Origin of the sequence: Stenotrophomonas sp. 1337, from assembly GCF_031455455.1 — a bacterium.
GTDB lineage: Bacteria > Pseudomonadota > Gammaproteobacteria > Xanthomonadales > Xanthomonadaceae > Stenotrophomonas > Stenotrophomonas indicatrix.
This window is the reverse complement of record NZ_JAVDSR010000005.1, coordinates 224,049-272,885: the sequence shown is the minus strand read 5'-3', so window position 1 is coordinate 272,885 and position 48,837 is coordinate 224,049. Positions and strand designations below refer to the sequence as shown.

General features: G+C 65.9%; 43 protein-coding genes (1 of these 43 cut by a window edge). 18 read left to right on the top strand and 25 right to left on the bottom strand.

The window, feature by feature from the left end; genetic code table 11:
- Positions 1 to 195: 195 nt before the first annotated feature.
- Positions 196 to 1,563, bottom strand: coding sequence for an adenylosuccinate lyase (gene purB / locus J2X70_RS10165; RefSeq protein WP_279208949.1), 1,368 nt, complete (start codon positions 1,561 to 1,563; stop codon positions 196 to 198).
- Positions 1,564 to 1,852: 289 nt separating this feature from the next.
- Here purB and J2X70_RS10160 point away from each other — a divergent pair, with 289 nt between their 5' ends.
- On the top strand, positions 1,853 to 3,292 hold the full coding sequence (locus J2X70_RS10160; RefSeq protein WP_059064618.1) for a class II fumarate hydratase: 1,440 nt from the start codon (positions 1,853 to 1,855) through the stop codon (positions 3,290 to 3,292).
- Positions 3,293 to 3,373: 81 nt separating this feature from the next.
- Here J2X70_RS10160 and J2X70_RS10155 read toward each other — a convergent pair whose 3' ends face one another.
- From J2X70_RS10155 to J2X70_RS10130, 6 genes are all read right to left on the bottom strand, one after another.
- Positions 3,374 to 3,799 (bottom strand): hypothetical protein, encoded by a 426-nt coding sequence (locus J2X70_RS10155; RefSeq protein WP_032951937.1) that lies wholly within the window; start codon positions 3,797 to 3,799, stop codon positions 3,374 to 3,376.
- A 107-nt stretch (positions 3,800 to 3,906) separates the two neighbouring features.
- A complete protein-coding gene (locus tag J2X70_RS10150; RefSeq protein ID WP_218787738.1) occupies positions 3,907 to 4,509 on the bottom strand; it encodes a DUF2884 family protein in 603 nt (200 codons plus the stop codon).
- 30 nt (positions 4,510 to 4,539) lie between these two features.
- Positions 4,540 to 5,424 (bottom strand): DUF2807 domain-containing protein, encoded by an 885-nt coding sequence (locus tag J2X70_RS10145; RefSeq protein ID WP_025876813.1) that lies wholly within the window; start codon positions 5,422 to 5,424, stop codon positions 4,540 to 4,542.
- A gap of 23 nt (positions 5,425 to 5,447) precedes the next feature.
- Positions 5,448 to 6,473: a hypothetical protein gene (locus J2X70_RS10140; protein WP_025876815.1), complete on the bottom strand. Its 1,026-nt coding sequence runs from the start codon at positions 6,471 to 6,473 to the stop codon at positions 5,448 to 5,450.
- On the bottom strand, positions 6,470 to 7,360 hold the full coding sequence (locus tag J2X70_RS10135; RefSeq protein ID WP_032976317.1) for an ABC transporter ATP-binding protein: 891 nt from the start codon (positions 7,358 to 7,360) through the stop codon (positions 6,470 to 6,472). Before J2X70_RS10135 ends, J2X70_RS10140 begins: the two co-directional genes overlap by 4 nt.
- Positions 7,360 to 7,719 (bottom strand): GntR family transcriptional regulator, encoded by a 360-nt coding sequence (locus tag J2X70_RS10130; RefSeq protein WP_012511573.1) that lies wholly within the window; start codon positions 7,717 to 7,719, stop codon positions 7,360 to 7,362. The genes J2X70_RS10135 and J2X70_RS10130 overlap by 1 nt, the downstream gene beginning before the upstream one ends.
- 623 nt (positions 7,720 to 8,342) lie before the next feature.
- Here J2X70_RS10130 and J2X70_RS10125 point away from each other — a divergent pair.
- The 5 genes from J2X70_RS10125 to J2X70_RS10105 all read left to right on the top strand — a co-directional run bounded on the left by J2X70_RS10125 (position 8,343) and on the right by J2X70_RS10105 (position 12,303).
- The gene (locus tag J2X70_RS10125) at positions 8,343 to 8,930 is read left to right on the top strand and encodes a glutathione peroxidase (RefSeq protein WP_025876823.1); all 588 of its coding nucleotides are present in this window, start codon (positions 8,343 to 8,345) and stop codon (positions 8,928 to 8,930) included.
- 96 nt (positions 8,931 to 9,026) lie between these two features.
- A complete protein-coding gene (locus J2X70_RS10120) occupies positions 9,027 to 10,004 on the top strand; it encodes an FKBP-type peptidyl-prolyl cis-trans isomerase (RefSeq protein WP_025876825.1) in 978 nt (325 codons plus the stop codon).
- 23 nt (positions 10,005 to 10,027) lie between these two features.
- Complete coding sequence (locus J2X70_RS10115; protein WP_025876827.1) at positions 10,028 to 11,377, top strand: UDP-glucose/GDP-mannose dehydrogenase family protein; 1,350 nt, start codon at positions 10,028 to 10,030, stop codon at positions 11,375 to 11,377.
- Positions 11,370 to 11,609, top strand: a complete 240-nt coding sequence (locus J2X70_RS10110; protein ID WP_025876828.1) for a SlyX family protein — start codon at positions 11,370 to 11,372, stop codon at positions 11,607 to 11,609. Before J2X70_RS10115 ends, J2X70_RS10110 begins: the two co-directional genes overlap by 8 nt.
- Positions 11,610 to 11,619: 10 nt before the next feature.
- Entirely contained in the window at positions 11,620 to 12,303 is a 684-nt protein-coding gene (locus J2X70_RS10105) for a DUF2058 family protein (protein WP_032976315.1), read from the top strand.
- Between the two features lie 75 nt (positions 12,304 to 12,378).
- Here the strand turns inward: J2X70_RS10105 and metH are convergent, their stop codons facing one another.
- Genes metH through J2X70_RS10090 form a run of 3 tightly spaced genes read right to left on the bottom strand, consistent with a single transcriptional unit; the run spans position 12,379 to position 17,149 of the window.
- The gene (gene metH, locus J2X70_RS10100) at positions 12,379 to 15,063 is read right to left on the bottom strand and encodes a methionine synthase (RefSeq protein ID WP_025876832.1); all 2,685 of its coding nucleotides are present in this window, start codon (positions 15,061 to 15,063) and stop codon (positions 12,379 to 12,381) included.
- A gap of 54 nt (positions 15,064 to 15,117) precedes the next feature.
- Entirely contained in the window at positions 15,118 to 16,212 is a 1,095-nt protein-coding gene (locus J2X70_RS10095) for a homocysteine S-methyltransferase family protein (protein ID WP_059064614.1), read from the bottom strand.
- A 7-nt stretch (positions 16,213 to 16,219) separates the two neighbouring features.
- Complete coding sequence (locus J2X70_RS10090; protein WP_032976312.1) at positions 16,220 to 17,149, bottom strand: metalloregulator ArsR/SmtB family transcription factor; 930 nt, start codon at positions 17,147 to 17,149, stop codon at positions 16,220 to 16,222.
- A gap of 135 nt (positions 17,150 to 17,284) precedes the next feature.
- On the opposite strand from J2X70_RS10090, the gene J2X70_RS10085 reads away from it, so the two are divergent.
- Positions 17,285 to 18,433 carry an acyl-CoA dehydrogenase family protein gene (locus J2X70_RS10085; protein WP_025876838.1) on the top strand — a complete coding sequence of 383 codons (1,149 nt, stop codon included), beginning with the start codon at positions 17,285 to 17,287 and terminating at the stop codon, positions 18,431 to 18,433.
- 144 nt (positions 18,434 to 18,577) lie between these two features.
- Positions 18,578 to 18,865 (top strand): hypothetical protein, encoded by a 288-nt coding sequence (locus tag J2X70_RS10080; RefSeq protein WP_309910192.1) that lies wholly within the window; start codon positions 18,578 to 18,580, stop codon positions 18,863 to 18,865.
- A gap of 153 nt (positions 18,866 to 19,018) precedes the next feature.
- On the opposite strand, the gene J2X70_RS10075 is transcribed toward J2X70_RS10080, so the two are convergent.
- Genes J2X70_RS10075 through J2X70_RS10065 form a run of 3 tightly spaced genes read right to left on the bottom strand, consistent with a single transcriptional unit; the run spans position 19,019 to position 24,128 of the window.
- Positions 19,019 to 22,192, bottom strand: coding sequence for a multidrug efflux RND transporter permease subunit (locus J2X70_RS10075; protein ID WP_025876842.1), 3,174 nt, complete (start codon positions 22,190 to 22,192; stop codon positions 19,019 to 19,021).
- Between the two features lie 14 nt (positions 22,193 to 22,206).
- Entirely contained in the window at positions 22,207 to 23,472 is a 1,266-nt protein-coding gene (locus tag J2X70_RS10070; protein ID WP_309910190.1) for an efflux RND transporter periplasmic adaptor subunit, read from the bottom strand.
- Positions 23,472 to 24,128, bottom strand: coding sequence for a TetR/AcrR family transcriptional regulator (locus J2X70_RS10065; RefSeq protein ID WP_099784744.1), 657 nt, complete (start codon positions 24,126 to 24,128; stop codon positions 23,472 to 23,474). Before J2X70_RS10065 ends, J2X70_RS10070 begins: the two co-directional genes overlap by 1 nt.
- A gap of 250 nt (positions 24,129 to 24,378) precedes the next feature.
- Here J2X70_RS10065 and J2X70_RS10060 point away from each other — a divergent pair, with 250 nt between their 5' ends.
- The 3 genes from J2X70_RS10060 (at position 24,379) to J2X70_RS10050 (ending at position 31,319) form a co-directional block, all read left to right on the top strand.
- Positions 24,379 to 29,355 (top strand): NAD-glutamate dehydrogenase domain-containing protein, encoded by a 4,977-nt coding sequence (locus J2X70_RS10060; RefSeq protein ID WP_080148452.1) that lies wholly within the window; start codon positions 24,379 to 24,381, stop codon positions 29,353 to 29,355.
- 199 nt (positions 29,356 to 29,554) lie between these two features.
- On the top strand, positions 29,555 to 30,328 hold the full coding sequence (locus J2X70_RS10055) for an NAD kinase (RefSeq protein ID WP_025876850.1): 774 nt from the start codon (positions 29,555 to 29,557) through the stop codon (positions 30,326 to 30,328).
- A gap of 46 nt (positions 30,329 to 30,374) precedes the next feature.
- Positions 30,375 to 31,319, top strand: coding sequence for a 5'-nucleotidase (locus tag J2X70_RS10050; protein WP_033831508.1), 945 nt, complete (start codon positions 30,375 to 30,377; stop codon positions 31,317 to 31,319).
- Positions 31,320 to 31,394: 75 nt separating this feature from the next.
- Here the strand turns inward: J2X70_RS10050 and J2X70_RS10045 are convergent, their stop codons facing one another.
- From J2X70_RS10045 to asnS, 12 genes are all read right to left on the bottom strand, one after another.
- Positions 31,395 to 31,946 (bottom strand): DUF2939 domain-containing protein, encoded by a 552-nt coding sequence (locus J2X70_RS10045; RefSeq protein WP_301866235.1) that lies wholly within the window; start codon positions 31,944 to 31,946, stop codon positions 31,395 to 31,397.
- Between the two features lie 42 nt (positions 31,947 to 31,988).
- Complete coding sequence (locus tag J2X70_RS10040; RefSeq protein WP_025876856.1) at positions 31,989 to 32,969, bottom strand: aldo/keto reductase; 981 nt, start codon at positions 32,967 to 32,969, stop codon at positions 31,989 to 31,991.
- The gene (locus tag J2X70_RS10035) at positions 32,969 to 33,655 is read right to left on the bottom strand and encodes a DUF2461 domain-containing protein (RefSeq protein ID WP_309910186.1); all 687 of its coding nucleotides are present in this window, start codon (positions 33,653 to 33,655) and stop codon (positions 32,969 to 32,971) included. Before J2X70_RS10035 ends, J2X70_RS10040 begins: the two co-directional genes overlap by 1 nt.
- Positions 33,652 to 35,091 carry an exodeoxyribonuclease I gene (gene sbcB, locus J2X70_RS10030; RefSeq protein ID WP_033831506.1) on the bottom strand — a complete coding sequence of 480 codons (1,440 nt, stop codon included), beginning with the start codon at positions 35,089 to 35,091 and terminating at the stop codon, positions 33,652 to 33,654. The genes J2X70_RS10035 and sbcB overlap by 4 nt, the downstream gene beginning before the upstream one ends.
- On the bottom strand, positions 35,091 to 36,458 hold the full coding sequence (locus J2X70_RS10025; RefSeq protein WP_105164349.1) for an NAD(P)/FAD-dependent oxidoreductase: 1,368 nt from the start codon (positions 36,456 to 36,458) through the stop codon (positions 35,091 to 35,093). Before J2X70_RS10025 ends, sbcB begins: the two co-directional genes overlap by 1 nt.
- A gap of 30 nt (positions 36,459 to 36,488) precedes the next feature.
- Positions 36,489 to 37,763 carry a kynureninase gene (gene kynU / locus J2X70_RS10020; protein WP_309910182.1) on the bottom strand — a complete coding sequence of 425 codons (1,275 nt, stop codon included), beginning with the start codon at positions 37,761 to 37,763 and terminating at the stop codon, positions 36,489 to 36,491.
- Positions 37,764 to 37,930: 167 nt separating this feature from the next.
- The gene (locus J2X70_RS10015) at positions 37,931 to 38,452 is read right to left on the bottom strand and encodes a 3-hydroxyanthranilate 3,4-dioxygenase (RefSeq protein ID WP_309910180.1); all 522 of its coding nucleotides are present in this window, start codon (positions 38,450 to 38,452) and stop codon (positions 37,931 to 37,933) included.
- A gap of 21 nt (positions 38,453 to 38,473) precedes the next feature.
- Positions 38,474 to 39,136, bottom strand: coding sequence for a carbonate dehydratase (gene can, locus J2X70_RS10010; RefSeq protein ID WP_309910178.1), 663 nt, complete (start codon positions 39,134 to 39,136; stop codon positions 38,474 to 38,476).
- 73 nt (positions 39,137 to 39,209) lie between these two features.
- On the bottom strand, positions 39,210 to 39,848 hold the full coding sequence (locus J2X70_RS10005) for an FMN-binding negative transcriptional regulator (protein ID WP_309910176.1): 639 nt from the start codon (positions 39,846 to 39,848) through the stop codon (positions 39,210 to 39,212).
- Between the two features lie 9 nt (positions 39,849 to 39,857).
- On the bottom strand, positions 39,858 to 40,172 hold the full coding sequence (locus tag J2X70_RS10000; RefSeq protein WP_025876872.1) for a hypothetical protein: 315 nt from the start codon (positions 40,170 to 40,172) through the stop codon (positions 39,858 to 39,860).
- A 7-nt stretch (positions 40,173 to 40,179) separates the two neighbouring features.
- Positions 40,180 to 40,479: a hypothetical protein gene (locus tag J2X70_RS09995; RefSeq protein WP_006376524.1), complete on the bottom strand. Its 300-nt coding sequence runs from the start codon at positions 40,477 to 40,479 to the stop codon at positions 40,180 to 40,182.
- A 33-nt stretch (positions 40,480 to 40,512) separates the two neighbouring features.
- Positions 40,513 to 41,907, bottom strand: a complete 1,395-nt coding sequence (asnS, locus tag J2X70_RS09990) for an asparagine--tRNA ligase (RefSeq protein ID WP_012511556.1) — start codon at positions 41,905 to 41,907, stop codon at positions 40,513 to 40,515.
- Between the two features lie 130 nt (positions 41,908 to 42,037).
- Between asnS and J2X70_RS09985 the strand changes: the two genes are divergently transcribed.
- The 7 genes from J2X70_RS09985 to zipA all read left to right on the top strand — a co-directional run.
- Positions 42,038 to 42,376: an iron-sulfur cluster assembly accessory protein gene (locus J2X70_RS09985; RefSeq protein WP_025876879.1), complete on the top strand. Its 339-nt coding sequence runs from the start codon at positions 42,038 to 42,040 to the stop codon at positions 42,374 to 42,376.
- Between the two features lie 93 nt (positions 42,377 to 42,469).
- Entirely contained in the window at positions 42,470 to 43,012 is a 543-nt protein-coding gene (locus J2X70_RS09980) for a CbrC family protein (protein WP_309910173.1), read from the top strand.
- 201 nt (positions 43,013 to 43,213) lie between these two features.
- Positions 43,214 to 43,651, top strand: a complete 438-nt coding sequence (rpsF, locus tag J2X70_RS09975; protein WP_025876882.1) for a 30S ribosomal protein S6 — start codon at positions 43,214 to 43,216, stop codon at positions 43,649 to 43,651.
- An 11-nt stretch (positions 43,652 to 43,662) separates the two neighbouring features.
- The gene (rpsR, locus tag J2X70_RS09970; protein ID WP_002804494.1) at positions 43,663 to 43,893 is read left to right on the top strand and encodes a 30S ribosomal protein S18; all 231 of its coding nucleotides are present in this window, start codon (positions 43,663 to 43,665) and stop codon (positions 43,891 to 43,893) included.
- Between the two features lie 105 nt (positions 43,894 to 43,998).
- Positions 43,999 to 44,451, top strand: a complete 453-nt coding sequence (gene rplI / locus J2X70_RS09965) for a 50S ribosomal protein L9 (protein ID WP_025876905.1) — start codon at positions 43,999 to 44,001, stop codon at positions 44,449 to 44,451.
- A gap of 403 nt (positions 44,452 to 44,854) precedes the next feature.
- Entirely contained in the window at positions 44,855 to 48,358 is a 3,504-nt protein-coding gene (smc, locus tag J2X70_RS09960) for a chromosome segregation protein SMC (RefSeq protein WP_309910170.1), read from the top strand.
- 46 nt (positions 48,359 to 48,404) lie between these two features.
- Positions 48,405 to 48,837, top strand: the 5' portion of a protein-coding gene (zipA, locus tag J2X70_RS09955; protein WP_025876911.1) for a cell division protein ZipA. Its footprint extends 305 nt past the window's final position; 433 of the gene's 738 nt are visible here — the first part of the coding sequence; the start codon lies at positions 48,405 to 48,407; its stop codon lies beyond the right edge, outside the window.

Genomic DNA, 48,837 nt, shown 5'->3' with positions numbered 1-48,837 from the left:
CGGGTTGGGTTCGCGGGACCGTTGGCGCCATGGATGGCGCCATCGAGCCCCCAGGGACGGGTTTACGGCGTGTCCCGCGAACCCAACCCGCCCCGCCAAACACGGCAAAAACCCAGAGCCGCTTTTGACGTTGCTGTTGCCGTTGCTGTTGCCTGCCGCAGGCAGCGCCCGCGGCCGCCGCCGCAAGGAAAACCCTTAAATCTTCTTCGCCAGCGACTCGGCCAGGCCGGTGTAGCTGCCCGGGGTCATCTCCAGCAGACGCTGCTTGGCATCGGCCGGCAGCTCCAGCCCCTGCACGAAGGTGCGCATGGACTCGGCCGTGATGCCCTGGCCACGGGTGAGCGCCTTCAGCTGCTCGTACGGGTTCGGCAGCCCGTGGCGGCGCATCACCGTCTGCACGGCCTCGGCCAGCACTTCCCACGCCGCATCCAGATCGGCGTCCAGGCGCTGCGGGTTCACTTCCAGCTTGCCCAGGCCCTTGGCCAGCGAATCCAGCGCCACCTGGCTGTGGCCGAACGCGGTGCCCAGCGCGCGCAGCACGGTGGAATCGGTCAGGTCACGCTGCCAGCGGCTGATCGGCAGCTTCGCGCTGAAATGCTCGAACAGCGCGTTGGCGATGCCGAAGTTGCCTTCGGCGTTCTCGAAATCGATCGGGTTGACCTTGTGCGGCATCGTCGACGAACCGACTTCGCCTTCCTTCAGGCGCTGCTTGAAATAGCCCAGCGAGACGTAGCCCCAGATGTCGCGGGCCAGGTCGATCAGGATGATGTTGGCGCGGCGGGCGGCATCACCGATCTCGGCGATGTTGTCGTGCGGCTCGATCTGGGTGGTGTACGGGTTGAACACCAGGCCCAGCCCGGTCACGAAGCGCTCGGCGAAGGCCGGCCAGTCCACATCCGGGTAGCTGGCGATGTGCGCGTTGTAGTTGCCGACGGCGCCGTTGATCTTGCCGGTCAGTTCAACCGCGGCGATCTGCCGGCGCTGGCGTTCCAGGCGGGCGACCACGTTGGCCAGCTCCTTGCCCAGCGTAGTCGGCGAGGCGGTCTGGCCGTGGGTGCGCGACAGCATCGGCTGGCCGGCCTGGGCATGGGCCAGCGTGCGCAGTGCAGTGGCGATGCCGTCCAGGGTCGGCAGCAGCACCTCGCGACGGGCCTGTTCCAGCATCAGGCCGTAGCTGAGGTTGTTGATGTCTTCGCTGGTGCAGGCGAAATGCACGAACTCCAGCGCCGGCGCCAGCTCGGCATCGTCCTTCAGCTGTTCCTTGATGAAGTACTCCACCGCCTTGACGTCATGGTTGGTGGTGCGCTCGATCTCCTTCACGCGCGCGGCCTGGGCCGGGCTGAAGCCGTTGGACAGTGCACGCAGGCGGACGATGGCAGCGTCGGAGAACGCGGCCAGCTCGACGATGCCCGGCTCGGCGGCCAGGGCCAGCAGCCACTCCACTTCGACCGTGACACGGGCCTTGATCAGGCCGTACTCGGAGAAGATCGGGCGCAGGGCGTCGACCTTGCCGGCATAGCGGCCATCGAGCGGGGACAGGGCGAGCAGGGCGGATTCGGACATGTCGGCAGGGCTGGGACGAGCGGCGGGGCCGATATTCTACGACGCGTGGCCTTCGCATGCTCGGTAGCGCCGGGCCATGCCCGGCGGATGGTGGCCGCGCTGCGCGCTCGCCGGGCGCGGCCCGGCGCGGCCCGTTCAATCGGCCCTGCGGATGAAACGATCTGGCCCGTCCTCGCCATCCCACGCTGCGGACAAGGGAGTATCGTTGTCGCAGCCGCCAGCCCGGGAAGCGACACCCTGCCAGCCGCCGCTTTCCTTTCCCCAACTGAAGTAGTGCGGAGTTGATGCAATGAGCAAAGCTGCAAGCAAGCGTGCCCCCAAGGGATTCCGGATCGAGCACGACAGCATGGGCGAGCTGCAGGTGCCTGCCGACGCCCTGTGGGGCGCGCAGACCCAGCGCGCTGTACAGAATTTCCCGGTGTCGGGCCAGCGCATGCCGCGCGGTTTCATCCGTGCGCTGGGCCTGGTCAAGGGCGCTGCCGCCGGCGTCAATGCCGAGCTGGGCCATCTGCCGAAGACCGTGGCCAAGGCCATCCAGTCTGCCGCGGCTGAAGTGGCGGACGGCACGTGGGACGCGCAGTTCCCGATCGACGTCTACCAGACCGGCTCGGGTACGTCCTCGAACATGAATGCCAACGAGGTCATCGCCACCCTGGCCAATCGCGCCGGCAAAGCCGGCAAGACCACCGTGCACCCGAACGATCACGTCAACCAGGGGCAGAGCTCCAACGACGTGATTCCAACGGCGCTGCGCGTGTCGGCCGTGCTGGCCACCCATGAGCAGCTGCTGCCGGCGCTGGTGCACCTGCGCAGGACGCTGGACAAGAAGGGCCGCAGCCTGCGCAAGGTGGTCAAGACCGGCCGCACCCATCTGATGGATGCGATGCCGCTGACCTTCGAACAGGAATTCGGTGCATGGTCGGCGCAGCTGGCCTCGGCCCAGGAGCGCATCGAGGACAGCCTCAAGCGCGTGCGCCGCCTGCCGCTGGGCGGTACCGCCATCGGCACCGGCATCAATGCCGACCCGCGCTTTGGTGCACAGGTTGCCAAGGCGCTGAAGCAGCAGACCGGCTTCAAGTTCGACAGCGCCGAGAACAAGTTCGAAGGCCTGGCCGCGCAGGACGATGCGGTGGAGCTGTCGGGCCAGCTCAATGCGCTGGCGGTAGCCCTGATCAAGATCGCCAACGACCTGCGCTGGATGAACGCCGGCCCGCTGGCGGGCCTGGGCGAGATCGAACTGCCGGCACTGCAGCCGGGGTCCTCGATCATGCCGGGCAAGGTCAATCCGGTGATCCCGGAGGCGACGGTGATGGCCTGCGCGCAGGTGATCGGCCACCACACGGCGATCACCGTGGCCGGCCAGACCGGCAACTTCCAGCTCAACGTCACGCTGCCGCTGATCGCGGTGAACCTGCTCGATGGCATCGGCCTGCTGGCCAATGTGTCGACCCTGCTGGCCGACAGCGCCATTGCCGGCCTGAAGGTGCGCGAGGACCGTGTGGCCGAGGCGCTGGCGCGCAATCCGATCCTGGTGACCGCGCTGAACCCGATCATCGGTTACGAGAAGGCCGCAGCGATTGCCAAGCGTGCCTACAAGGAGCAGCGCCCGGTGCTGGACGTGGCGCTGGAAGACAGTGGCCTGGCCGAAGCCGAGCTGCGCCGCCTGCTGGATCCGGCCGCATTGACGGCCGGTGGCATCCAGGCCGGTGGCGGTGGTGCCGGCGGCTGATCGAGCGGTGTGCGGGCCGAGGTCCGCACCCACTACAGGCGAGAAAGAAGAACGCCGCCCGGGAGGGCGGCGTTGTTGGTTTCAGCGACGGTCGGCGACGATGTTGCCGAAGGTCTCGGTGTAATCCTTGAACTCGGGAATGGTCTGCACCAGGTCCGGCGGAATCACCTGCATGCCCTCCGGCGGCACGATCTTCACCGGCTGCATGTTGGGGTCGGCCGGTGCGGCCACCAGCGTGTTCTGGCGCAGCACCTGCAGCTTGCCGAACATCGTCTGCAGCATCTGCTTCTGTTCGGCGTTGAGCGGGATCAGGATCTCGTCGATCTTCATCTGCCCGTCGGGCAGGATGATGATGTTCGGTGCCGGCTGGCGGCGAACGGTCACGATGCTCTCGCTGACCGAGATCTTGGGTTTGCCACGCTCGGCGCGGTGGTTGCGGTAGTCCTGGTCACAGCCGACCAGGCCCAGGCAGAGCAGGGCGGCCAGCAGCAGAAACAGCTTTTTCATGGCGGTTCGATGAAGTGCATCCGGGGCTGCCATTGTAAGCCCGCCGGGGCGCAGCGGCCGGCAACGCAGGTGCGCGGCCGGCCGGGTGCGCTGATCTGTCACAGGGGTCAGCGGTTGACGACGGTGTCCTTGCCGCAGTCGTCCACATCGCTCTGGTCCATCGTGGCGTAGGGCTTGAACGCCGGCAGCGAGGCAGCCAGGGCCTGCTGGCTGGCCAGCATGGCCGGCATGCGGTCGCAGATGCGCTTGGCCTGCGCTTCGATCTTGGCGGCCTCGGCGTTGATCCGTTTCTCGATGCCTTCGCTGTCACCGCTGAAGATGCCCTTCAGTGCTTCACCGGCGGCGTTGGCGCCGAGCTTGGCACCTGCCAGGCCGACGTCCATGCCGTCCATCGCCACCGCCACCACGTGGCCACGGTAATCAAGCAGCTGGCGACGCTGGCCATCGTCCAGCGCCACCGGCTTGCCACCGATCAGCAGCTGTCCCTGCGGGGTGATCTCCGCGCGTGGCTGGTTGTCGGCCGAGATCTTGATGTTGCCTTCGGCAATTTCCTTGCGGGCGTCATCCATCGCTTCCTTGACGGTCTGGCCGACGCCGCCCGCGGTCTCGGCCACCGCCTTGCCGGCGGTCTTGTCGGGGCTGGACGTGTCGCCGCAGGCGATCAGCGGCAGGCACAGCAGGGCAGCAGGCAGCAGGCGCAGCAGACTCATGGCATTCCCCTCGGATCGGATGGTTGGGCGTTACTTGCCGCGCGGCAGGGTGATGGTGCCGGACACGTTGCGATGCTGGACATCGCCGCTGCCGCTGTGCTCGACGGTGAGGTTGCCGCGCACGCCGTCGACATCGATGTCGCCCGAGCCGTGGCTGCGCACGCGGACGTTGCCGCCGACCTGCTCGATATCGACGTTGCCGGAGCCGACCACGCCGACCTCGACGTTGCCTTGCACCTGCTTGAAGCCGATGTCGCCCGAACCGACGGTATCCAGCCGTGCGTTGCCACGCACGTCGGTCACCTTCAGGTCACCGGAGCCGACCGTGCCGACGCTGGCATCACCGCCGATGTTGCGGGCGTTGACGTCGCCCGAACCCAGCGAGAGCAGGTTGAACGATGCGGCGCCATCAACGTCCAGGTCGCCCGAACCCACGGCGGCATGCACGCTGCCACGGGTGCCGCGGGCGATGCCATCACCGGAGCCCACGTCCATGCTCAGCGACTGCGCGTTCTCGATGCTGCCATCGCCCGAGCCGATCTTGAACTGCAGCGGCAGGTTGTCCGGCACGCTGCCACGGATGTCCAGCCAGGCGTAGCTGTTACCCATCGACAGCGCGTCGCGGCTGTCGCGGCGCAGGCTCACCACCAGCTTGTCGCCCACGCGGCGCTGGTCCAGCACCAGCTGGTCCAGCCAGTCCTTGTTGGACGCGCACGCGCGGCCTTCGAGCTGGCCGCCACCGGTGCTGGCGACCACCTTCAGGTCATGCTGGTTGATCTCGAACACCACCGCTTTGGCACCGGCCGCGTCGATCTTCAACGCGCGCGGCGCGGAGAACTTGCAGTTCGGTGCATCGGCGGCCAGCGCCGACAGCGGCAACAGCAACAGTGCAGTACAGGCAATCAAGGAACGCATGGGTGGTGCCTCCAGGTTGACGATCAGATTTCGCCAGCGCGCTTGCGCAGGCGGATGGCGATGAAGATGAAGGCCACGCCGAAGGCCGCGCCGATCCACAGGTCGGGCATCGCCAGCGACTTGAGCTGGGCAGAGGGCGCCATCAGCGCCACGATCGAGTCCAGATCCTGCCTGGATTCACCGCCACCGGCGCGGTACAGCAGATCCATTCCCGGCATCGCACCCAGCAGCAGGCGGCCGACGATGTGCTGCCAGAACCAGCCGGTGGTCAGGTCGAACAGGTGCATCAGCTTGGTGGTGCTGACGATGATGCCGGCGAACAGCGGCAGCATCACTGCCCAAAGGAACGGCTTGCTCCGTGCCCAGGCCGAGCACAGCAGCAGCCAGCCCGCAGTGGGCAGCGCCCACAGGGCGTACACCGGGATGGACACGAACATGCCCATGACCAGGCTCATCGGATTGGCAGGTCCCACGATCAACTGCATCGCATCGCCGCCGTGGGAGACCACCACCAGGCACAGTATCAGCATGAAAACGAGCAGGGTCAGGCTGGAAGCGATGATGGCGATGAGCGGTGCGACGATCAGTGCACTGAGCACCTTGGACAGTACGGTCTGGGTGTCCGACAGCGGCAGCGACTTCCAGAACAGGATGCTGCGGTCGCGGCGATCGTCATACAGGGCGCCCAGGCAATAGAAGAACACCACAAAGGCAAGCACGATCAGTGGCCAGGACGAGGTCAATACCATCGCCAGGTCCAGGCCGTTGCCCAGGTCGGCCATGTCCTTGGCGCTGATGTCGCGGGTCAGCACGGCCAGATCCAGGCCGTTGATGTTCACGCTCTCGCCGTCGATGTGCAGGCCGCCGTCGCGGGCGGCACGATGCAGGGCGAACAGGCCCAGGCCGATACCGATGCCGCTCATCAGCAGCGAGACGATGCCGGCGATCACCGGGGCGTACAGGAAGCCACCGCGGTTTTCCCAGTATTCGCGCTTGAGCAGCCAGCGCAGGGTGCCTGCGGGACTGACAGGATGGTTGACGGCATTCATGCGTAGGTCCCCTTCATGACAGCGACGAACAGATCGGCAAGGCCGGCGTTGCGGGTTTCACCCAGGCTGGCCAGCTGGCTGCGTGGCACCCCGTCGAACAGCAGGACGGTCTTGCCGAAGGCCTGGCTGCGCTCGTCGATGGGCTTCAGTGCGCGGGCGGTTTCAAGCTGGTCGGCACCGACCAGCAGTTCGGTATAGCGGTCGCCGACTTCGTCCATTTCCGCATTGAGGACGATGCGACCATCGCGGATGAACATCACGTCGGTGAGGATGTGCTCGATCTCTTCCACCTGGTGGGTGGTGACGATGATCGTCTTCTGCTCGTCGAAGTAGTCTTCCAGCAGGCGCTGGTAGAACTCCTTGCGGTACAGGATGTCCAGGCCGAGCGTGGGTTCGTCCAGCACCAGCACCTTGGCGTCGATGGCCATCACCAGTGCCAGGTGCAGCTGCACGATCATGCCCTTGGACAGTTCACGCACGCGCTGCTTCGGCTGCAGCTTGGTGTTGGCCAGGAAGCGTTCGCAACGGGCGCGATCGAAGCGGGGGTGCACGCCGGCGACGAAGTCGATCGCCTCACGCACCTTCAGCCAGCGCGGTAGCACGGCGACATCGGCGATGAAGCAGATGTCGTTCATCAGATCGTCGCGGTGCACGCGCGGGTCACGGCCGAGCACGCTCAGCTCGCCTTCCACCGAGGTCAGGCCGAGCACCGCCTTCAGCGCGGTGGTCTTGCCGGCACCATTGGGACCGATCAGGCCGATGATGCGGCCTGCCGGAATGGAGAAGCTGGCGTTGTCGAGTGCGAGCGTATTCTTGTAAGCCTTGCGAAGGCCACGGGCGGTAATGACAGCGTCGCTTGGCACAGCGGTAGTGGGACTGGCATTCATCAGAATTTCCCCTGGGGCAACAATTCGTCGAGACTCAGGCCCAGTCGCTGGATGCGTTCCAGTACGGCCGGCCATTCTTCATTGAGGAAGCGTTCGCGCTCGCTGCTGCGCAGCTGCGTGGCCGCCTGTTCGGTCATGAACATGCCCAGCCCGCGGCGCTTCTCGACCAGGCCTTCATCGGCCAGCTCCTGGTAGGCGCGCGAAACGGTGATGGGGTTGAGCTGGTAATCGGCGGCCACCTGGCGCACCGAAGGAAGGGCATCGCCCGGCTTGAGGATTCCGTCAAGCATCATGGCGATCACGCGTTCCTTCAGCTGGCGGTAGATGGGAGCGCCGTCGCTCCACTGGATGTCGCTCATATTCAGCTCCGTGGGGTCAGCGGCTGTGCGAACGAGAAATACGGCATGGACAGGGAGCTGTGCAGCCGACGCGGGGGGGAGGGGGAGGGAGCGGCATTCCCTGCCGTGGGTGCTGCTGCGTCCTGCGTACTGTCTTCGGAGAGGGTGGGGGAGGACGCGGCCGGCGGTGCCGGCATCGCCAGCCAGACCAGTACGAACAGGGTTGATACCGCGGTGACCGCGGGGGCGGCAAGGCTGCGACGCATCCGGCTGTTCATGATTCCCCCTGTCTCAGGTGACTGGTGTTGTATGCAACTATAACACCGGCACGCCTGTGTGCAAGTCCTGCCCCCACCCAACTGATGGCAGGGGTGGTCACGGCACCGCAATATTCGTTCAACCGCTTGATATGCATCGAAAAAGAGAAACTGCGGAGGGGCGTTTTCAGTCGGCCTCCCATTCAGCCATGTCCATGCTATGTCATCAGCAGCGGGCTGGGACGCGCGGCAGACTGCTTCCGCCACGCCGTGCAAAGCGCGACAACGCATGCGCTCCAGAGACGTGCAGACCCCGGTGCTATAGTTCGGCCGATTCCCGGCCGGTCACGGCCGGACCCCTGGAATGGCTACCGCGGACCGTCTCCCATGCCTTTGTCGACTGCCTCCTCGCGCCGCCTTCGCGGCCTGTCCCTGTTGACCCTGCTGGCCGCAGGCCTGGCCACGTCGGCCGCCGCTTCGGCCGCCGATCTGCTGGATCTGTCGTACCGGCCGCTGGCGGGCAAGCAGCAGGTCAACCTGCAGCAGCGTTACCACGGGCAGGTGCTGCTGGTGGTCAATACGGCAAGCAAGTGCGGCTATACCCCGCAGTACGAGGGTCTGGAAGCGCTGCAGAAGCAGTACGCCGGCAAGGGATTTGCCGTGCTCGGCTTCCCGTCCAACGATTTCAAGGGGCAGGAGCCGGGTGATGAAAAACAGATCCAGGATTTCTGCACGCTTACCTATGGTGTGAAGTTCCCGATGTTCGAAAAGGTGCACGTGACCGGCGCGCAGGCTACGCCGCTGTATCAGCGCTTGACCGCCGCCACCGGCGTGGCGCCGGCCTGGAATTTCCACAAGTATCTGGTCGGACGCGATGGCACGGTCATTGCCCAGTTCGCCAGCAAGGTCACCCCGGATGATCCGCAGCTGAAAGCGGCCATCGACAAGGCGCTGGCGGCACCGGCCGCACATTGAATGCCGGCACGGATGCCTCGACATCGACGGCATGCGTGCGACAATACGTGTTTTCGCGCCGACGTCGGCGTCCAGTCACTTCCAGGAATGCAGCGAATGAAAATGGGAATGCGCGGCGCCGCGGCGTCGGTTCTGATTCTGGCGATGGGCACCTCCGGTGTCGCCCTGTCGCAACAACCGGCCGCTCCTTCGGCCGCCAAGGAGACCGCACCCTTGAATTCCCCCAAGCAGAAGCTCGGCTACGCCATTGGTCTGGATGTGGCCAAGTCGTTCGCGCCGATCGCCGATGAAATCGATGCAGCCGCGCTGCGCACTGCCGTGGAGCGTTCCTTCGAAGGCCTGCAGCCGCAGATCACCCAGGAACAGGCCAAGGCGACCGATGCCGCCCTGCGCCAGGTGGTGATGGCCCGCAGCGGCCAGCAGGTGCCGGGCGTCGCGCCGGGCTCGCAGCCGGCGAAGGTCGATCGGGTCAAGGTCGCGCAGATGATCGGTGCTTATTCGGTGGGTCCGTCGCTGGCACAGCTGAAGGACGATATCGATACCGCTTCGCTGTTTGACGCGATCAACACTGGCCTGAGCAAGGGCCAGCCGAAGATGAGCGAAGCCGATGCCACTGCCACCATCCAGTCGTTCATGGGTGCCAAGCAGGCCGAGATGCAGGCAAAGGCCGCACAGGCAGCGCAGACCAACCGTCAGGAAGGCAACGCGTTCCTGGCCAAGAACAAGACCCAGCCGGGCGTGGTGACCACCCCGTCGGGCCTGCAGTACCAGGTGATCCGTCCGGGCAGTGGCGAGCGTCCGTTGCCCTCCAGCAAGGTGCGCGTGAACTACGAAGGCAAGCTGCTCAACGGCACGGTGTTCGACAGTTCCGCGGGCCGTGGCCCGGCCGAATTCGGTCTGGACCAGGTCATCAAGGGCTGGACCGAGGGCGTGGCCCTGATGCCGGTCGGCTCGAAGTACCGCTTCTGGATCCCGGGCGAACTGGCATACGGCGAGAACGGCACCCCGGGTGGTCCGATCGGTCCGAACTCCACCCTGACCTTCGACGTCGAGCTGCTGGGCGTTCTGCCGTAAGCCAACACGGAGTCAGCACGGATATGCGCGTTGCGATTTTTGGTACCGGCTACGTAGGTCTGGTGACCGGCACCTGCCTGGCCGACGTTGGCCACCAGGTGGTCTGCGTCGATATCGACCAGGCCAAGGTGGATGGCCTCAACCGGGGCATCATCCCGATCTACGAGCCCGGCCTGGAGCCGATGGTGAAGGCCAACCACGCCGCGTCGCGGTTGGTGTTCACCACCGACGCGGCGACCGCCATCGGCCACGGCCAGGTGGTGTTCATCGCCGTGGGCACGCCGCCGGACGAGGATGGCAGCGCCGATCTGCAGTACGTGCTGGCCGTGGCCCGCACCATCGGTCGGTACATTTCGGTGCCGACCGTGGTGGTCAACAAGTCGACGGTGCCGGTAGGCACCGCCGACAAAGTGCGTGCGGCCATTGCCGAGGAGCTGGCGGCGCGTGGGGCGGATATCGCCTTCGATGTGGTGTCCAACCCCGAATTCCTGAAGGAAGGCGACGCCGTTGCCGACTGCATGCGGCCTGACCGCATCATCATCGGTGCGACCAGCGCCGAGTCGGTCGCCGTGATGCGTCGCCTGTACGCACCGTTCAATCGCAACCACGATCGCGTGGTGGAGATGGACGTGCGTTCGGCCGAGCTGACCAAGTACGCCGCCAATGCAATGCTGGCAACCAAGATTTCGTTCATGAATGAAATCGCCAACATCGCCGAGCGCGTGGGCGCCGACGTCGAGCAGGTCCGCCAGGGCATCGGTTCGGATCCGCGTATTGGCTGGCACTTCATCTATCCGGGTGCCGGTTATGGCGGTTCGTGTTTCCCCAAGGACGTGCAGGCACTGGCGCGCACCGCGCAGCAGGCCGGCCTGGAGCCGAAGCTGCTGAACGCGGTGGAGGCGGTCAATGAATCGCAGAAGGGGCACCTGTTTGCCCTGATCCAGCGCCACTACGACAAGGGCGAAGACGAAGGCGTGCGCGGCAGGACATTCGCCGTGTGGGGCCTGGCGTTCAAGCCGAACACCGATGACATGCGCGAGGCCTCCAGCCGCCGCCTGCTGGCCCAGTTGTGGGAAGGCGGTGCGACAGTGCGCGCCTACGATCCGGAGGCGATGCATGAATCGCAGCGGATCTTCGGCGAGCGCGACGATCTGGTGTTCTGTGACAGCGCCGACGATGCGCTGCAGGGCGCCGATGCACTGGTCGTGGTGACCGAGTGGAAGCAGTTCCGCAGCCCCGATTTCCAGATGCTGCGCGAGCGGCTGAAGGATGCGGTGGTGTTCGACGGCCGCAATCTGTACGAGCCGGCTGAAGTCGAGGCCGCCGGCCTTGCGTATTACGGCATTGGCCGGGGGCGTTCGCTGCATGTCTGAAGTACCGACCGAACGTGAGCAGGCGCTGGAAGCGCGCCTGGTCGAGCTGGAGATGCGCGTGTCCTTCCAGGAACACGCGCTGGCCGAACTGAGCGATGCACTTGCAGACGCGCGCATGGAAGGCAGCCGCAATGCCGGCATCCTGCGCGTGCTGCTGGAAGACCTGGGCAAGGTCCGCAATGCATTGAATTCTTCTGATCCGGCGAGCGAACCGCCGCCGCCGCACTACTGATCCATATCCTATGAGCGATACCCTCCGCGACCAGCTGATGGGCCTGGGCTTCAAGCCCGCGCCCAAGCCCGAGCGCAAGAATGATGCCCCCCGCCGTGATGGCCGCCCGCAGGGCAAGGGTGGCGCTGGCAATGGAAAGCCGCAGCACGCTGGCAAGGGCGAACACAAACCCGGCGAGCGGCGGGCGCATGGCAATGGCGGCCCGGGCAAGCCTGGCCAGCAGCGTGGCCAGGGCCACGGGCAGGGGCCGCGCAAGCCGCGTACCGCCGAGGAAATGGATCTGGCCAAGGCTTACGCGATCCGTGCGCAGCGGGAGAAGGAAGAGCGCATCGAGACCGAGCGCCTGAAGCAGGAAGAAGCCCGCCAGCGCCGCGAGGCCAAGGTGAAGCTGGAAGAACTGCTGAAGGACAAGAGCCTGAATGCTGAGGCGGCCGATATCGCGCGCCACTTCCCGTACGGTGGCAAGATCAAGCGCATCTACGTCACCGCCGAGCAGCTCAAGGCACTCAATGCCGGTGAACTGGGCGTGGTCCAGCTCAACGGTCGCTACCTGCTGGTGACGGCTGAAGTCCTGGCCCAGTCTGAAGCGGTGTTCGCCGCTTCGGTGGCGTTGAAGGTCGACCCGAATGCACCGGCCGAGGACGATCCCTACGCCGACCCGCAGTACCAGGTGCCCGACGACCTGGTCTGGTAAGCACCGACAAAAAGGGGACGGAGGGGATTAAGTCGTTTGTGCCAAGTACGACTTAATCCCCTCCGTCCCCTTTTTTCATTCCGGATCGTAGTCGAGGTTGGACGCCAGCCAGCGTTCGGCCTGGGCACGGTCCACGCCCTTGCGGCGTGCGTAGTCGGTGACCTGCTCGCGACCGAGGCGGCCGACCACGAAATACTGGCTCTGCGGGTGGCTGAAGTAGTAGCCCGACACCGCCGCGGTCGGCAGCATCGCGAAGCTCTCGGTCAGTTGCATGCCAGCGTTGGTTTCCGCGCCCAGCAGGTCGAACAACCGGCGTTTTTCGCTGTGCTCGGGGCAGGCGGGGTAACCGGGCGCGGGGCGGATGCCGCGGTACTTTTCGTCGATCAGCGCTTCGTTGTCGAGCGTTTCGGCGTGGTCGTACCCCCAGAATCCGGTGCGTACGCGCTGGTGCAGGCGTTCGGCCAGGGCTTCGGCAAAGCGGTCGGCGAGGGCCTTCAGCAGGATTGCGTTGTAGTCGTCGTGGTCGGCCTCGAAACGGGCCACGTGCGCGTCGATGCCGATGCCGGCGGTCACTGCGAAGGCGCCGATCCAGTCCTGCTTGCCGCTGTCGGCCGGGGCGATGAAATCGGCCAGGCAGAAATCCGGGCGTTCGGCGGGCTTGTCCACCTGTTGCCGCAGGAAGTGCAGGGTGGCCTCGCCATCGGGATGCTGCACGCGTACGTCGTCACCGATGCTGTTGGCAGGCCACAGGCCGAACACGGCCTTGGCCCGCAGCCACTTCTCGTTGACGATGCGGTCGAGCATCGCGCGCGCGTCCTGGTACAGCTCGCTGGCCTGGGTGCCGACGATTTCATCGGTGAGGATGGCCGGGTACTTGCCGGCCAGCTCCCACGCCTGGAAGAACGGCGTCCAGTCGATGTAAGGCACCAGCTCGGCCAGCGGGTAGTCATCGAATACATGCAGGCCCGGCTGCTTCGGTGCGGGTGGCGTGTACGCCTGCCAGTCGCACTGGAACTTCTGGCCACGTGCATGTTCCAGCGACACCAGGCGCTTGGCGTCACCGCGGTTGCGGTGGCGGGTGCGGATCTCGGCGTAGTCCGCCTCGTTGGCGGCGACGAACGCATCCCGCAGCTCGCGCGAGATCAGCGACTGCGCCACGCCCACGGCGCGCGAGGCGTCCTTCACCCAGACCGTCGGGGCTTTGTAGTGCGGGTCGATCTTCAGCGCGGTGTGCGCACGCGAGGTGGTCGCGCCGCCGATCATCAGTGGCAGGTCAAAGCCCTGCCGCTGCATTTCACGGGCGACATGGCTCATTTCTTCCAGTGACGGCGTGATCAGGCCGGACAGGCCGATGATGTCGGCCTGGTGCTCGCGGGCGGCATCGAGGATCTTCTGCGCCGGCACCATCACGCCCAGATCGATCACTTCGAAGTTGTTGCAGGCCAGCACCACGCCCACGATGTTCTTGCCGATGTCGTGCACATCGCCCTTCACCGTGGCCATGATGATCTTGCCGTTGCTCTTGGCGGTGTCGCCGCTGCGGGCCTTTTCGGCTTCGATGTAGGGCAGCAGGTAAGCCACTGCCTTCTTCATCACACGTGCCGATTTCACCACCTGCGGCAGGAACATCTTGCCGGCACCGAACAGGTCGCCGACCACGTTCATGCCGGCCATCAGCGGGCCTTCAATGACGTCCAGTGGGCGGCTGGAACGTTGCCGGGCTTCTTCGGTATCGGCGTCGACCCAGGCATCCAGGCCATGCACCAGCGCATGCGCCAACCGTGCGTCCACCGGCTTCTCACGCCAGGCCAGGTCTTCGGTCTTCGCCGCGCCCTTGCTGCCCTTGTAGCGCTCGGCGATTTCAAGCAGGCGCTCGGTGGCATCAGAGCGGCGGTTGAGGATCACGTCCTCCACGCGCTCGCGCAGTTCCGGCTCCAGCTCGTCGTAGATCGGCATGGCGCCGGCGTTGACGATGCCCATGTCCATGCCCGCGGCGATCGCGTGGTACAGGAACACCGAGTGGATCGCCTGGCGCACGGTTTCGTTGCCGCGGAACGAGAACGAAACGTTGGACACGCCGCCGGACACATGGCAGTGCGGCAGCGTCTGCTTGATGATGCGGGTGGCTTCGATGAAGTCGACCGCGTAGTTGTCATGCTCTTCAATGCCGGTGGCGACGGCGAAGATGTTCGGGTCGAAGATGATGTCCTGTGGCGGGAAGCCGATTTCATCGACCAGCAGGCGATAGGCGCGGGTGCAGATTTCAACCTTGCGTGCGCAGGTGTCGGCCTGCCCGCTCTCATCGAAGGCCATCACCACTGCGGCCGCACCGTAGCGCAGCACTTTGCGCGCGTGCTCGCGGAACAGGTCCTCGCCTTCCTTCAGCGAGATCGAATTGACCACGCTCTTGCCCTGCAGGCACTTCAGGCCAGCCTCGATCACGCTCCACTTGGAGGAATCGACCATTACCGGGATGCGGGCGATGTCCGGCTCGGACATGATCAGGTTGAGGTAGCGGGTCATCGCCGCTTCCGAATCGATCAGGCCCTCGTCCATGTTGACGTCGAGGATCTGTGCGCCGCTGGCCACCTGCTGCCGGGCCACGTCCACCGCTTCTTCGTAACGGCCTTCCTTGATCAGCTTGCGGAACTGCGCGCTGCCGGTGACGTTGGTGCGTTCGCCGACATTGACGAACAGCAGATCCGGGGTGATGACCAGCGGTTCCAGGCCGGACAGGCGGGTAGGGCGGACAGGCGTCATGATCGGCGGCAACTCAGCGGCAACAGGGGGACGTGCGGGAGGGGGTGGAGGTGTTCATGCCGCCTGCACCTGGGCGGCAGGCAGGGCGCGGGGCGGCAGCCCGGCCACCGCCAGCGCGATCGCGCGGATGTGGTCCGGCGTGGAGCCACAGCAGCCGCCGACCAGGTTGAGCAGGCCATCTTCGGCAAAGCCACGCAGGGTGGCGGCCATTTCCTCGGGTGTTTCGTCGTACTCACCGAATGCATTGGGCAGGCCGGCGTTGGGATGGGCACTGACGTAGCAGTCCGACACCTGCGACAGCGTTTCCACGTGCGGACGCATGGCATCGGCGCCGAGTGCGCAGTTCAGGCCGATCGACAACGGCCGTGCATGCGCGAGTGACGCCTGGAACGCCTCGGCGGTCTGTCCGGACAGGGTGCGCCCGGAAGCATCGGTGATGGTGCCGGAAATCATGATCGGCAGCCGCGCGCCACGTGCATCGAAGGCCTCCTCGATGGCGTACAGCGCAGCCTTGGCGTTGAGCGTATCGAAGATGGTCTCGACCATGATCGTGTCGGCGCCACCATCGATCAGGCCATCGATGGCTTCGCGGTAGGTGCCGCGCAGCTCATCGAAACTGGTGTTGCGGAAGCCGGGATCGTTGACGTCCGGGCTGATCGAAGCGGTGCGGCTGGTCGGGCCGAGCACGCCGATGACGAAGCGCGGCTTGTCCGGTGTGGTGGCCGCCACCGCATCGCAGCAGGCACGTGCGACGGCCGCACCCGCCTTGTTCAGCTCGTACACCAGGTGTTCGAGGTGGTAGTCGGCCTGGCTGACCGAGGTGGCGTTGAAGGTGTTGGTTTCCACCAGGTCCGCGCCCGCTTCCAGGTAGGCGGTGTGGATGCCGGCGATGACCTCCGGCCGGGTCAGCAGCAACAGGTCGTTGTTGCCCTTCAGGTCGTGGCCTTCGGGTGTGCCGCCGTGGTCGCAGCCGGGCCCATGGGCGTGGTCGTAACCGCCGGCGAAGCGCTCGCCCCGGTAATCCTCTTCCTGCAGGCCGTGGCGCTGGATCATCGTTCCCATCGCGCCGTCGATGATCAGGATCCGATCACGCAGGGCAGCGAGCAGCGATTCCACGCGTTCCGGGTGCAGCCAGGGCAATGCGGGCATGTCGACCTCAGGGTTTGTTGGCGATCAGCGAGATCACTTCGAAATGCGGCGGGCGCTTTTCGCGGGTGACCGTTTCCAGGTTGGAGACCTGCAGGCCGGCCTTGTCGACGAACTTCTTCAGCTCCTTGTCGCTGAAGCCGAGGTTGACATGGCCATAAGCATCGACCGCGGCCTTGTGCTCGTGGCGGGCCAGGCTGCACAGCAGCAGGCGACCGCCCGGGCGCAGCACGCGCGCGGCCTCGGTGACCGCCTGCGCCGGTTTGCTGGCGTAGGTCAGGGCGTGCATCAGCACCACCAGGTCGAAGCTGCGGTCCTTGAAGGGCAGGGCATGCATGTCGCCCTCGCGGACTTCCACGTTCGGCAGGCGGCGCAGGCGTTCGCTGGCGGCGGCCACCACGCGCGCACTGGTATCGATGCAGATGTAGCGCCTGGCGTGCGGGGCGACCAGTTCGGCCAGCACACCGTCGCCGGAGGCGATATCCAGCACGTCGCCGGTTTCCAGCAATGGCAGCGCGGTGCGCGCCAGCGCTTCCCAGGTGCGGCCCGGGGAGTAGTGGCGCTCCATGTCGCCGGCCACGCTGTCGGCCCAGTTCTGGTCGGCCGCGCGGTGGGCGAGCACCGCCGCTACCCGTTCAGCATCCTGGCGCAGCAACGGGTCGTCGCTTCCGTTGCTCAGGGCATGCCACAATGCACGCTGCGCCGGGTCCAGCTGGGCTTCGTCGAAGCGGTAGTAGGCCGACACGCCCGCACGGCGGTCGCGCACAAGGCCGGCTTCCTTCAGGCGCGCCAGATGAGTCGATACCCGCGGCTGCGCCAACCGGGTGATGGCCGAAAGCTCGGCCACGGTCAGCTCTTCCTGCTCCAGCAGCGCCAGCAGGCGCACGCGGGTAGCATCGGCGAACACCTTCAGGCGGGTCGACCAGTCTTCCAGATCCATAAGTATCCACCTATCGCGATATAGAGATATATTCGCCGACGGCACCCCTTCCGGTCAAGTCGCAGCTCCCCACGAGTCAGCCGCCGATGGCCGGCCCCCGGTACAATCGGCGAACCATTTTCCCGGGAGGGTGTTGTGGATTTCAGCTTTACCGAAGAGCAGTTGATGCTGCAGGACGTTGCGCGCCGGATCGCGCAGGAAAAGATCGCCCCGAGCGCGGAGCACCATGACCGTACCGGTGAGTTCCCGCTGGACAACATCCGCCTGCTGGGCGAAAACGGCCTGATGGGCATCGAAGTGCCGACCGAATACGGTGGCGCGGGCATGGACCCGATCGCGTACGTGCTGGCGATGGTGGAGGTCGCCGCCGGTGATGCTGCGCATTCGACCATCATGTCAGTCAACAATTCGCTGTTCTGCAACGGCATCCTGACCCATGGCAGCGAAGCGCAGAAGCAGAAGTACGTGCGCGCCATCGCCGAAGGCGAGGCCATCGGTGCATTCGCGCTGACCGAGCCACAGTCGGGCTCGGACGCAACTGCCATGCGTTGCCGCGCGGTCAAGCAGGCCGACGGCAGCTATGTCATCAATGGCAAGAAGAGCTGGATCACTTCCGGCCCGGTGGCCAAGTACATCGTGCTGTTCGCGATGAGCGAGCCGGACAAGGGCGCGCGTGGCATCACCGCGTTCATGATCGACACCGACAAGGCCGGTTTCGGCCGCGGCAAGACCGAACCGAAGCTGGGCATCCGTGCCTCGGCTACCTGCGAGATCGAGTTCAACGATTACGTGGCGCAGCCAGAAGACGTGCTGGGGCAGGAAGGCGAGGGCTTCAAGATCGCCATGGGCGTGCTTGACGCCGGCCGCATCGGCATTGCCTCGCAGGCGGTCGGCATCGCGCGTGCCGCCTATGAAGCGACCCTGGAGTACGTGAAGGACCGCAAGGCCTTCGGTGCGGCCATCGGTACCTTCCAGATGACCCAGGCGAAGATTGCCGACATGAAGTGCAAGCTGGATGCGGCGCTGCTGCTGACCCTGCGTGCGGCATGGGTGAAGGGCGAGGGCAAGCGCTTCAGCAACGAGGCCGCCATCGCCAAGCTGACCGCTTCGGAAGCGGCGATGTGGATCACCCACCAGGCCGTACAGATCCATGGCGGCATGGGCTATTCCAAGGAAATGCCGCTGGAGCGCTACTTCCGTGATGCCAAGATCACCGAGATCTACGAAGGCACCTCTGAAATCCAGCGCCTGGTGATTGCCCGCAACGAAACCGGGCTGCGTTGATTTTCCTGCGCCGCGCCGCTGCAATGGCGGCGCGGCAGTAGATCCACGCCATGCGTGGATGGCGTTGTGCCCAGATGGCATGCCCCTCTGGCTTTCCAGGATGCATGCTGCTGCAATGCGGATCGTTTTTTCTGGAGATACCGCATGATCTACCGCGGCTGGGGCTTCATGACGCTGGTGACGCCGATCGCAGGCATCCTGTTGCTGGCGTACTTCTTCCCGCACGAGGGCGCCAAGGGCAACATCCCGCTGCAGCAGGTGCTGCTGGGTGGTGGCATCGGTGCGGCAGTGAACGTGCTGCTGGGCCTGTGGCTCAACCGTGCGCCGCGGCAGGAGGGAGAGGCCGCACCCCATCATTTCTTCTTCGTGCCCATGCAATGGGCCGCGCTGGGCCTCGTGGCGGTGTGCGCCCTGATCGCGCTGCTGCGCTGACACGTCGCCCTGGAGAGCGCCAACCAAGGTTGGCGGCTACCGGGCATGCCGCTGCTTGGTAGATGCCAACCTTGGTTGGCATGGATTCAAAAGCAGCAAAGAAAAAGGCCCCGGATCGCTCCGGGGCCTTTCTCGTTTCAATTTACCGCCGGATCAACGATCCGGGCGGTGGGCGCTTTCCGCATCACGCTGGCGGCCGAGGAATTCCTTCGACGGTTCATCCAGCTTGTCGCCCAGCATGCGGCGCACGACCACGAAGAACACCGGGATCATCAGCAGGCCGAGCAGGGTGGCGAACAGCATGCCGCCGATCACGCCGGTGCCGATGGCGTGGCGCGAGTTGGCGCCGGCACCGGTGGAGATCGCCATCGGGATGACGCCCATGATGAACGCGAAGGACGTCATCAGGATCGGGCGGAATCGCAAGCGCGCCGCTTCGATGGTGGCATCGCGCAGGGTCTTGCCCGCCGCACGCTGCTCCACCGCGAACTCCACGATCAGGATCGCGTTCTTCGCGGCCAGGCCGATCACCGTGATCAGGCCGATCTTGAAGAACAGATCGTTCGGCAGGCCACGCATCATCGAAAGGGCGAGTGCGCCCAGAACGCCAAGCGGTACCACCAGCAGCACCGCCACCGGGATCGACCAGCTTTCATACAGCGCGGCCAGGCACAGGAACACCACCACGATGGACAGCACCAGCAGCAGCGTCGCGGCGTTGCCTGCCAGGATTTCCTGGTAGGACAGGCCGGACCAGTCGTAGCCGAAGCCCGCCGGCAGGTCGTCGTTGACGATGCCTTCCATGGTCTGCATCGCTTCACCCGAGCTGGTGCCCGGTGCCTGCGAGCCGACGATGTTGATCGCCGAGTAGCCGTTGTAGCGGCTCAGCGACGGTGGTGCCGAGACCCATTCGGACTTGACCACCGTGCTCAACGGAATCATCGCGTTGGTGCCATCGGCATTGGTGGTCAGGCTGGACGGGCTGTAGAAGCTCTTCAGCGATTCCTGGCCAGTGCGGTACGGACCATCAGCCTGCATGGTCACGCGCTTGATGCGGCCTTCGTAGAAGAAGTCGTTGACGTACACCGGGGCCAGCATCAGCTGGATGGTGCTGTACACGTCCGACACCGACATGCCCATGGACTGCGCCTGCACGCGGTCCACGTGCAGCTGCAGCTGCGGGGCGTTTTCCAGGCCGTTCGGGCGCACGCCCACCAGGTGGTCCGGCTTCTGCGCGGCCTGGCCGAGCAGGATGTTGCGGGCCTGGGTCAGCTGCTCGTAACCGGCGCCGCTGCGGTCCTGCAGCCACATGTCGAAGCCACCGAACTGGCCAAGGCCCTGCACGGTCGGCAGGTTGACCACGAAGATCTGCGCTTCCTTGATGCCGTAGAACGCGCCGTTCATGTTCTGGATGAATTCCGGAGCAGTGAACTTGCGCTCTTCCCACGGCTTCAGGCGGATGAAGCCCATGCCCACGTTCTCGCCGGAGCCGACGAAGCTGAAGCCGGCCACCTGCAGCATGCCTTCATAGCCATCCTGCTTTTCCAGGATGCCGCGCATCTGTGCGAACGCTTCGTTGGTCTGGCTCTTGGTCGAGCCCGGCGGCAACTGCACGATCGCCAGTGCATAGCCCTGGTCTTCCTCAGGCAGGAAGCTGCCCGGCATGCGGGTGAACAGGAAACCGCACAGCGCGGTCAGCACCACGAACAGGATCATCCAGCGTGGTGCATGGCGCACCGCCGAGGTGATGTGGCCCACATAGGTGTGGCTGATCTTGTCGTAGTACTTGTTGAAGGTGCGGTAGACGATGTTCGGGTTGTCGTTGTGCGTCGGCTTGAGGAACGTCGCGCACAGTGCCGGGGTGAAGCCCAGCGCCAGGAACGCCGAGAACGCCATCGAGATGGCGATGGTCAGGGCGAACTGCTTGTAGATCTCACCGGCCGCACCGCCCTGCAGGGCGGAGGGGATGAACACCGCCGCCAGCACGACGGTGATGGCCACCACCGCGCCGGTGATCTGGGTCATCGCCTTCTGCGTGGCCGGCTTCGGCGCCAGGCCTTCCTCGGTCATGATGCGTTCGACGTTCTCGATCACCACGATCGCGTCATCGACCACGATGCCGATCGCCAGCACCATCGCAAACAAGGTCAGCTGGTTGATCGTGAAGCCGATCATCCACATGCCCAGGAACGTACCCAGCAGGGCCACCGGGATGACCAGGGTCGGGATCAGGGTGGCGCGGAAGTTCTGCAGGAAGATCAGCATCACCAGGAACACCAGCAACACCGCTTCGAACAGGGTCTTGACCACTTCCTGGATCGAGATCTTGACGAAGGTGGTGCTGTCATACGGCGAGAACCAGGTGACGCCGGCCGGGAAGCTGGGCTGCAGCTCGTCCATCTTGCCGCGCACCGCCTCGGCCACGTTCAGGGCGTTGGCGCCCGGCAGCAGCTGGATGGCGAAGGCGCCGGTGGGCTTGCCGTTGTACTGGGTATCGAAGCCGTAGTTGTTGGCACCGAAGGCGACGCGGGCGATGTCCTTCAGCAGCACGCGCGAGCCATCGGCATTGGCGCGCAGGATGATGTTCTCGAACTCCTGCGGCGAGCTGAAGCGGCCTTCGGCCGACACCGTGGCGGTGAAGTGCTGGCCTTCCGGCGACGGGTCGGAGCCCAGCGCACCGGCGGCGAACTGCACGTTCTGCGCGCGTACTGCCGCCAGCACCTGGCTGGCCGACAGGCCATAGCCCTGCATCTTTTCCGGGTTGAGCCAGATGTTCATGGCGTACTCGGAACCGAACTGCTGGGTGCTGCCGACGCCGGGGATGCGCGAGACCTGGTCGAGCACGCGCGAACCGACGATGTCGTTCAGTGCGTCACGGTTGATCGTCGGCGTATCGGACTGCAGCGCCACCACCATCAGGAAGCCGGCGTTGGCCTTGGCCACCACCACACCCTGCTGGGTGACTTCCGAAGGCAGTCGCGGCGTGGCCAGCGAGACCTTGTTCTGCACCTGCACCTGGGCGATGTCCGGATCGGTACCGGTCTCGAAGGTCAGGGTGATCGAGGCGCGGCCGTTGGAGGCCGATGAGGAGCTGAAGTACAGCAGGTGATCGATGCCGGTCAGCTGCTGCTCGATCACCTGGGTGACCGATTTCTCCGTGGTATCCGCACTTGCGCCCGGGTAGGTGGCCGAGACGGTCACCTGCGGCGGGGCGATGTTGGGGTAGGACTCCACGCCGAGGTTGAGGATCGCGATCACGCCGCTGAGCGAGATCAGGATCGCCACCACCCAGGCGAAGACTGGATGTTCGATGAAAAATTTAGGCATGACGGAAGGTCCCGTTACTGCTTGTTCGATTCGGTGGCGGCCGGCTCGGCCTTGTCGGCCTGGTCAGCCTTGGCCGGTGCCTTGGCGTCGGCCGGAGCTGCGGCAGGCGCGCCCGGAGCAGCACCGCCGGCGGCAGGCTTGCCGTTGGCGTCCTGGCCCGGGGTCCACGGCTTGGCCGTGGCCGGCGTGCCTTCCTTGACCTTCTGCACGCCGGCGACGACCACCTTGTCACCCGCGGCCAGGCCCTCGCTGACCAGCCAGTTGCCGTTCTGCGCGCCGTCGGTCTTGACGTTCTTGCGGACGACCTTGCCGTCGGCACCCACCACCATCACATAGCCGCCGTTGGTGTCACGCAGCAGGGCCTGCTGCGGCACCAGGTAGGCATTGTTGCGCTCGCCCAGGTTGGCCTGGAAGCTGACGAAGGCGCCCGGCAGCAGGATCTTCTGCGGGTTCGGCAGCACCGCGCGCAGCGACACCGCGCCGGTGGCCGGGTCGACCGTGGTCGAGGAGAAGTCCAGCGTGCCCGGCTCGCTGTAGGTGCTGCCGTCGGCCAGCTTGACGTTGACCGTGGCCTTGCCGTCGCCGGACAGGGCCAGGGTGCCCTTGGCCTGCTGCGCACGCAGCTGGGTCAGTTCATCCACGCTCAGCGAGAAGTTCACGTACAGCGGGTCGAGCTGGTCCACGGTGGTCAGCAGGGTCACATCGCCCTGGCCGACCAGCGCGCCTTCGGTGACCTGCTGCTTGTTGGCCACGCCACTGATCGGGGCGGTGACTTCGGTGTAGCCCAGGCTGATGCGCGAGGACGTGACGGTGGCTTCGGCCTGCTTGACCGCAGCCAGCGCGGTGCGCTCGGCCGACTCGGCGTTGTCCAGGTCTGCCTTGGACACGAACTTCTGCGGCGCCAGCGAACGGGCGCGGTCAGCGGCGACCTTGGCGTTGGCGTAGGTCGCGCGGGCCGAAGCCAGCCGGGCCTCGGAGGCGTTGAGCGAGGCGCGCAGCGGCGCCGGGTCGATCAGGAACAGGGTCTGGCCCTGCTTGACCTCGCTGCCTTCCTGATAGACGCGCTTGAGCAGCACGCCGGGCACGCGGGCGCGCACATCGGCGCTGCGGAACGGCGACAGGCGACCGACCAGCTCGCGCTGCAGCGGCAGGGTCTGCGGCTTGGCGTCGATCACGCCCACCTCCGGCGGTGGGGGCGTCGGCTGTTCCGGCTTCTTGCAGGCAGCTACGGCGACAGCAACGGCGCACGTCAAGGCAAGGGTGCGGAGTGGGGCGGTCATCAGGAGGAACTCCGGGGTTGGTTTGAAGACGGGGCCGGCGAGGGCTGCGGCGCGAACGCGCGCAGGAAGCCATCGACGGAGAACTCTGCCCAGCGCCGACGCAATGCAGCGTCATCACGATGGGGGGTATGGAAGCGCTGTTTGTCGAAATCCTGACCGGCAATCATGCTCAGCAGCAGTTCGGCCATGAAGTGCGGGTCGTCATGCCGCAGCAGCCCGCGACTGCAAACGGTTTCAATCCATTCAGCAAGATGAAGTGTCAACGCGCCGGCGCCATGCCGGTACAGCGTACGCGCCTCTTCGGGAAACTGTGCTGCATCGGCGGCGATCAGGCGGCAGGCCTGGCCGACGTGGGGCTGGTTGAAGTGCTCCAGGAAGTCGGTGGCGAACTGCAGCAGGCTGCCACGCAGGTCGTCACCGCGGAGTGCACGCAGCATGGCTCCGGTGGCGTGGCCGACGTGGCGCTGCATGACCCGCCGCAGCAGGGCCTGCTTGTTGCCGTAGCGCGAGTACAGGGTCTGCTTCGAGCAACCTGCATGCTGGGCGACCGCGTCCATGCTCATCTGCATGCCCTGTCGGGCAAGCAGTTCGCGCACGGCGTCGAACACGCGCTCATCACGCGCGTCGAGGGCGACAGGAAGGTAGGCCGGATTCACGCGGTGGACTATACCGTCCAGTTCAGGATTGTGGAATCGCGCCGATGTTGCCGCATGTGTCTTCCGGTAACACGTTTTGCCGATCCTGTCGGCAACGCTGTGCGACTGCGATGCCCATACCGGTGCGAACTGAATAGGGCGTCTAAACCGCAGCAAACCCGAATCTGGTTATTCCGTCCTGCAGCAAGGCCTTTTCGTGCGGTAGGGCTACAATTTCATTTTCCCAACTGAGCAAGCGCGCCGCTCTGCCATGAAACCGCAAAAAACCGCAGCCAAGACCGTGAAAAACAAAAGCAAACCAGTTGAGTCGGAGGTCGCAGTGACCGCTGGTTTCTCCCTGGAGCCGGTGTACACGGCCTTGCGCAAGCGTTACCCCGCGGCCGCCCAGGCCGAGGCAGTGGCATTCGCAGCCGATTTCTACAAGCGCATGGAGGCCGACGAGTTCCCCCATCACAGCGCTGAGGAGTGGGCCGCGCTCGCAGCCGAAACGCTGGAGTTCGCCCGTGCCCGCAAGGCCGGCAAGGCCAATGTCCGCGTGTTCAATCCGACGGCGAAGGCCAACGGTTGGGAATCGCCGCACACCGTGCTGCAGATCATCAACGACGACATGCCGTTCCTGGTCGACACCGTGACCATGTCGCTGGCCGAGCATGGCGTGGGCGTGCATGTGCTGGGCCACCCGGTGCTGCATTTCACCCGTGACAAGGCCGGCAAGCTGACCAAGGTCGGCGAGGGCCAGCTGGAATCGGTGATGCTGCTGGAGATCGACCGCCAGCCGGCCGAAGCCATGGCAGACATCGAGCAGGCCATCAACAAGGCGCTGGATGAAGTGCGCGCCATCGTGCGCGACTGGCAGCCGATGCAGGACAAGGCGCTGGCGCTGGCCGACGACCTTGGCAGCCGCCAGCTGCCGGTCGACGCTGCCTCGCGCAAGGAAGCACAGGAATTCCTGCGCTGGGCCGCCGACAACCACTTCACCTTCTTCGGCTACCGCGAGTACCGCGTCGAGAAGCAGGGCAAGGAAGACGTGCTGGCGCCGCTGAACGATACCGGCCTGGGCCTGATGCGCGGCAAGGACAAGTCCGCTGCACGTCCGGTCAAGACCCTGGCCGCGCAGGGCCTGAACACCACGTCCGGGCTGAAGGACGCGCTGATCCTGACCAAGACCAATGCCCGTTCGCGCGTGCATCGTGCCGGTTACATGGATTACATCGGCGTGCTGGAATTCGACGCCAAGGGCAGGATCATCGGCGAACAGCGCTTCCTCGGCCTGTTCACCTCCAGCGCCTACAACCGCCGCCCGTGGGAAATCCCGCTGGTGCGCCAGCGCTACGAACACGTGATGAAGCAGTCCGGCCTGGCCGGCTCCAGCCATAGCGGCAAGGCCCTGCGCCACATCCTGGAAACCCTGCCGCGCGAAGAACTGTTCCAGTCCAGCGAGGACGAACTGTTCCGCACCGCGATGGGCGTGCTGGGTCTGCAGGAGCGCGTGCGCAGCCGCCTGTTCCTGCGCCGCGACAAGTACAGCCGTTTCATTTCCGCGCTGGTCTACCTGCCGCGCGAGCGTTTCAACACCGACGTGCGCCTGCGCATCGAAGCGATGCTCAAGGAAGCGCTGCACGGCGAGTACGTGGACAGCTCGGTGGTGCTGGGTGAATCGCCGCTGGCCCAGGTGCACCTGATCGTGCGTCCGAAGCCGGGCGAAATGCTCGATGTCGACACCGCCGAACTGGAACAGAAGCTGGCCCAGGTGCTGCGCAACTGGCAGGACGACCTGCGCGAAGCGCTGGTCACCCGCCATGGCGAAGCCGAAGGCCTGCGCATCGCTGCGCGTATCGGCAAGGCGCTGCCGGCCGGTTACATCGAAGACAACAGCACCGCCGTTGCCGCCAACGATGTCAGCCAGCTCGATGCGCTGACCGGTCCGGACGACCTGCGCCTGAGCCTGCAGGCCGTGCCGCGCGAATCCGGCGATGGCCTGCGCCTGAAGCTGTATCGCCAGCTGGATGACATCCCGCTGTCGGACGCGCTGCCGATGATGGAAAACATGGGCCTGCGCGTGATCGCCGAGCGCCCGTACCGCCTGTCGGTGGACAACGCGCCGGTGTACGTGCAGGACTTTGAGGTCGAGTCGACTGCCGGTGCGATCGATGCGGCCAGCGTCGATGAAGCCTTCGGTGAGACCTTTGCCCGCGTCTGGCACGGCGATGCCGAGAACGATGGCTTCAACCGCCTGGTGCTGGCTGCCGGCCTGCACTGGCGCCAGGTCGCCATGCTGCGTGGCTACTGCAAGTACCTGCTGCAGACCGGCGTGCCGTTCTCGCAGGCTTACGTCGAAGGCACCTTCACCCGCTACCCGTTGCTGGCACGCCTGCTGGTGGAACTGTTCGAAGCCCGCTTCGATCCGGCCACCGGCCATGAAAGCAAGGAAGACATCGCCGCCGGCCAGGCGCAGCTGAAAGCCCACCTTGAGGTGCTGGCTGCCGGCGACGAGGCAACCCTGAAGGTGCTCAAGACCGTGGTCGACGCCCGCAAGGGTGACCGCGATGCGCAGATGCAGGCCGCGCGCGAAGCGCTGCTTAAGCTGATGGACCGCGTGTCGAGCCTGGACGAGGACCGTATCCTGCGTTCCTTCATGGGCGTGATCGATGCGACCCTGCGCACCAGCTACTACCAGACCGATGCCAATGGCCAGCACGGCCATGTCATCAGCTTCAAGTTCGATTCGGCCTTGGTGCCGGACCTGCCCAAGCCGCGCCCGTACCGCGAAATCTTCGTGTATGGCCCGCGCGTGGAAGGTACCCACCTGCGCTTCGGTGCCGTCGCCCGTGGAGGCCTGCGCTGGTCGGATCGCCGCGAAGACTTCCGTACCGAAGTGCTGGGCCTGGTCAAGGCGCAGATGGTCAAGAACACCGTCATCGTGCCGGTCGGCGCGAAGGGCGGCTTCTTCGCCAAGATGCCGCCGGTGAACGGCGATCGCGATGCGATCTTCGCCAACGGCGTGGCCTGCTACAAGCTGTTCATCCAGGGCCTGCTGGACATCACCGACAACATCGTCAACAACAAGATCGTGCCGCCGGTGGATGTCGTGCGCCATGACATGGACGATCCGTACCTGGTGGTGGCCGCCGACAAGGGCACCGCGACCTTCTCCGACATCGCCAACGGCCTGGCCATCGCGCACGGCTTCTGGATGGGCGATGCGTTCGCCTCCGGCGGTTCGGTCGGTTACGACCACAAGGGCATGGGCATCACCGCGCGCGGCGCATGGGAGTCGGTCAAGCGCCACTTCCGTGCACTGGGCCGTGACAGCCAGACCCAGGACTTCACCGCGGTTGGCGTCGGCGACATGTCCGGCGACGTGTTCGGCAACGGCATGCTGCTGTCTCGCCACATCCGCCTGGTCGCTGCGTTCGACCACCGCCACATCTTCCTGGACCCGAACCCGGATGCAGCGACCACGTTCGTCGAACGTGAGCGTCTGTTCACCGTGCCGCGTTCGAGCTGGGCGGACTACGATGCCAAGCTGATCAGCAAGGGCGGCGGCGTGTATCCGCGCAGCCTGAAGTCGATCGAGATCACCCCGCAGGTGCGTGAAGCGCTGGGCCTGGACGAGAACGTCAAGGCGCTGTCGCCGAACGATCTGATGAGCGCGATCCTGAAGGCACCGGTCGACCTGCTGTGGAACGGCGGCATCGGTACCTACGTCAAGGCCGCCAGCGAGCAGCACAGCGATGTCGGCGACCGCGCCAACAACGCCCTGCGCGTGAATGGTGGCGAGCTGCGCTGCAAGGTGGTGGGCGAGGGCGGCAACCTGGGCATGACCCAGCTGGGCCGCATCGAAGCTGCCCAGGCCGGCGTGCTGCTCAACACCGACTTCATCGACAACTCGGCCGGTGTGGATACCTCCGACCACGAAGTCAACATCAAGATCCTGCTCAACGATGTGGTGCGGGCCAAGAAGCTGACCGTCGAGCAGCGCAACAAGCTGCTGGCGTCGATGACGGACGAAGTCGCCGCGCTGGTGCTCAACGACAACTACCGCCAGAACCAGGCCCTGAGCCTGATGGAGCGGATGGCGGTCAAGCGCCTGGGGTCCAAGCAGCACTTCATCCGTACCCTGGAACAGCAGGGCCTGCTGGATCGCCAGATCGAGTTCCTGCCGTCCGACGCCGAGCTGTCCCAGCGCAAGGCACGCGGCCAGGGCCTGACCCGTCCGGAACTGTCGGTGCTGCTGTCCTATTCCAAGCTGGTGGCGTTCGCGCAGCTGCTGGATTCGGACATCCCGGAAGATCCGTACCTGTCCAAGGAACTGCAGCGCTACTTCCCGACGCCGCTGCAGAAGAAGTACGCCGACGCGATGGAGCGTCACCGCCTGAAGCGCGAAATCATCGCCACGGCCGTGACCAACCAGACCATCAACCGCATGGGCGCCACCTTCCTGATGCGCATGCAGGAAGACACCGGCCGCTCCATTGCCGAGGTCGCCAAGGCCTACACCATCAGCCGCGAAACGCTGGACGCACGCGCGCTGTGGGCACAGATCGACGCTCTTGATGGCACGCTGCCGGAGTCGGTGCAGATCGACGCGCTGGAAGTGATCTGGAAGCTGCAGCGTTCGTTCGTACGCTGGCTGCTGTCGCGCCCGGGCCCGATGCCGGGCATCACCGAGGCGGTCAACCGCTACCAGGGTCCGTTCAACGACATCCGTGTTGCTTCGGGTGTGCTGCCGGATTCGCAGCGTCCGACCTACGAAGCCCTGGTGGCCGAGTGGAAGGAAAAGGGCCTGCCATCGGCGCTGGCACAGCAGCTGGCCGAACTGCACTTCCTGGAACCGGCGTTCGACATCATCGAACTGGCCCGTACCCGCAAGCTGAAGCCGGTGGATGTCTCCAAGATCCACTTCCGCCTGGGCGACGCCCTGCAGCTGCCGTGGCTGTTCGAGCAGATCGACGCGCTGGAGGTCAACGGCCGCTGGCACGCGGTGGCACGTGGCGTGCTGCGCGACGAACTGGCCGCACACCACCGCAGCCTGGCCGGCCAGGTGCTGGCCACCAAGGGCAGCACCGCTGAAGCCAAGGTGGCCGCGTGGATCGGTCGAGACGACAGCAGCCTGCGCTTCACGCTGGCGATGCTGGCCGAACTGGCCGAGCAGAAGACCCTCGACTACCCGACCGTTTCGGTCGCGGTGCAGCGCCTGGGTCAGCTCGCTGCCCACGGCGCGTAAGTGATGTAGTGCCAGGCCACGCCTGGCATGCGTGAACCGGAACGGCCCCGCGAAAGCGGGGCCGTTTTTTCTTGCGGACGACCGCCGGGCATGGCCCGGCGCTACCGATGTACGGCGGAGCAGGTAGCGCCGGGCCATGCCCGGCGAGCGCAGCGGCGCTCGGTTATGCTCTCCACCGAGCCTTCCCCCGGATCCACCGATGAGCGACACCCCCCGCATCGCTTTCCTGGCCAGTACCACCGAACCTGCACAGATGGCCCGTGCGGCGATGGTCTCGCGCTATGGCGACCACGCCCCGGACCAGGCCGACGTGCTGTGCCCGCTCGGCGGCGATGGCTTCATGCTGCAGACCCTGCATCGTCACGGACACCTGGGCAGGCCGGTATTCGGGATGAAGCTGGGCACGGTGGGTTTCCTGATGAACCAGTACCGCGGCGACGACGACGTGCATGCGCGTATCGCCCGTGCCGAGCCGGCCCACCTGCGCCCGCTGGAAATGATGGCGCTGACCGAATCGGGTACCACCACCGGGTCGCTGGCCTACAACGACGTCTCGCTGCTGCGCCAGACCCGGCAGGCGGCGCATATCGGCATCGACCTCAATGGCCAGGAGCGGGTGGGCGAACTGATCGGCGATGGCGTGCTGGTGGCCACCCCGGCCGGAAGCACCGCCTACAACTATTCCGCACATGGGCCGGTGCTGCCGTTGGGCTCGCACACCATCGCCCTGACGCCGCTGGCCCCGTATCGCCCGCGGCGCTGGCGCGGCGCCATCCTCAAGGCCGACACCGAAGTGCGCTTCCGCGTGCTCGATCCCTACAAGCGTCCGGTCAGCGTCACCGCCGATTCGCACGAGACCCGCGATGTGGTCGAAGTGACGATCCGTGAGTCGCGCGAGCACCGGGTGACCCTGCTGTTCGACCCGGAGCACAACCTCGAAGACCGGATCCTGAGCGAACAGTTCGTTTTTTGACGACAATAGGCGGCCGGCACTGCCGACCGCTTGAAGGACCCCACCGATGGGCGACAACTCCCCCCGTTTGCTGACCGTCGCGGTGACCTCGCGTGCGCTGTTCGACCTGGAAGAAAGCCATGCGCTGTTCGAAAGCGATGGCGTGGCCGCCTATGCCGAGTACCAGCGCCAGCACGAGGACGACATCCTCGGGCCGGGCGTGGCCTTCCCGGTGGTGCGCAAGCTGCTGGCGCTGAACCAGGGCGCCAGTCCCGAGAACCCGCGCGTGGAAGTGATCCTGCTGTCACGCAACTCGGCCGATACCGGCCTGCGCATCTTCAATTCCATCCAGCACTACGGGCTGGGCATCATCCGCGCGACCTTCACCGCCGGTGAGCCGACCTGGCCGTACGTGAAGCCGTTCGGCACCGACCTGTTCCTGTCGGCCAATCCGGAATCGGTGCGCAGCGCGCTTCGCCATGGCATCGCCGCGGCGACCATCCTGCCCAAGCCGCCGGGTGAGACCGCTGCCGCTGCCGCCGACCAGATCGACATCACCCGCCCGGCCGGGCAGCTGCGCATCGCTTTCGATGGTGATGCGGTGATCTTCGGGGACGAGAGCGAGCGCATTTCGCGCGAGCAGGGCGTGGAAGCCTTTGGCCGGCACGAACGCGAGCGTGCACGCGAGCCACTCAGTGGCGGTCCGTTCCGCGGCTTCCTCTCAGCGCTGCACACGCTGCAGGAAGTGTTCCCGGCCGGCGACAGCGCGCCCATCCGCACGGCGCTGGTGACCGCACGTTCTGCACCGGCGCATGAGCGGGTGATCCGTACCCTGCGCGAATGGGGTGTGCGCCTGGACGAGGCGCTGTTCCTTGGGGGGCGGCATAAGGGCCCGTTCCTGCAGGCATTCGGTGCCGACATCTTCTTTGACGATTCGCAGCACAACATCGACAGTGCGCGTGAACACGTAGCCGCCGGCCACGTGCCGCATGGTGTCGCCAACGAAGGGTGAGGTGGCAGCGCCGGGCCATGCCCGGCGAGCGCAGCGGCGCCCATGGAAACGCCGGGCATGGCCCGGCGCTACCGGTTACGGGCTGCCTGACATCCCCAGCTGCAGGTCCACCACCTTCCAGCGCAGGCCCTGCGGTTCCAGCACTACCTTCAACGGTGGCTGGCCGGGCCCGCGATCGACGTCGACCACGAAGCGATCCAGGGCTTCGAAGTGGTGTTCGGCGTTCTTCAGCGGTCGCGCCGGCTCGGTTGCACCCAAGGCCTCGCCGCCCTGCAGTTCGTTGCGGCCGCGCTTCCACAGGACGTGGCCCTGCAACATCGCACCGATGCCGGTGGGGGTGACCATCGTGTCCACCGCGGCGCCACCCAGTTGGTCGCCCAACCCGTACAGCAGGGCACCGAAGGGACTGGCAGCCACCTCGGGGCCGGCCTGGCGCACCAGGTAGTCATTGAGCTGGGCGCGCAGGCTGGTACGCACGCGTGGGAAATCCACGTAGCGCTCCAGACGGGCGGTGTCCCGTTGTTCGATGGCCTTGGACAGGCCATGCACGGTCAGGTAGGGGCCGCCGAACCACCAGGCCGCCAAGGCCATGACCAGCAGGATTGCGAGTGCAGTAAATTTCTTCATGGGGCCCAGACTGCCGCAACCGCCGCAGTAAGGGGTGAAGGCTCAATGACTGGGCGAGCCGCGGCCATCTCCGAATGCGTCGATCAGCAGCTGGCGCTCTGCTACGGTCAATGCGTCCAGTCGCGTCGCCAGCACTTCGTCCAGGCTCTGGGTGCGGGTGGTGCCGAGAATGCCGCTGGCCACGCCAGGGTGGCCCAGTGCATAGGCGAAGGCGGTCTGGGCGGGACGCTGGCTGTGGATGGCGGCGACAGCCCTGCGCATCTGGCGTGCGCTGCGCATCAATTGCCGGCTGCTCGGCTTGAGCCAGGCGCGGGCCAGGTACCAGGCGTCGGCCAGGCGCGGCAGCCGTGGTCGCGCGGGCAGCAGATGGCCCTGTGCCAGTACCGTGCCAGCCAGCACACCGATGCCGGCTGCCTGCAGCTGGTCGATCAGAGGCTCGCGGTCCTGCTGGAGAGCGTTGTAGTCCAGTAGAACCACGTCGAAGAGCGTCGGATTGGCGATCATCCAGCGCAATGTCGATGCGGAATGCGTATTGATGCCAGTGTGTCGGATCAGGCCGCGTTGCCTCAGGCGCTGCAGGGCGGCCAGCAGGTCATCGTTGATGTCGTGCTCGCTGGCGCCGTGCAACTGGTAGATATCGAGGTAGTCCAGGCCGAGATTGCGCAGCGAGGCTTCGCAACTGGTGGTGATCGCTGCGGCCGAGAAGTTGCGCTGCTCGGCGCCGCTGATGCCGGCCTGGCCGGTCAGCGTGCCGCCCTTGCTGGAGATGACCAGTGAATGCCGCGGGTAGCGCGCGAGCAGGGGACGCAGGATCCGGCCCAGACGTGGTTCGGCGTGGAAGCCCGAGTAGTTATGGCCCGTATCGAGCAGGTTCACGCCATGCGCCAGGGCGTGCTCGACCACCTCGGCCGCCGCTGCCTCGGGGAAACGGTGGTGTCCCCAGAAACCGGAACAGCCCAGACCGATCGGCGAAACGGCCAGGTTCGTGCGGCCCAGCGTGCGGCGTTGTCGCGCCAGTGCCATCAGAACTCCAGATCCAGCGCAGCGCACAGGTAGTCCACGAACGGGCCGAGCGCCGCCAGGTCCTTGCCGAGCGTGGACAGCAGGCGCGGGCCGGTCATCGTGGCATCGTCCAGCGAACGCCACATCACCCAGTTGCGGTGCTTGAGGTCATCGATGAACTCGAAGTCGGCCGGGAAGCCGCGCGGTGGGCGCACCAGCTTCTCGGTTTCCTCGAAGTCGAAACGCCTGCGCAGCGCCGGTGCGTGCGCAGCTGCCTTCCAGCTGCCCGGGTTGTCGAGGATGAAGTGGCGGACGCGGCGCTGGGTTTCCGGTTCGGGATGCCACAGCCCGGCGCCGACGAAGCTCTCGCCCGGTTGCAGGTGCACGTAGAACGAGGGTGCGGCCACTTCACGGCGGCGCTCATGGAACAGGCGCGCGCCCTGCCAGGTCTTGTAGGGCGATTTATCGTTGGAGAACCGCGCGTCGCGGTGGATGCGGAACAACGAGCCGCCCACACCACGCGTGTCTGCGCGGAAGTGTCCGCTGACCTCGGCCAGGGCCGGCTGCAGGTCGCCCAGCAGGCGCAGGAACGGCTGCCGCACGTGGTCTTCGTACTGCTGGCGATGGTCGTTGAACCAGGTCTTGTCGTTGTGCAGCGCCAGGCTGTGCAGGAACTTGAAACTGGCATCGGAAAAATAGGTGCTCACAGGTCCTCCTGCAGGTGCTGGCCCCAGTCACGCAGCGATTGCAGCAGCGCGGCGCGGCGGGCATCGTCGGGCGCCTCGGCTGCCAGCGCGTCGAGCTGCTGCTGGAACTGGGCCAGGTTGAGTTCGCCCATGCCTTCCTCACCGAACAGGCGCTGGCGGCGATAGGCTTTCCAGCGCTCGCGTTCTTCCGGTGCGAGGCTGTCGGGATGATTGCGGGCGCGATAGCGGAACAGCAGTTCCGGCAGGCGCGGATCGCGGAAGCGGCCTTCCAGTGCGGCCAGCTGCTCGGCGGGCGTGGTCCGTGCCAGTGCCAGCAGCGGCTTGTCGCCGGCGCCGAGGAAGCCGTCGTACAGCGATGCATCCACATCGGAAACGCTCGCCGCGCGCGGCTGGTTGTAGACCTGGCGCGCCTTCTCGGCCAACTGCGGCGCGAACGCGCGCAGGCGTTCGGCTTTTGCTTCGATCGCCGCCACGTCCAGCCCGAGTCGTGCGTGGTCATCAGCGCGCAGGTGGTTCCAGGCCACCAGCGCCGGCACCTTGTTCAGGTGCACTTCCTTCAACGGCACCCGGGCCACGCCTTCGGGCAGTTCGCTGGCGCGCAGGTACAGGCGCTGGGCGATCACTTCGGCGGGCAGTTCCAGCAGGTCATCGATGTCGCCGTCGAGATCGAACACGATCACCCGGTTGTTGATGGTCGGATGTACCGCCAGCGGCAACACCGGTGCCGCGCACAGGCGGCTGGCCGGGTAGCGCATCGAGATATGCAGCACCGGCTTCAATGCAGTGATGTCGAGCAGGCTGCCGACGAAACGCTTGTCGCGCAGCTTCAGCGCGTAGTCCCACAGGCGCGGCTGCGACTGCTTGAACAGGCGCGCCATGCCGATCGTCGCGCGCACGTCCGACAGCGCTTCGTGGGCATCGCCCTCGCGCACGCCGTTGGCCTCGGCCAGATGCTCCAGCTTGAACGAGGTGGCGCCGTCCTCACGCTTGGGCCAGTGGATGCCGTCCGGGCGGATGGCGTGCATCAGACGCAGCATGTCCAGCAGGTCCCAGCGCGAGTTGCCGTTGCGCCACTCGCGTTCGTACGGGTCGTGGAAGTTGCGGAACAGGCCGTAGCGGATGAACTCGTCGTCGAAGCGCAGGGTGTTGTAGCCCAGTGCGCAGGTACCGGGACGCGAGAGCTGCTCGTTGATCCGATCGAACGCCTCGGCTTCGCTGATGCCTTCAGCCAGCGCCTGCTGCGGAGTGATGCCGGTGACCATCGTCGCCATCGGCGAGGGCAGCAGATCATCGGCCGGGCGAACGAAGAAGCTGACCGGCGTGTCGATCTCATTGAGGTCGCTGTCGGTACGGATTGCCGCGTACTGGGAGATACGGGTACGACGTGGATCCTGGCCGAAGGTTTCCAGGTCGTAGAACAGGAAGCTGTCGGCCATCAGTGCGCGCCCTCCAGCACCGGCAGCTGCGCATGGATCTGCGCCTGCAGTGCGTTCCAGTCGATGTTGTCCAGGGTGTCGTGGCCTGCGGTGGCGGCGATCAGCATCGCGCGCTGGAGGTCGGTGCGGCGCAGTGCCTCGGCATAGGGCGTGTGCAGGAACGTCACCATCGTGTAGTGCGGGACGAAACGCGTGGGCCAGCGCCGCTGCAGTTCCTGTTCCAGCTCACGTTGCAGCAGGAAGGCCGGATCGGCCACCCTGTCACGCATCTCCAGATAGTTTTCCAGCGCCATCTGCTGGATCGCACGCGCGTTCGGCTTGCGCTCGGCCTCGAATGCGGCGAACGCACTCTGCAGGTCGTCCGCCTCCATCAGATGGCGGGCCAGCGCCACGCAGTCCTCGAACGCGCAGTTCATGCCCTGGCCGTGGAACGGCACCATCGCATGCGCTGCGTCACCGATCAGCACGGCACGTGCCTGCTGGTGCCAGCGTTGCAGGGTGAGGGTGCCGAGCAGGCCGGGCGGATGCTGCTCCCAGTCTGCACGCAGGTTGGGAATCAGCGGCAGGGTATCGGCGAACTCACGCGCGAACAGCGCTTCGGCCTGGGCGCCGGTGGTGACCGTGGCGAAGCTCGGATCGCCATCGTTGGGCAGGAACAGGGTGACGGTGAAGGTGCCCTCGTGGTTGGGCAGGGCGATGCACATGTAGTGGCCACGCGGCCAGATATGAAGGGCATTGCGCTCGATGCGGAAGCCGCCATCGTCGCTCGGCGGAATCTCCAGTTCCTTGTAGGAATGGTCGAGGAAGGCAATATCCTCGCCCAGCGGTTCGCGCCGGTTCATCGCCGCACGCAGCGCCGAGCCGGCGCCGTCGGCACCCACCAGCGTATCGAAGCGGATATCGTGCGGGCTGTCGTCACGATCATCGATGAAGCGTGCGTAGCCGGCATCGAAATCGACGGTGTGCAGGCGGCGGTGGAAATGCACAGTGGCGCCGGCCTGCTCGGCCAGTTCCAGCAGCGTGGTATTCAGGTCGCTGCGATGGATCGACCAGATCACTTCGCTGTCGTCGCGACCGTAACGCTGCAGCTGCGGCTCGCCCTCGCGCGGATGCACCATGCGCCCGCGCATCATCACCGCCCGCGCCATCACTTCGTCTTCCACGCCGGCCTGGCGCAACGCGTTGCGCCCGCGCTCGGCCAGGGCCAGGTTGATCGAACGGCCGCTTTCGTAATCGGCGATGCGCGGATCGCCACGGCGTTCGTACAGGGTGATGCGCCAGCCCTGCCGTGACAGCAGGATGGCCAGCAGGGATCCGGCCAGGCCGGCGCCGACAATGCTCAGCGAGCGGGATGCATGTGCGATCAACGAACTGTCCAGCAGTAGGGGAGGGCGGGCTTACAGGCCGGCCCAGGCTTCCACTTCCTCGACGAAGTGGTGCACGTCGAGATAGCGGTTGTAGAGCGGGGTGGGCGAGATGCGGATGACGTCCGGTTCGCGCCAGTCACCCAGCACGCCGATGGCGCGCAGGTGTTCGAACAGGGCGCGTCCACGCTCGCGGCCAGCGATCACCCGCAGCGACAGCTGGCAGCCGCGGCGCTCCGGCTCGGCCGGGGTGACGATCTCCAGCACCTGCGGCAGGCGCGCGCGTACCAGTGCGTCGAGCATGCCGGTCAGTGCCAGCGACTTGCTGCGCAGCGATTCCATGCCGGCACGTTCGAACAGGTCCAGCGATGCCCGCAGCGGTGCCAGGCCGAGGATCGGCGGGTTGCTCAGCTGCCAGCCCTCGGCACCGACCGCCGGCGTGAACTGCGGTGCCATCTGGAAGCGGGTGGCTTCGTCGTGGCCCCACCAGCCGGCAAAGCGCGGCAGCGTGGTGTCGCGATGATGGCGCTCGTGCACGAAGGCACCGGCCACTGCGCCGGGACCGCTGTTGAGGTACTTGTAGTGGCACCACACGGCAAAATCCGGGGCGACGTCATGCAGGCGCAGCGGCAGGTTGCCGACCGAGTGCGCCAGGTCGAAGCCGATGCGCGCGCCCTGCAGACGCGCTGCGCGGGTGATCGCATCGAGGTCGAAGGCCTGGCCGCTGCGGTATTGCACGCCGGGCCACAGCACCAGCGCCAGGCGCGGACCGTGCGCGGCGATCGCGCGTTCGATGGCGGCCATCGAGATCGTGCCGTTGGCTTCATCCGGCTGCACTTCCACCAGGCAGTCGGCCGGGTCGAAGCCATGGAAGCGGATCTGTGCTTCCACCGCGTGGCGGTCGGTCGGGAACGCGCCGGCTTCCATCAGGATCACCGGGCGTTCGGCCGTGGGCCGGTAGAAGCTGACCATCATCAGGTGCAGGTTCACGCTCAGCGTGTTCATTGCCACCACTTCGCTTGGCAGCGCACCGACCACGCGGGCCAGCTGTGCGCTGACCAGGCGGTGGTATGACAGCCATTGAGTCGGCCCGGTGAAGTGGCCTTCCACCGCCAGTTCGCCCCACTGCTTCATCACTTCCTGCACCGCAGCCTGCGCACCGCGCGGCTGCAGGCCCAACGAGTTGCCGACGAAGTAGGTCTGCTCACCGCCACCATGGCGCGGAATCAGGAATTCCTGCCGCAGCGGCCGCAGCGGATCGGCGGCATCAAGGGCAATGGCGTGGGTGCGGCTGAGCAGGTCGGACATGGTCGGGCAACAGGCTGCAACGGGGTTGCCAGTGTAGCGCCTGGGGCATCACCCGGTAGCTGCGCACCCAGCGCCAGCGCCGCATGATCCGGTAGTGGCCAACCTTGGTTGGCGCACGTGCGAACAAGCGCCCACCAAGGTGGGCATCTACCGGGGGCGGAGCGCCGTCAGGCCGCCACTGGCGCCGGCAACGGATCCACATGGCTGCACGCGCTGCAAGTGCGCAGTTCCAGGCTGGCCTGGTAGTGCGCGAACACCTTCGGCAGGTCGGTCTCGATGTTCTGCAGCGTGAAGTACTCTTCGTGCAGCTTGTGGTTGCAGCGCTCGCAATGCCAGATCACGCCATCGCGTTCATGCGGCAGGCGCTTGCGCTCGACCACCAGGCCGATGCCACCGGGCGGGCGCCGCGGTGAGTGCGGCACCTTGCCCGGCAGCAGGAAGATTTCGCCGGCACGGATCGGGATATCGCGCACCGCGCCATCCTCCTGCACCTTCAGCACCATCTCGCCTTCCAGCTGGTAGAACCACTCCGGGCCTTCGTCGTAGTGGAAATCGGTGCGGCTGTTCGGCCCGCCGACCACCATCACGATGAAATCACCGTTGTCGATCATCTTGTTGCCGACCGGCGGCTTCAACAGATGCCGGTTTTCCTCGATCCAGCCCAGCAGGTTGATGGGGGAGGCAAGCATGGGGGTGTCCGTAAGGGAGGGTCAGTCGCGCCGGCCGCGGCGCGGAACGTAGGACAGGGCCTTCTCGTAGGCCGGCTGCAGTTCTTCCGGTGCGCCCACGTCGATGCCCATTTCGCGCACGCGGCCGTCCTTCAGGCTGTACACCCAGCCGTGCACCATCAGCTTCTGGCCGCGGGCCCAGGCGTCCTGCACGATCGTCGAGCGGCAGGCGTTGACCACCTGCTCGATCACGTTCAGTTCGCACAGGCGGGCATGCTTCAGCTCCGGCTCCTCGATCGCATCCATGATCACGGCGTGCTTCTGCGCCACGTCACCGACATGGCGCAGCCAGTTGTCGGCCAGGCCCACCCGCGTGTTGTTCAGGCTGGCGTGCACGCCGCCGCAGCCGTAATGGCCAACGATCAGGATGTGCTTCACCTTCAGCTGGTCCACGGCGTACTGGATCACGCTGAGGCAGTTCAGGTCGGTATGCACCACCACATTGGCCACGTTGCGATGCACGAACACCTCACCCGGGGCCATGCCGATGATCTGGTTGGCCGGCACGCGCGAATCGGAACAGCCGATCCACAGGTATTCCGGATGCTGCTGCTTGGCCAGCTGATGGAAGAAGTCAGGATCTTCCTTCTCGATCCGGTCAGCCCATTCGCGGTTGTTCTGCAGCAGCTTGTGGATGTCTTTCATGTTCGGGGTCCCTGACGTCGGGTGGGGGCAAGGCGCGGCCGTTCTGGTCGCGTCGTCGCGGGAAACAGAGCGCTCAGCTGCCTGCGGCGGCTTCGTCGCGATACCGGCGCATCCACTGCGCCAGTTCGGTGGAATGGGGATTGTCCAGGCGTTCCAGTTCGGCCATCACCGCCTGCTGGTTGGCCTCGGGGTGGTTCTGGCTCAGCTTCAGCGTCAGCTGCACCTGTTCGACGGTAAAACGGAAGCCGACGATGCCGCGCAGCTGGCAGCGGTGGTCGTCACGCTCGGGTTCGAACCGCCAGTCCTGGCCGACGCTGGCTTCGAAGTGGTCGCCGGTATCGCTGACCAGCTGGGCCAGGGCATCGGTACCGTCGAAGGGCTGCAACTGGCCGCGCAGCTCGGCGACGGCGTAGTTCCAGGTGGGCACCCGTGCCATCGGCTCCTTGTCCGGGTACCAGCTGGCCGATACATAGCCGTGCGGCCCGTCCACCAACACCTTGGCCGCACCGCTGTGACGTGCCTGCGGGTTGGCACGGGCCCAGTGGCCGCGCAGCTCGATGTGGTCGCCGTCGCGCTGGTACAGCACCGGCAGCCGGGTCAGTTCCGGCAGGCCATCGCCACCGGCGGTCAGCACGGTGACGAATGGATCACGCGCCAGCAGGCGATCCAGCCACAGCAGGTCGGTCTCGGCGAAAGCGCGCGGGGTGAACATCGGTTGGCCTCAGGCGCGGCTGCCGAGCGACTGCACCATGCGCCCGCGCAGGCCTTCGTCGCTGCCTGCCTGCGGTGGCTGCACTTCATGCAGCGAGAAACCGCGCACCAGCGCATCTTCTTCATCCAGGCCGTCGTACTCGACGAACTCGGCATCGAACAGCTGCGAGCGTGCAGTGTCTTCGCTGTCGTAGCTCAGCGTATTGCCATCGCTGTCCAGCACTTCGGCAGTGCCGGCCTCGCGGATGCGCAGGCGCGCCCAGATCAGGGTGTTGCCGAGGCTGGCCAGCCACCAGCTGTCGCGGACGTGGGAAAGGTCGTTCATGTGTGTCTTACCAGAGCGAGGCCAGCCAGAGCAGGGCAGCCATGCCCAGTCCGGCCAGCAGGGTCAGCAGCGATACCCAGGCGGGCGTCGCCAGCCCGGACAGCGAGCGGTCCGGCTGGGTGCGGTATTCGCGCCGCAGCAGCCAGCCCAGCGCATCGGGCTTGAGGAAGGCGCCACTGCCGAAGCGCTGCGCCAGCGCCGGATGGCGATCGCGCACATGCACCAGGGTCAGCGGCCAGAAAATCACGAAGGCACTGAACCCGGCCACTGCAACGCCGACGAAACACAGGGCGAAGAACAGGGTCATGGGGGCAGTACCTCCGTGGTCGTGCGTGTGGGCTTAGAAGTCCGCGCTGCCCGGGGCGCGCGGGTAGGGGATCGCATCGCGGATGTTGGACAGACCGCAGACGTACACCACCAGGCGCTCGAAGCCCAGGCCGAAGCCGGCGTGCGGTACCGAGCCGTAGCGGCGGAAATCGCGGTACCAGCTGTAGTGTTCGCGATCCAGGCCGAACTGCGCCATGCGTGCATCCAGCACGTCCAGGCGCTCTTCGCGCTGGCTGCCACCGATGATCTCGCCGATGCCCGGGGCCAGCACGTCCATCGCCGCGACGGTCTTGCCGTCATCGTTCAGGCGCATGTAGAAGGCCTTGATGTGCTCGGGGTAGTTGGTCACCACCACCGGGCGACCGACGTGTTCCTCGGTCAGCCAGCGCTCGTGCTCGGTCTGCAGGTCCAGGCCCCATTCGACCGGGAAGTCGAACTTCTTTCCGGACTTCTGCAGCAGGCTGACCGCATCGGTGTAATCGATGCGTTCGAACGGCGCGTTGATGAAGTCTTCCAGCTTGGTGATCGCGTTCTTGTCCACGCGCTCGGCGATGAAGGCCAGGTCGTCGCCGCGCTCGTTGAGCACCGCGCGGAACAGGTACTTCAGGAATTCCTCGGCCAGGCGTGCGTCTTCGGCCAGGTCGGCGAAGGCGATTTCCGGCTCGATCATCCAGAACTCCGCCAAGTGGCGGGTGGTGTGGCTGTTCTCGGCGCGGAAGGTCGGGCCGAAGGTGTACACCTTGCTCAGCGCCAGGCAGTAGGCCTCGACGTTCAGCTGGCCGGACACGGTCAGGAAGGTTTCCTTGCCGAAGAAGTCGCGGCTGAAGTCGATCCCGCCCTGGGCGTCACGCGGCAGGTTCACCATGTCCAGGGTGGATACGCGGAACATCTGGCCGGCGCCTTCGGCGTCGGAGGTGGTGATGATCGGGGTGCTGATCCAGTTGAAGCCGTTCTCGTGGAAGAAGCGGTGCACGGCCTGGGCCAGGCAGTTGCGGATGCGGGTGACCGCGCCGAACAGGTTGGTGCGCGGGCGCAGGTGCGCCACTTCACGCAGGAACTCCGGCGTCATCGGCTTGGGCTGGATCGGGTAGGTGAGCGGGTCTTCGACCCAGCCGACCACCTCGACCGCGCTGGCCTGGATCTCGAACGACTGGCCCTTGCCCTGCGACTTCACCAGCGTGCCGGTGGCCACCAGCGAGCAGCCGGTGGTCAGGCGCTTGATCTCGTCGAAGTTGGCCAGCGCGTCGCCGGCCACGACCTGGATCGGGGCGAAGCAGGAGCCGTCGGTCACATTCACGAAAGCCAGATTTGCTGAACCGCGCACCGTGCGCACCCAACCGCGTACCGTGACTTCGCCACCTTCCGGGATCTTCCCGGCAAGCGCATGTTCAACGCTGACCACCGTCATGACTTGAATCCTCTGCTGATCGACTCGATCTATGAACACGGGAGTTTACCGGTTGCAGCGTTCTGCTTGCGAGGCATTTCTGCGGCCATCGCCTCCCTATAATGTCCCGGTACCTCTGGAGTGATCCACCATGGCTGTCAGCCTGACCCCTATTGCCTTCGAGCGCGTGCAGCGCTTTGTCGCCCAGACCCCCGGCGCGCTGGGCCTGCGTTTTGGCGTGACCAAGACCGGCTGCTCGGGCTGGGGCCACATCACCGACCTGGCCCGCGAGGAGCGCGCGGACGACACCGTGTTCGACCAGGACGGGGTGAAGATCTATGTCGACGCCAAGAGCCTGGCCCTGGTGGACGGCACCGTGATCGACTTCGGCAAGCACGGCCTGAGCGAGACCTTCACGTTCAGCAACCCGAATGCCACCGCCGAGTGCGGCTGCGGCGAGAGCTTCACCACCGACGCCGACAAGGCCTGACGGCCGGTTCTGGCGCCCGCCGGACGTGGTCCGGCGCTATCGGAACCTGCTCTGGTAGATGCCGACCTTGATCGGCAGGGAGGGGATCCACGGATGGAACGACCGCTTTTCATTTATCACCCCAACGCCTACGCCCTCTCCTTCGAAGAGGTCGACGGGATCTGTGACTGCTGCGGTCAGTCGCGGACGCTTCGTTACCGGGGGCCGTTCTACACACCTCTGCGTCCCGATTACCTGTGCCCCTGGTGTATCGCCGATGGCAGGGCAGCGGCCAGTTACGAGGGTGAATTCACCGGCTGGAGCGATATCGAGGGGGTATCCCCGGATCCAGCCGACCCGCCGCCAACCATCGCCCGTGAGCTGCTGCTGGAGATCTGCGAGCGCACCCCGGGCTACTCGTCCTGGCAGCAATCGGTCTGGCTGAGCCATTGTGAACGGCCCTGCGCCTTCCTCGGCTTTGCCGGCAGCGAGGACCTCCTGCCCATCCTCGATCAGGTCCGGCCGGACGTGGCCGAGGTCAACCCGCGCGACGCCGAGTGGTTGCTGGAACACCTGAGCCGTGACGGGGAGATGGTTGGCTGCCTGTTCCAGTGCCTGCAATGCGGCCAGCACCGCCTGCATGTGGACCTGGGGTAGCCCGGGGCGGTTTCCGCGTTCGCCGGGCATGGCCCGGCGCTACCAGGTTCAGGTCGCTCTGCGGCTCGCCGGTTGCCCGGCAGCCCCATCTGCGCCATAATGCGCGGCTTCCTGCCTCCCTGGCAGGATCCCTTGCCCCACCGCGGTATCAACGGCGGGGGGCTGTCCGGCCGCAAGGCCACATCCGAAAGGTAGAAAAACATGAGTCGTCATTACGAAATCGTGTTCATGGTCCACCCGGACCAGAGCGAGCAGGTCCCGGCCATGATCGAGCGCTACAAGTCGCTGGTCGAGAACGGCAACGGCACCATCCACCGTCTGGAAGACTGGGGCCGCCGCCAGCTGGCGTACCCGATCCAGAACCTGGTGAAGGCGCACTACGTGCTGCTGAACATCGAAGTCGACCAGGCCGTGCTGACCGAGCTGACCGAAAGCTTCCGCTTCAACGACGCCGTCCTGCGCAACCTGGTCATCAAGCGTGACGAGGCTGACACCGAGCAGTCGCTGATCATGAAGAGCAAGGACGAGAAGGGCGACAAGCCCGAGCGTGGTGAGCGTCGTCGTCGTGATGACGAAGAAGGCGAAACCACCCCCGCCGCTGACAACGATGCCGGCGACGACGCCGCTTCGGCCGCCTAAGGAGCACTGACATGTCCAAGTTCTTCCGTCGCCGCAAGTTCTGCAAGTTCACGGCCGAAGGTGTCAAGGAGATCGACTACAAGGATCTCAACACCCTGCGCCAGTACCTGACCGAGAACGGCAAGATCGTGCCGAGCCGCGTCACCGGTACCAAGTCGAAGTACCAGCGTCAGCTGGCGACCGCCGTCAAGCGCGCTCGCTTCCTGGCCCTGATTCCGTACACCGACAACCACGACGTCTGATGCCGGCGGGGCAGCTTCGCGCTGCCCCCGCTGTGCCAGCTATTCGGACAGCCTTTGTTGCGGGGCCCGCGCCTCGCTAACGAATAACTTATCTGGAGCAATACCATGCAGCTGATCCTCCTGCAGAAAGTCACCAACCTCGGCAACCTGGGCGACCTGGTCGACGTGAAGCCGGGCTACGGCCGTAACTTCCTCGTGCCGCAGGGCAAGGCCGTTCCGGCCACCGAGAGCAACAAGGCCGAGTTCGAAGCCAAGCGCGCTGATTACGAAGCCAAGGCCCAGTCCATCCACGCTGAAGCCGAAGCCCGCAAGGCCAAGCTGGAAGGCGCGAGCGTGACCGTCGCCGCCAACGCTTCGACCGAAGGCAAGCTGTACGGCTCGGTCGGCGCCCGCGAAATCGCCGATGCCTTCACCGCTGCCGGCCTGGCGCTGAGCAAGAGCGAAGTCATCCTGGGCGAAGGCGCCTTCCGCAACATTGGCGAGTACGAAGTCCTGGTGCACCTGCACGCGGACGTCGAGACCACCGTCAAGGTCGTGGTTGAAGCCGAAAAGGCCTGATCCCACGCCGCAAGGCCTGGTATCACCACCAGAACGGGCGCCCGCAAGGGTGCCCGTTTTGTTTTGGGGCGGCCCGTCCGGCCGGGCCGGTGCTTGGCCTGCTGCGCCCGTGCCGACAGATCCTGGATGAATCCATGAAGATCAATGCGTTGGCCTCATTTTCCGGACCCGGGTCGGTTTACGGGGCGGCCCCCGGCAGAGCGGGGAAGCACGAGCGGGCGTGAGCGCTGAGCCTCCTCCCACGGTCATCCCGCCCGTGGAACATTGGCCCCGCTATACTCATTCCATTGCGTCACCCTTGGCCTTGTTGAATTCTTTTGAAATCAAGGGCTTGAGGTGCTGGCTGACCTGACATCCACTATGGTGGCGGCCGTAAGGCCCTTGCCCGGAACCCAATCACGCCATGCGTCTTTCCACGATCAAGCTGTCCGGCTTCAAGTCCTTCGTCGATCCGACCACCCTGCACCTGCCGACCAACATGACCGGCGTGGTGGGCCCCAATGGCTGCGGCAAGTCGAACATCATCGACGCGGTGCGTTGGGTCATGGGCGAAAGTTCGGCCAGCCGCCTGCGTGGTGACTCGCTCACCGACGTGATCTTCTCCGGTTCCAATGCCCGCAAGCCGGTCTCGCAGGCCACCGTCGAGCTGATCTTCGACAACTCCGACCACACGATCTCCGGGGAGTACGCCTCGTTCAACGAGATCTCGGTCAAGCGTACCGTCAGCCGTGACGGCAGCAGCAACTATTACCTCAACGGCACCAAATGCCGCCGTCGCGACATCACCGACCTGTTCCTCGGCACCGGCCTGGGCCCGCGCAGCTACTCGATCATCGAGCAGGGCATGATCAGCCAGATCATCGAAGCGCGCCCGGAAGACCTGCGCGTGTACCTGGAAGAGGCCGCCGGCATCTCCAAGTACAAGGAGCGCCGCAAGGAAACCGAGACCCGCATCCGCCACACCCGCGAGAACCTGGACCGCCTTGGCGACCTGCGCGAGGAAATCACCAAGCAGCTCGAGCACCTCAAGCGGCAGGCCAAGCAGGCCGAGCAGTACCAGGCGTTGCAGGAAGAGCGCCGGGTCAAGGATGCGGAGTGGAAGGCGCTGGAATACCGTGGCCTGGATGGTCGCCTGTCCAAGCTGCGCGAAGGGCTGTCGCAGGAAGAAACCAAGCTGCAGCAGCTGATTGCCGACCAGCGCGACGCTGAGGCGCGGATCGAGACTTCCCGCGTGCGCCGCGAGGAGGCTGCCGACGCGCTCAATGCCGCGCAGGCCGAGGTCTACCAGGTGGGCAGCACGCTGGCCCGCCTCGAACAGCAGATCCAGCACCAGCGCGAACTGTCGCAGCGCCTGCACAAGGCGCGCGATGAAACCCGCCAGGCATTGGCCGAACTGGGCCAGCACATCAGCGGCGACGAGGCCAAGCTGATGGTGCTGCGCGAAGCGGTCGATGCGGCTACCCCGCAGCTGGAAGCGCTGCAGGAAGAAAACGAGATCAAGCAGGAAGGCCTGCGTGAGGCCGAAGCGCGGTTGTCCGATTGGCAGCAACGTTGGGAGCAGCACACCTCGCAGAGCTCGGAAGCCTCGCGCGCCGGCGAGGTCGAGCGCACCCGCGTGGACTACCTGGACAAGCAGATCCTTGATGCCGATCGTCGCCGCGAAGCGCTGGCGGCCGAACGTGCCGGGCTGGACGTGGATGCACTGGATGAAGTCTTCGAGCAGCTGCACCTGCAGCACGATACGCAGAAGACCGCGCTGGATGAGCTGACCGAGCAGGTCGAGGAGCGCAAGCACGGTGTCGCCGCCGTGCAGGAGCAGCAGCGCAACGGGCAGAACGAGCTGGCCGAGCTGCGCAAGCAGGTCAATGGCCTGCGCGGGCGCCTGTCTTCGCTGGAAACCCTGCAGCAGGCTGCACTCGGCCAGGAGCAGGGCGCGGCGGTGGCGTGGCTGAAGTCGCGTGGGCTGGATTCGGCCGCGCGCGTGGGTGAGCGCCTGGATGTTGATGCGGGTTGGGAAAACGCAGTGGAAAGCGCGCTCGGTCAATTGATCGAAGGCGTGCTGGTCGACGACCCGGCCAGCCTGGTCGATGCGTTGGGTGAGCTGGGCGAAGGCCGCATCGCGCTGGTTGCCAATGACGGTGCGGACCTGAAGGTCGCGCCGACCTCGCTGGCTGCACGTGTGCGTGGACCAGCGCCGATCCGGCGCCTGCTTGCACGCCTGCACGGCGCGCGTGACCTTGCCGAAGCCAATGCACTGCAGGCCAGCCTGCCCGAGGGCGATTCCATCATCACCCAGGGCGGTGAACGCTTGGGCGAGGGCTGGGTGCGCGTGTCGCGCTCCGGCGCCGCCAAGCAAGGCGCGCTGCTGCGCGAACGCGAAATCAACGAGCTGCGCGAGCAGATCGAGCAGCTGCAATCGCGCGAAGCCGAACTGGAAGAACAGCTGGCCGGTTTCCGCGAGCACCTGTTGGCCGCCGAACAGCAGCGCGAGGATGCGCAGCGTGCGCTGTACCTGGCGCACCGCGCGGTGTCCGAACTGGCCGGCCAGCTGCAGGGCCAGCAGGGCAAGGTCGAGGCGGCACGTACGCGCATCGACCGTATCGAAGGCGAGCTCAGCCAGTTGCTGGAGACCCTGGACATCAATCGCGAGCAGGCGCGTGAAGCGCGTGCGCGGTTGGAGAATGCGGTCAACAGCATGGGTGACCTGGAGTCGAACCGGCAGGGCCTGGAGGGCGAACGCCGTCAGTTGACCGAGGCGCGTGATCTGGCCCGCGACGCCGCCCGTGCGGTGCGCGAGCGGTCGCACGCGTTGGCCCTGACCCTGGAATCACAGCGCGCCCAGGTGGCGTCGTTGAGCCAGGCGCTGGAACGCATGAGTACGCAGCGTGGCCAGCTTGATGCACGCCTGGGCGAACTGCATTCGCAGCTGGACGAAGGCGATACCCCGGTCGAATCGCTGCAGGCCGAGCACCAGAACGCGCTGGAAGAGCGTGTCCGTGCCGATCGCGTGCTGACCGAAGCGCGCACGTTGCTGGATGGCATCGATGCCGAACTGCGCAACTACGAGCAGACCCGCCACCAGCGCGACGAGCAGGCGCTGTCCCAGCGCGAGCGCATCTCGCAGCGCAAGCTGGACCAGCAGGCGCTGGTACTCAGTGCCGAAACCCTGCAGGGCGCAGTGGAGAAGGCCGGTTTCGTGCTGCAGGATGTGATCAACGCGCTGCCCGAAGAGGCCCGCTTGGGCGACTGGGAGCAGGCGGTGCACCAGATCGACGGTCGCATGCGCCGGCTGGAGCCGGTCAACCTGGCCGCGATCCACGAGTATGGCGAAGCCTCGCAGCGCTCGGAGTATCTGGATGCGCAGCACGTGGACCTGACCACCGCGCTGGAGACCCTGGAAGATGCGATCCGCAAGATCGACCGCGAAACCCGGGGCCGCTTCAAGGACACCTTCGATCGTGTCAACGCCGGTGTGCAGGCGTTGTATCCGCGCCTGTTCGGTGGCGGCCACGCCTACCTGGAGCTGACCGGCGAAGACCTTCTCGATACCGGCGTGACCATCATGGCGCGTCCCCCGGGCAAGCGCGTGTCGAGCATCTCGCTGCTGTCCGGCGGCGAAAAGGCGATGACCGCCGTGGCGCTGGTGTTTGCGATCTTCCAGCTCAACCCGGCACCGTTCTGCCTGCTGGACGAGGTGGACGCGCCGCTGGATGAAGCCAACGTCGGCCGCCTGGCCAGCATGGTCAAGGAAATGAGCGAGAAGGTGCAGTTCCTGTTCGTCAGCCACAACAAGGCCACGATGGAAGCGGCGCACCAGTTGTCGGGCGTGACGATGCGCGAGCCGGGAGTCAGCCGCCTGGTCAGCGTGGACCTGGAAGAAGCCGCGCGATTGGCGGGCGCGGCCTGACGTGCCATCCTAGTTACCTGAATGAACTAGCCGGAGAACCTAACGAATGTCCGACACGGCACTGTTGCGCATCGGCATCCTGGCCGCCGGCCTGCTGTTGGTCGCTGCGATCTTCCTGTTTGGCCGCCCGAAAAAGAAGCCCCAGGGCCGTCGCCTCGATAGCGCCGAACCGACCAGCGGCGAGCGTCGCGAGCCGGTGCTGGGCGAGGATGGCGTGCCTGTGGCCGGCGACCGCGTCGAGCCGGGCATGGGCGAGACGGTCGAGCAGGCCGAACTGGGGCTGCCCGATGTCGATGGCGCGGCCAGCGACCTGGGCAAGCGCGCGACGCAGGATTTCGACAAGATCGTTTCGCTGTTCGTGGCCGCCCGCGCCGGTGAGCAGCTGCGCGGCGAAGACATCGTCGTGGCAGCGGAGAAGACCGGCCTGGTGTTTGGCCACATGAATGTCTTCCACCGGCTGGTGGAGGGGCATCCCGAGC

What these genes read in the sequence shown, in the direction of transcription:
- J2X70_RS10135 (WP_032976317.1), bottom strand. Translation starts at nt 7,360, where the DNA reads ATGAATGCCAGTCCCACTACCGCTGTGCCAAGCGACGCTGTCATTACC.
- J2X70_RS10120 (WP_025876825.1), top strand. Translation starts at nt 9,027, where the DNA reads ATGAAAATGGGAATGCGCGGCGCCGCGGCGTCGGTTCTGATTCTGGCG.
- kynU (WP_309910182.1), bottom strand. Translation starts at nt 37,763, where the DNA reads ATGTCCGACCTGCTCAGCCGCACCCACGCCATTGCCCTTGATGCCGCC.
- metH (WP_025876832.1), bottom strand. Translation starts at nt 15,063, where the DNA reads ATGACGCCTGTCCGCCCTACCCGCCTGTCCGGCCTGGAACCGCTGGTC.
- rpsR (WP_002804494.1), top strand. Translation starts at nt 43,663, where the DNA reads ATGTCCAAGTTCTTCCGTCGCCGCAAGTTCTGCAAGTTCACGGCCGAA.
- J2X70_RS10140 (WP_025876815.1), bottom strand. Translation starts at nt 6,473, where the DNA reads ATGAATGCCGTCAACCATCCTGTCAGTCCCGCAGGCACCCTGCGCTGG.
- J2X70_RS10095 (WP_059064614.1), bottom strand. Translation starts at nt 16,212, where the DNA reads ATGCCCGCATTGCCCTGGCTGCACCCGGAACGCGTGGAATCGCTGCTC.
- purB (WP_279208949.1), bottom strand. Translation starts at nt 1,563, where the DNA reads ATGTCCGAATCCGCCCTGCTCGCCCTGTCCCCGCTCGATGGCCGCTAT.
- J2X70_RS10055 (WP_025876850.1), top strand. Translation starts at nt 29,555, where the DNA reads ATGAGCGACACCCCCCGCATCGCTTTCCTGGCCAGTACCACCGAACCT.
- J2X70_RS09995 (WP_006376524.1), bottom strand. Translation starts at nt 40,479, where the DNA reads ATGACCCTGTTCTTCGCCCTGTGTTTCGTCGGCGTTGCAGTGGCCGGG.
- rpsF (WP_025876882.1), top strand. Translation starts at nt 43,214, where the DNA reads ATGAGTCGTCATTACGAAATCGTGTTCATGGTCCACCCGGACCAGAGC.
- J2X70_RS10015 (WP_309910180.1), bottom strand. Translation starts at nt 38,452, where the DNA reads ATGCTTGCCTCCCCCATCAACCTGCTGGGCTGGATCGAGGAAAACCGG.
- J2X70_RS10050 (WP_033831508.1), top strand. Translation starts at nt 30,375, where the DNA reads ATGGGCGACAACTCCCCCCGTTTGCTGACCGTCGCGGTGACCTCGCGT.
- can (WP_309910178.1), bottom strand. Translation starts at nt 39,136, where the DNA reads ATGAAAGACATCCACAAGCTGCTGCAGAACAACCGCGAATGGGCTGAC.
- J2X70_RS10125 (WP_025876823.1), top strand. Translation starts at nt 8,343, where the DNA reads ATGCCTTTGTCGACTGCCTCCTCGCGCCGCCTTCGCGGCCTGTCCCTG.
- smc (WP_309910170.1), top strand. Translation starts at nt 44,855, where the DNA reads ATGCGTCTTTCCACGATCAAGCTGTCCGGCTTCAAGTCCTTCGTCGAT.
- sbcB (WP_033831506.1), bottom strand. Translation starts at nt 35,091, where the DNA reads ATGGCCGACAGCTTCCTGTTCTACGACCTGGAAACCTTCGGCCAGGAT.
- J2X70_RS10110 (WP_025876828.1), top strand. Translation starts at nt 11,370, where the DNA reads ATGTCTGAAGTACCGACCGAACGTGAGCAGGCGCTGGAAGCGCGCCTG.
- J2X70_RS10000 (WP_025876872.1), bottom strand. Translation starts at nt 40,172, where the DNA reads ATGAACGACCTTTCCCACGTCCGCGACAGCTGGTGGCTGGCCAGCCTC.
- asnS (WP_012511556.1), bottom strand. Translation starts at nt 41,907, where the DNA reads ATGACGGTGGTCAGCGTTGAACATGCGCTTGCCGGGAAGATCCCGGAA.
- J2X70_RS10045 (WP_301866235.1), bottom strand. Translation starts at nt 31,946, where the DNA reads ATGAAGAAATTTACTGCACTCGCAATCCTGCTGGTCATGGCCTTGGCG.
- J2X70_RS09980 (WP_309910173.1), top strand. Translation starts at nt 42,470, where the DNA reads ATGGAACGACCGCTTTTCATTTATCACCCCAACGCCTACGCCCTCTCC.
- J2X70_RS10080 (WP_309910192.1), top strand. Translation starts at nt 18,578, where the DNA reads ATGATCTACCGCGGCTGGGGCTTCATGACGCTGGTGACGCCGATCGCA.
- J2X70_RS10040 (WP_025876856.1), bottom strand. Translation starts at nt 32,969, where the DNA reads ATGGCACTGGCGCGACAACGCCGCACGCTGGGCCGCACGAACCTGGCC.
- J2X70_RS10130 (WP_012511573.1), bottom strand. Translation starts at nt 7,719, where the DNA reads ATGAGCGACATCCAGTGGAGCGACGGCGCTCCCATCTACCGCCAGCTG.
- J2X70_RS10145 (WP_025876813.1), bottom strand. Translation starts at nt 5,424, where the DNA reads ATGCGTTCCTTGATTGCCTGTACTGCACTGTTGCTGTTGCCGCTGTCG.
- J2X70_RS10075 (WP_025876842.1), bottom strand. Translation starts at nt 22,192, where the DNA reads ATGCCTAAATTTTTCATCGAACATCCAGTCTTCGCCTGGGTGGTGGCG.
- J2X70_RS10155 (WP_032951937.1), bottom strand. Translation starts at nt 3,799, where the DNA reads ATGAAAAAGCTGTTTCTGCTGCTGGCCGCCCTGCTCTGCCTGGGCCTG.
- J2X70_RS09985 (WP_025876879.1), top strand. Translation starts at nt 42,038, where the DNA reads ATGGCTGTCAGCCTGACCCCTATTGCCTTCGAGCGCGTGCAGCGCTTT.
- J2X70_RS10105 (WP_032976315.1), top strand. Translation starts at nt 11,620, where the DNA reads ATGAGCGATACCCTCCGCGACCAGCTGATGGGCCTGGGCTTCAAGCCC.
- rplI (WP_025876905.1), top strand. Translation starts at nt 43,999, where the DNA reads ATGCAGCTGATCCTCCTGCAGAAAGTCACCAACCTCGGCAACCTGGGC.
- J2X70_RS10070 (WP_309910190.1), bottom strand. Translation starts at nt 23,472, where the DNA reads ATGACCGCCCCACTCCGCACCCTTGCCTTGACGTGCGCCGTTGCTGTC.
- J2X70_RS10115 (WP_025876827.1), top strand. Translation starts at nt 10,028, where the DNA reads ATGCGCGTTGCGATTTTTGGTACCGGCTACGTAGGTCTGGTGACCGGC.
- J2X70_RS10060 (WP_080148452.1), top strand. Translation starts at nt 24,379, where the DNA reads ATGAAACCGCAAAAAACCGCAGCCAAGACCGTGAAAAACAAAAGCAAA.
- J2X70_RS10090 (WP_032976312.1), bottom strand. Translation starts at nt 17,149, where the DNA reads ATGGATCTGGAAGACTGGTCGACCCGCCTGAAGGTGTTCGCCGATGCT.
- J2X70_RS10160 (WP_059064618.1), top strand. Translation starts at nt 1,853, where the DNA reads ATGAGCAAAGCTGCAAGCAAGCGTGCCCCCAAGGGATTCCGGATCGAG.
- J2X70_RS10150 (WP_218787738.1), bottom strand. Translation starts at nt 4,509, where the DNA reads ATGAGTCTGCTGCGCCTGCTGCCTGCTGCCCTGCTGTGCCTGCCGCTG.
- J2X70_RS10005 (WP_309910176.1), bottom strand. Translation starts at nt 39,848, where the DNA reads ATGTTCACCCCGCGCGCTTTCGCCGAGACCGACCTGCTGTGGCTGGAT.